This window comes from Bordetella sp. (genome assembly GCF_057362025.1).
Window position 1 is genome coordinate 1 of the sequence record NZ_JBMQQZ010000103.1, and the last position, 55,881, is coordinate 55,881.

At 66.4% G+C, this 55,881-nt stretch carries 51 protein-coding genes (1 of these 51 only partly in view); 29 read left to right on the forward strand and 22 right to left on the reverse strand.

Translation table 11 applies throughout. From position 1 onward, the window contains the following. Together argC and ACO1P8_RS23465 are read left to right on the forward strand one after the other, a co-directional pair. Positions 1-655: N-acetyl-gamma-glutamyl-phosphate reductase (gene argC / locus ACO1P8_RS23460; protein ID WP_486298249.1), on the forward strand; the 655-nt coding region annotated here is incomplete at its 5' end. 177 nt (positions 656-832) lie between these two features. Next, positions 833-1,756, forward strand: coding sequence for an alpha/beta fold hydrolase (locus ACO1P8_RS23465; protein ID WP_486298250.1), 924 nt, complete (start codon positions 833-835; stop codon positions 1,754-1,756). 303 nt (positions 1,757-2,059) lie between these two features. Here the strand turns inward: ACO1P8_RS23465 and ACO1P8_RS23470 are convergent, their stop codons facing one another. The 3 genes from ACO1P8_RS23470 to ACO1P8_RS23480 form a co-directional block, all read right to left on the reverse strand. Then, positions 2,060-3,526 carry a 3-deoxy-D-arabino-heptulosonate 7-phosphate synthase gene (locus ACO1P8_RS23470; protein ID WP_486298251.1) on the reverse strand — a complete coding sequence of 489 codons (1,467 nt, stop codon included), beginning with the start codon at positions 3,524-3,526 and terminating at the stop codon, positions 2,060-2,062. Positions 3,527-3,616: 90 nt separating this feature from the next. Continuing rightward, positions 3,617-4,825: an MFS transporter gene (locus ACO1P8_RS23475; RefSeq protein WP_486298252.1), complete on the reverse strand. Its 1,209-nt coding sequence runs from the start codon at positions 4,823-4,825 to the stop codon at positions 3,617-3,619. After that, positions 4,822-5,580 (reverse strand): SDR family oxidoreductase, encoded by a 759-nt coding sequence (locus ACO1P8_RS23480; protein WP_486298253.1) that lies wholly within the window; start codon positions 5,578-5,580, stop codon positions 4,822-4,824. The genes ACO1P8_RS23475 and ACO1P8_RS23480 overlap by 4 nt, the downstream gene beginning before the upstream one ends. A gap of 193 nt (positions 5,581-5,773) precedes the next feature. On the opposite strand from ACO1P8_RS23480, the gene ACO1P8_RS23485 reads away from it, so the two are divergent. The 4 genes from ACO1P8_RS23485 (at position 5,774) to ACO1P8_RS23500 (ending at position 9,510) form a co-directional block, all read left to right on the forward strand. Continuing rightward, the gene (locus ACO1P8_RS23485) at positions 5,774-6,721 is read left to right on the forward strand and encodes a GlxA family transcriptional regulator (protein ID WP_486298254.1); all 948 of its coding nucleotides are present in this window, start codon (positions 5,774-5,776) and stop codon (positions 6,719-6,721) included. Positions 6,722-6,975: 254 nt separating this feature from the next. Beyond that, entirely contained in the window at positions 6,976-7,842 is an 867-nt protein-coding gene (locus tag ACO1P8_RS23490; protein WP_486298255.1) for an SDR family oxidoreductase, read from the forward strand. 110 nt (positions 7,843-7,952) lie between these two features. After that, complete coding sequence (locus tag ACO1P8_RS23495; protein WP_486298256.1) at positions 7,953-8,531, forward strand: TetR/AcrR family transcriptional regulator; 579 nt, start codon at positions 7,953-7,955, stop codon at positions 8,529-8,531. Positions 8,532-8,634: 103 nt separating this feature from the next. Continuing rightward, the gene (locus ACO1P8_RS23500; RefSeq protein ID WP_486298257.1) at positions 8,635-9,510 is read left to right on the forward strand and encodes an SDR family NAD(P)-dependent oxidoreductase; all 876 of its coding nucleotides are present in this window, start codon (positions 8,635-8,637) and stop codon (positions 9,508-9,510) included. 93 nt (positions 9,511-9,603) lie between these two features. Here ACO1P8_RS23500 and ACO1P8_RS23505 read toward each other — a convergent pair whose 3' ends face one another. Beyond that, a complete protein-coding gene (locus tag ACO1P8_RS23505; RefSeq protein WP_486298258.1) occupies positions 9,604-10,473 on the reverse strand; it encodes an aldo/keto reductase family oxidoreductase in 870 nt (289 codons plus the stop codon). A 113-nt stretch (positions 10,474-10,586) separates the two neighbouring features. Here ACO1P8_RS23505 and ACO1P8_RS23510 point away from each other — a divergent pair, with 113 nt between their 5' ends. Continuing rightward, a complete protein-coding gene (locus tag ACO1P8_RS23510) occupies positions 10,587-11,504 on the forward strand; it encodes a LysR family transcriptional regulator (RefSeq protein WP_486298259.1) in 918 nt (305 codons plus the stop codon). A gap of 33 nt (positions 11,505-11,537) precedes the next feature. Here ACO1P8_RS23510 and ACO1P8_RS23515 read toward each other — a convergent pair whose 3' ends face one another. Next, complete coding sequence (locus ACO1P8_RS23515) at positions 11,538-11,750, reverse strand: hypothetical protein (RefSeq protein WP_486298260.1); 213 nt, start codon at positions 11,748-11,750, stop codon at positions 11,538-11,540. Positions 11,751-11,933: 183 nt separating this feature from the next. Continuing rightward, positions 11,934-12,863, reverse strand: a complete 930-nt coding sequence (locus tag ACO1P8_RS23520) for a LysR family transcriptional regulator (protein ID WP_486298261.1) — start codon at positions 12,861-12,863, stop codon at positions 11,934-11,936. Positions 12,864-13,013: 150 nt separating this feature from the next. On the opposite strand from ACO1P8_RS23520, the gene ACO1P8_RS23525 reads away from it, so the two are divergent. Continuing rightward, a complete protein-coding gene (locus tag ACO1P8_RS23525) occupies positions 13,014-14,300 on the forward strand; it encodes a YbfB/YjiJ family MFS transporter (RefSeq protein ID WP_486298332.1) in 1,287 nt (428 codons plus the stop codon). Between the two features lie 56 nt (positions 14,301-14,356). On the opposite strand, the gene ACO1P8_RS23530 is transcribed toward ACO1P8_RS23525, so the two are convergent. After that, the gene (locus ACO1P8_RS23530; protein ID WP_486298262.1) at positions 14,357-15,583 is read right to left on the reverse strand and encodes an FAD-dependent monooxygenase; all 1,227 of its coding nucleotides are present in this window, start codon (positions 15,581-15,583) and stop codon (positions 14,357-14,359) included. 128 nt (positions 15,584-15,711) lie between these two features. Between ACO1P8_RS23530 and ACO1P8_RS23535 the strand changes: the two genes are divergently transcribed. After that, on the forward strand, positions 15,712-16,614 hold the full coding sequence (locus ACO1P8_RS23535) for a LysR family transcriptional regulator (protein ID WP_486298263.1): 903 nt from the start codon (positions 15,712-15,714) through the stop codon (positions 16,612-16,614). Positions 16,615-16,701: 87 nt separating this feature from the next. Here ACO1P8_RS23535 and ACO1P8_RS23540 read toward each other — a convergent pair whose 3' ends face one another. Beyond that, positions 16,702-17,484 (reverse strand): AraC family transcriptional regulator, encoded by a 783-nt coding sequence (locus ACO1P8_RS23540; protein ID WP_486298264.1) that lies wholly within the window; start codon positions 17,482-17,484, stop codon positions 16,702-16,704. A 121-nt stretch (positions 17,485-17,605) separates the two neighbouring features. On the opposite strand from ACO1P8_RS23540, the gene ACO1P8_RS23545 reads away from it, so the two are divergent. Continuing rightward, the gene (locus tag ACO1P8_RS23545) at positions 17,606-18,811 is read left to right on the forward strand and encodes an MFS transporter (protein WP_486298265.1); all 1,206 of its coding nucleotides are present in this window, start codon (positions 17,606-17,608) and stop codon (positions 18,809-18,811) included. A gap of 18 nt (positions 18,812-18,829) precedes the next feature. Here the strand turns inward: ACO1P8_RS23545 and msrA are convergent, their stop codons facing one another. Together msrA and msrB are read right to left on the reverse strand one after the other, a co-directional pair. Beyond that, positions 18,830-19,348, reverse strand: a complete 519-nt coding sequence (gene msrA, locus ACO1P8_RS23550) for a peptide-methionine (S)-S-oxide reductase MsrA (RefSeq protein ID WP_486298266.1) — start codon at positions 19,346-19,348, stop codon at positions 18,830-18,832. Next, entirely contained in the window at positions 19,345-19,794 is a 450-nt protein-coding gene (gene msrB, locus ACO1P8_RS23555; protein WP_486298267.1) for a peptide-methionine (R)-S-oxide reductase MsrB, read from the reverse strand. The genes msrA and msrB overlap by 4 nt, the downstream gene beginning before the upstream one ends. Before the next feature lie 341 nt (positions 19,795-20,135). Between msrB and ACO1P8_RS23560 the strand changes: the two genes are divergently transcribed. Continuing rightward, positions 20,136-20,960: an alpha/beta fold hydrolase gene (locus tag ACO1P8_RS23560; protein ID WP_094842544.1), complete on the forward strand. Its 825-nt coding sequence runs from the start codon at positions 20,136-20,138 to the stop codon at positions 20,958-20,960. 60 nt (positions 20,961-21,020) lie between these two features. Here ACO1P8_RS23560 and ACO1P8_RS23565 read toward each other — a convergent pair whose 3' ends face one another. Both ACO1P8_RS23565 and ACO1P8_RS23570 read right to left on the reverse strand, forming a co-directional pair. After that, a complete protein-coding gene (locus ACO1P8_RS23565) occupies positions 21,021-21,596 on the reverse strand; it encodes a DNA-3-methyladenine glycosylase I (protein WP_486298268.1) in 576 nt (191 codons plus the stop codon). Positions 21,597-21,672: 76 nt separating this feature from the next. Next, the gene (locus ACO1P8_RS23570; RefSeq protein WP_486298269.1) at positions 21,673-21,915 is read right to left on the reverse strand and encodes a hypothetical protein; all 243 of its coding nucleotides are present in this window, start codon (positions 21,913-21,915) and stop codon (positions 21,673-21,675) included. A gap of 271 nt (positions 21,916-22,186) precedes the next feature. On the opposite strand from ACO1P8_RS23570, the gene ACO1P8_RS23575 reads away from it, so the two are divergent. The 3 genes from ACO1P8_RS23575 to ACO1P8_RS23585 all read left to right on the forward strand — a co-directional run bounded on the left by ACO1P8_RS23575 (position 22,187) and on the right by ACO1P8_RS23585 (position 25,480). Beyond that, entirely contained in the window at positions 22,187-23,632 is a 1,446-nt protein-coding gene (locus ACO1P8_RS23575; RefSeq protein WP_486298270.1) for an MFS transporter, read from the forward strand. 178 nt (positions 23,633-23,810) lie between these two features. Then, positions 23,811-24,371, forward strand: coding sequence for a DUF4232 domain-containing protein (locus ACO1P8_RS23580; RefSeq protein WP_486298271.1), 561 nt, complete (start codon positions 23,811-23,813; stop codon positions 24,369-24,371). 152 nt (positions 24,372-24,523) lie between these two features. Continuing rightward, positions 24,524-25,480 (forward strand): tripartite tricarboxylate transporter substrate binding protein, encoded by a 957-nt coding sequence (locus tag ACO1P8_RS23585; RefSeq protein ID WP_486298272.1) that lies wholly within the window; start codon positions 24,524-24,526, stop codon positions 25,478-25,480. A 79-nt stretch (positions 25,481-25,559) separates the two neighbouring features. Here ACO1P8_RS23585 and pdxR read toward each other — a convergent pair whose 3' ends face one another. Beyond that, positions 25,560-26,975, reverse strand: coding sequence for a MocR-like pyridoxine biosynthesis transcription factor PdxR (gene pdxR, locus ACO1P8_RS23590; RefSeq protein ID WP_486298273.1), 1,416 nt, complete (start codon positions 26,973-26,975; stop codon positions 25,560-25,562). A 147-nt stretch (positions 26,976-27,122) separates the two neighbouring features. Between pdxR and ACO1P8_RS23595 the strand changes: the two genes are divergently transcribed. The 6 genes from ACO1P8_RS23595 (at position 27,123) to ACO1P8_RS23620 (ending at position 33,168) form a co-directional block, all read left to right on the forward strand. Next, entirely contained in the window at positions 27,123-28,226 is a 1,104-nt protein-coding gene (locus ACO1P8_RS23595) for an ABC transporter ATP-binding protein (RefSeq protein WP_486298274.1), read from the forward strand. Beyond that, entirely contained in the window at positions 28,226-29,314 is a 1,089-nt protein-coding gene (locus ACO1P8_RS23600) for an ABC transporter ATP-binding protein (RefSeq protein WP_486298275.1), read from the forward strand. Before ACO1P8_RS23595 ends, ACO1P8_RS23600 begins: the two co-directional genes overlap by 1 nt. Continuing rightward, entirely contained in the window at positions 29,311-30,201 is an 891-nt protein-coding gene (locus ACO1P8_RS23605; protein WP_486298276.1) for a carbohydrate ABC transporter permease, read from the forward strand. The genes ACO1P8_RS23600 and ACO1P8_RS23605 overlap by 4 nt, the downstream gene beginning before the upstream one ends. Further along, on the forward strand, positions 30,194-31,006 hold the full coding sequence (locus ACO1P8_RS23610) for a carbohydrate ABC transporter permease (protein ID WP_486298277.1): 813 nt from the start codon (positions 30,194-30,196) through the stop codon (positions 31,004-31,006). The genes ACO1P8_RS23605 and ACO1P8_RS23610 overlap by 8 nt, the downstream gene beginning before the upstream one ends. Positions 31,007-31,016: 10 nt before the next feature. Continuing rightward, entirely contained in the window at positions 31,017-31,325 is a 309-nt protein-coding gene (locus ACO1P8_RS23615; RefSeq protein ID WP_486298278.1) for a DUF2160 domain-containing protein, read from the forward strand. 112 nt (positions 31,326-31,437) lie between these two features. Continuing rightward, positions 31,438-33,168, forward strand: coding sequence for an ABC transporter substrate-binding protein (locus ACO1P8_RS23620; protein ID WP_486298279.1), 1,731 nt, complete (start codon positions 31,438-31,440; stop codon positions 33,166-33,168). Between the two features lie 114 nt (positions 33,169-33,282). Here ACO1P8_RS23620 and ACO1P8_RS23625 read toward each other — a convergent pair whose 3' ends face one another. Together ACO1P8_RS23625 and ACO1P8_RS23630 are read right to left on the reverse strand one after the other, a co-directional pair. Then, positions 33,283-34,731, reverse strand: a complete 1,449-nt coding sequence (locus tag ACO1P8_RS23625; RefSeq protein WP_486298280.1) for a short-chain fatty acid transporter — start codon at positions 34,729-34,731, stop codon at positions 33,283-33,285. 57 nt (positions 34,732-34,788) lie between these two features. Next, the gene (locus tag ACO1P8_RS23630) at positions 34,789-38,385 is read right to left on the reverse strand and encodes a molybdopterin-dependent oxidoreductase (RefSeq protein ID WP_486298281.1); all 3,597 of its coding nucleotides are present in this window, start codon (positions 38,383-38,385) and stop codon (positions 34,789-34,791) included. 128 nt (positions 38,386-38,513) lie between these two features. Here ACO1P8_RS23630 and ACO1P8_RS23635 point away from each other — a divergent pair, with 128 nt between their 5' ends. Beyond that, on the forward strand, positions 38,514-39,425 hold the full coding sequence (locus ACO1P8_RS23635; RefSeq protein ID WP_486298282.1) for a LysR substrate-binding domain-containing protein: 912 nt from the start codon (positions 38,514-38,516) through the stop codon (positions 39,423-39,425). A 43-nt stretch (positions 39,426-39,468) separates the two neighbouring features. Here the strand turns inward: ACO1P8_RS23635 and ACO1P8_RS23640 are convergent, their stop codons facing one another. Beyond that, positions 39,469-40,572 (reverse strand): mandelate racemase/muconate lactonizing enzyme family protein, encoded by a 1,104-nt coding sequence (locus tag ACO1P8_RS23640; protein WP_486298283.1) that lies wholly within the window; start codon positions 40,570-40,572, stop codon positions 39,469-39,471. Positions 40,573-40,792: 220 nt separating this feature from the next. On the opposite strand from ACO1P8_RS23640, the gene ACO1P8_RS23645 reads away from it, so the two are divergent. The 4 genes from ACO1P8_RS23645 to ACO1P8_RS23660 are packed head-to-tail and all read left to right on the forward strand — an operon-like array spanning position 40,793 to position 45,726. Then, entirely contained in the window at positions 40,793-41,596 is an 804-nt protein-coding gene (locus ACO1P8_RS23645; RefSeq protein ID WP_486298284.1) for an SDR family NAD(P)-dependent oxidoreductase, read from the forward strand. 13 nt (positions 41,597-41,609) lie between these two features. After that, positions 41,610-43,799: an alpha-ketoacid dehydrogenase subunit alpha/beta gene (locus tag ACO1P8_RS23650; RefSeq protein ID WP_486298285.1), complete on the forward strand. Its 2,190-nt coding sequence runs from the start codon at positions 41,610-41,612 to the stop codon at positions 43,797-43,799. Beyond that, positions 43,799-44,974, forward strand: a complete 1,176-nt coding sequence (locus ACO1P8_RS23655; RefSeq protein WP_486298286.1) for a 2-oxo acid dehydrogenase subunit E2 — start codon at positions 43,799-43,801, stop codon at positions 44,972-44,974. The genes ACO1P8_RS23650 and ACO1P8_RS23655 overlap by 1 nt, the downstream gene beginning before the upstream one ends. Positions 44,975-44,982: 8 nt before the next feature. Next, entirely contained in the window at positions 44,983-45,726 is a 744-nt protein-coding gene (locus tag ACO1P8_RS23660; RefSeq protein ID WP_486298287.1) for a FadR/GntR family transcriptional regulator, read from the forward strand. Positions 45,727-45,775: 49 nt separating this feature from the next. Here the strand turns inward: ACO1P8_RS23660 and ACO1P8_RS23665 are convergent, their stop codons facing one another. The 5 genes from ACO1P8_RS23665 to ACO1P8_RS23685 all read right to left on the reverse strand — a co-directional run bounded on the left by ACO1P8_RS23665 (position 45,776) and on the right by ACO1P8_RS23685 (position 51,377). Next, positions 45,776-46,597, reverse strand: a complete 822-nt coding sequence (locus ACO1P8_RS23665) for an SDR family oxidoreductase (protein WP_486298288.1) — start codon at positions 46,595-46,597, stop codon at positions 45,776-45,778. Between the two features lie 77 nt (positions 46,598-46,674). Next, entirely contained in the window at positions 46,675-47,379 is a 705-nt protein-coding gene (locus ACO1P8_RS23670; protein WP_486298289.1) for an ABC transporter ATP-binding protein, read from the reverse strand. After that, on the reverse strand, positions 47,372-49,159 hold the full coding sequence (locus ACO1P8_RS23675; protein ID WP_486298290.1) for a branched-chain amino acid ABC transporter ATP-binding protein/permease: 1,788 nt from the start codon (positions 49,157-49,159) through the stop codon (positions 47,372-47,374). Before ACO1P8_RS23675 ends, ACO1P8_RS23670 begins: the two co-directional genes overlap by 8 nt. A 13-nt stretch (positions 49,160-49,172) precedes the next feature. Beyond that, positions 49,173-50,039, reverse strand: a complete 867-nt coding sequence (locus tag ACO1P8_RS23680) for a branched-chain amino acid ABC transporter permease (RefSeq protein WP_486298291.1) — start codon at positions 50,037-50,039, stop codon at positions 49,173-49,175. 132 nt (positions 50,040-50,171) lie between these two features. Next, complete coding sequence (locus ACO1P8_RS23685) at positions 50,172-51,377, reverse strand: ABC transporter substrate-binding protein (protein WP_486298292.1); 1,206 nt, start codon at positions 51,375-51,377, stop codon at positions 50,172-50,174. Positions 51,378-51,664: 287 nt separating this feature from the next. On the opposite strand from ACO1P8_RS23685, the gene ACO1P8_RS23690 reads away from it, so the two are divergent. Genes ACO1P8_RS23690 through kce form a run of 3 tightly spaced genes read left to right on the forward strand, consistent with a single transcriptional unit; the run spans position 51,665 to position 54,356 of the window. Next, on the forward strand, positions 51,665-52,447 hold the full coding sequence (locus ACO1P8_RS23690) for an SDR family oxidoreductase (protein ID WP_094842517.1): 783 nt from the start codon (positions 51,665-51,667) through the stop codon (positions 52,445-52,447). Between the two features lie 42 nt (positions 52,448-52,489). Next, positions 52,490-53,428, forward strand: coding sequence for a 3-hydroxyacyl-CoA dehydrogenase (locus ACO1P8_RS23695; RefSeq protein ID WP_486298293.1), 939 nt, complete (start codon positions 52,490-52,492; stop codon positions 53,426-53,428). Next, positions 53,421-54,356, forward strand: coding sequence for a 3,5-dioxohexanoate:acetyl-CoA acetone transferase (kce, locus tag ACO1P8_RS23700; protein ID WP_486298294.1), 936 nt, complete (start codon positions 53,421-53,423; stop codon positions 54,354-54,356). Before ACO1P8_RS23695 ends, kce begins: the two co-directional genes overlap by 8 nt. A gap of 102 nt (positions 54,357-54,458) precedes the next feature. On the opposite strand, the gene ACO1P8_RS23705 is transcribed toward kce, so the two are convergent. Next, entirely contained in the window at positions 54,459-55,157 is a 699-nt protein-coding gene (locus ACO1P8_RS23705; protein ID WP_486298295.1) for a GntR family transcriptional regulator, read from the reverse strand. 227 nt (positions 55,158-55,384) lie between these two features. Here ACO1P8_RS23705 and ACO1P8_RS23710 point away from each other — a divergent pair, with 227 nt between their 5' ends. Continuing rightward, positions 55,385-55,881: the 5' portion of a transketolase gene (locus ACO1P8_RS23710; protein WP_486298333.1), read on the forward strand. The gene runs 319 nt beyond the window's last position; 497 of the gene's 816 nt are visible here — the first part of the coding sequence; its start codon is at positions 55,385-55,387; the stop codon falls past the right edge of the window.

A 55,881-nucleotide genomic window follows, 5' to 3' on the forward strand; every position in this document is an offset into this window, starting at 1 on the left:
CTATGGGTTTCCGGAGATGGCTGCGGGACAGGCGCGGCGCATCGCCCAGGCGGCGCGTGTCACCAATCCAGGCTGCTACCCGACCGGGGCGATCGCCCTGCTGCGGCCGTTGGTGCAGGCCGGCCTGTTGCCCCGCGACTATCCGGTGGCCGTTTCGGCGATCTCCGGATACTCGGGCGGGGGAAGGGCGGCGATCGAGGCCCACGAGGCAGGCGCATCGCCGTCCGTGGCGCCTTCCCAGGTGTATGGATTGGCACTGGAGCACAAGCACACGCCAGAGATGCAACTGCATGCGGATCTGGAGCACCGGCCCTTCTTCGTGCCGGCCTATGGCGCGTATCGGCAGGGGATCGTGCTGACGGTACCCATCGAGTTGCGCCTGCTGCCGGCCGGCGTCGACGGCGAACGATTGCACGCCTGCCTGGCGAGCCGGTATTCCGGCGAGGCCCATGTCCAGGTGATGCCGCTGGCGCAGGCCGAGGCGACGACGCATCTCGATCCCCAGGCATTGAATGGAACCAACGACCTCAGGTTGGCCGTGTTCGTCAACGCCCGGCGTGGGCAGGTGCTGCTGGCCGCCATCTTCGACAACCTGGGCAAGGGCGCATCCGGTGCCGCCGTGCAAAACCTGGATTTGATGCTGGGTGACGCATGAGGGGGGTTTGGCGGCGGCATCCATCGACGGGATCGATCATTCACCGCGATATTTTTCATTTCCGGCCATCGTCATTCGTCTATAGCCTTACGTCGCCGCCCATTCCGACGGCGATCGCCATAAGGCGATGCCGTGACCTTCGATGCGGCGCACTGGACAACGATAAAGGAGACAACGATGGCACCGGACAATCTGGCGCGCCGCCGCATGCTGAAGCAATCCTGCGCCGCGTTGGCGGCGTGCGCGACCGCGCCCGTCGCATGGGCGGGGCAGACAGGCGATAGCGCGCGACCGCGCATGATTCGCTCCGCGGCCAGCGACGGTGTCGCCCTTGCCGTGTTCGAAGCCGGCAATCGCGCCGGCCCGCCCATCGTATTCGTCCATGGATTCTCGCAAAGCCACGAAAGCTGGGACAGGCAATGGCATGATCCCCTATTGCTTCGCGATTTCCATCTCGTGGCGTATGACTTGCGCGGCCATGGGCAGTCGGATAAGCCGCTGGTGCCGGAAGCCTACCGCGATCCGCGAAGATGGGCGGACGATCTGCATACCGTGATCCATGCAACATGCCGTGCCAAGCCATCGGTGGTGGCATGGTCCTATGGAGGACGGGTCATCAACGACTACCTGGGCGTCTACGGCGACGGAGAACTGCACGCGATCAACTACGTGGCGGCGACTTCCACCGGCGACCGCGCCACGCTGGGACGTTCCTATGCGCTGCTCATCGACATGCTGTCGGATGACCCGGCCACCGCGCAACGCGGCACGGAAGCCTTCCTGCGCGCGTGTTTCGAACATCAGCCCTCGGCGGCCGCGATGGCCGAGATGGTGCGCTTCAACAATGAGACGCCGGTTGCCGTGCGTAAGCTGCTGGGCGGCCGTCCGGCGCAATACGATGATGTCCTGCAGCAGGTCCGGATCCCTGTCCTGGTCACTCACGGCGAGCAGGACCAGATCTCCGCGGTTGCAATGAGCCGGCATACCGCCTCGAAAATCGCGCAGGCGCGGCTTTCGCTGTACCAGGGAGTGGGCCATGCCACTTTCTACGAGGATGCACCGCGCTTCAACGGCGAACTGGTCTCACTCGCGCGCGAGTAGCAAAACCGCATCCGCCATTCTGGTTGCCATTTAAAACCGATGCGTCTTCGATCCATCCGGTTTTGTTTTTGCAACTGGTATGGGGATCAGGAGCAGCGTGTCTTCATTACGGTGCGCCAGTGCCGACGGTCACTTATGCCCATGCCGGCTGGCCTGGGGTATGTGCCTTGGGCGCCGCGGTGAGCCTATCCGCCTTGGTGTTCTGGGCGGCGTCGCGCCGCGCGATGCCGGTGGATAGCCGGTGACGGGCCCTTGCGTCATCGCCTGGGGATGCGTCGGCTTCCACGCGCGGAGGCGCCGGGTCTAGGGACCCACGGGCAGTGCGTCGATCGCCGCTCCCAGATCCGCGACATGGACCATCAATGCGCGGGCGCGGCGCAGGGTCTGGTACTGGTGCAGCACGGCATGCCACCGGGGCGAGCTCAGCAATGCTTGCCAGACCGGGATCAGTTGCAGCGCGTCCACCGGCTGGTTTTGCGCCAGCCGGCTGGCGTAGTCCAGGCTCGCCGGCGCGGACAGCAGTTGCATGCGGCTGGCGGCGCTGAGCAGCCGTGGCGCCGCATCCGCGGGCATGTCACAGCAATAGAGCACCGGCGTGCCGATATCGTCCGCATCCGCGTCCGCATCGAGCGTTCGCAGCGAGGCGCCGCGCAGGCACAGGACGCCTTGTTGCGTCGTGAAGGGATACAGGGTGTTGGCATCGGCCCCCGCAAGCAGGCGCAGGCCGCGCAACAGGCGAGGAAAGTCCGTGGCCGCGGCGTCGATGGACGCCTTCGCCTCTACCAGCAGGCATACGTCCCATGCTGCCCCCGCATCGGCGTTGCCGGCGGCGGACGCCGTGCCGCAACCGTCGGCGGTTTGCGCGACGGATCCAGGCATTCGCGCGATGGGCGCCGCGCGTCGCAGCAGCACGGCGTCCCATTCCGTCTTGGCGCGATCGGCGCTGCCCGGAATCGAGGCCGGCACGCACATGGACGTGACGACCCGGTAGGCGTCGGCGCCTGGGGCGGCGTTAAGGCGCCGGGCCAGCCTATGCAGCGCTTGTGCGGCCGCTGCCTCGACCGCCGCGCCGCGCTGCTGCGTGGTTCGGCCCTGTTCGATGGCCGCGGCGCTGCCCGCGCGCGGACCGTTGCGGTCCAGCAGCGCCCGGTGTTGGCGCACCAGGTCGTCCGATGCCAGCGCTTCGAGGCGCTGCAACCGTTGCAGCGCCGGACTGTCGAGCAGCCTGGCCAAGCCGCGTTGCAGCCGGGCATCCGGCACGGTGTCGGCGGCGAGCATCAGTTGCCGGGCAGCGGCGGCCAGCGCAGTCCATGACGCCGAAGACGCGAGCCCGTGCAGGCGCGCCAGTGGCGCGGGCAGCGGGGCTGTCTGCCGTCCTTTTCCCGGATGGGCGACGGCATCGACGGTGGAGCGTACCCGCCGGCGATCGCTATCGGCGTGGGCCGATAGCGATGCGTATTCGCGCACGTGCGCAACGCGGTGGCGGAGCACCATGGCTTGAAAGGCAGGGTCGCCGTGCTCCGCGCGCATGGCGTCGCGGATCAGGCGCGCCAGCGCCTGCACGAAAAGGTGTTGCTGCGCCATATCCGGCGCGTCGCCTTGAGCTTGAGCCGCGCGGGCGCGATCGATCGTCACGGCCAGCATCGCCGCCGGATTGGCTGCCAGGGTCTCCGCCGAAGCCGTGGCCATCGCGGCCACGCGGTAAGGCCGGGCAACGGTGCGCAGCACCTGCCCTAGCAAGGCGGGGCGGAGTGATGGAGGGCAGGACATATCGGCCGTGGCCCCGGCTTGCGGCATTGCGGGCGGCCGGGTAGGGGGTTGGACGATATGCAGTGTAGCGGCGATGGGCGGCCGCCGATCCTACGGGACTTCCGCCAAAGGCCGCGGGATATGAGGGGCGGCCCCGGTCCTGCGGTCCAAGGCCAGTGCCAGGAATTCCGCCGCGCCCGCGAATACGCCTATCGCCGCGATGACGCCGCGGTCCAGGATGGCCGCTCCCACGGCGCTGCCGATGGAGAATCCCAGATACATCGTCGACGTGTTCAAGGCCAAGGCGACCGATGCCTGCGAGGCATCTCCGGCGGCGATCAGGCGTGCCATCTGGGCCGGGAAGAAAGCCCAGACCGTGAAGCCCCACAGCACCACGCCAACCAGTACCGGAATGAGCGCCGCCTTCGGCGCGAGCACGGCCGCGAGCGCAAGCAGCCAGAACGAAAGGGCGAGGACGACGAGCGACGCGCGCGCCACGCGCCTGGATCCGTAGCGGTCGTTCAGCGTGCCGCCCGCCGTGACGCCGAGCGCGGCGGCCAGCCCCCACAGAGAGACGGTCGCGTTGATGCCGGCCGCTTCGAATCCCAGGACATGCGCCAGATAAGGCGCGATATAAGGGTAGGCGGCGTAGGCGCCGATGGACCAGAACAGGCTGACGGCGAGCAGGCGCAGCACGGCCGGTTGTCGAACGACGGCCGCGCGCTGTGCCAGCGTCGCGACCGGGATCGCGGCGCCGGCGTCCCGCGCGACGCCCAGGCGGATACCGGCCATGGCAGTCAGGCTCATGACCCCGACGGCCAGGAAGGTCGCGCGCCACCCGAAGGCATGGCCCACCACCGCGCCCAGGGGCAAGCCCAGGGCGATGGCCAGTGTCATGCCGCCGCTGACGATCGCCAGCGCCCGCCCACGCTTGTACGGCGGGACGATGACCCCGGCGAGTGCATTCGCATTGGGCACGTAAAGACCGGAGGCCACCGCCATCAGGATGCGCGCGCCCATCAGTACGCCGAAATGCGGCGACCATGCCGCTACCAGGTTGCCCGCGGCGAACATCGCCATGGCGAAGAGCAGGGTATCGCGGCGTTTCAGGCGGGCGCTCAGCACCGTGGATATCGGCGAACTCAGGGACATCGTCAGCGTAAAGACGATGACCAGCAACGCCACTTCCGGGACGCTCATGCGGAAATCCGCCGCCATGGTGGACAGCAGCGGCGCGATCATGAACCCTTCGGTCCCGATGGCGAAGGTACCCAGCGCCAGGAACCAGGCTGGGGCCAGTGTTTCCGTGGCGGCTTTCATACCGGAATCGGGTTCTCAGCGATGCTTTGGTTGAACGCATGCACGAACGCGTGTTCGTTCACACCGGGGTTGTCGCGCATGCCGCGAATGGCGTCGACGAAAATTTCCGGTTGGTCGCCTGCCAGACCCTTCATCGTTTCGGCGATGAAGGCCTCCAGCGGCATCGCGCGCGGATCGCCGCTCTTTTTGATGAGATCGGTATCGACCCATGGCGGCGCGATTTCCTGCACCGTCACATTGGTATCCCGCAGCATGAAGCGTTGGGACAGTGCGTAGGAATGCAGCGCCGCCTTGGATGCCGAGTACACCGCATTGGTGGCGATGGGGACGTACGCCAGTACCGACGTGTTATGGATGATCGTCGCGCGCGGCTGCGCCTTCAAGTGTTCGATGAGCGCGGACGTCAGCCGGATCGGGCCCAGCAGGTTGGTATCGAGGATGCCGCGGGAAACCGCGTCGTCGATCAGGCCGGCAGGGTTGTCGAACGGCATGATGCCCGCGTTGTTGATCAGGACATCCAGGGCCGGGTAGTCCGCGACCAGTCTGGCCGCCACGTGGAGGATGTCCTTCGGATCGGAAATATCCAGCTCCACGCCGTCGATTCCGGGATGGGTGGCAGCGATTTCATCGAGCAGGGCCTTGCGCCGGCCGGCCACGATGACTTTATTGCCCAATGCGTGGAAGGCTTGCGCCAGGGCGCGGCCGATTCCGGAGGTGCCGCCGGTGATGAGGATGGTGTTGCCGGTGAGTTTCATGTCGGGTTGCGTCATCGAGGATGTAAGCGCGGGGGACGTCCACGCGCCGTGCTATTGCGCCACTTTGATGCAAAACCGACGTATCTCAAATGTCGTTTATCCGTCATTTACAGACATTGCGGCCGATATTGACGTTTGACCGTTGGGAGTGGCGTGTATACACTCATCCGACATTTCAAGACAAGAGGGGCTCATGCGCCAGATCGGCTTGGTCCTGGAGGATGGATTCCAGGTAATGGGGCTATCCGCGTTGTCGGCATTCGAAATGGCGAATGCGCGGCTGGGTCACGAGGGTTATCGCATGACCTTCCTGTCCGAAAAAGGCGGCATGGTGCGTTCCACCATGAACGCCGGTATCGAGACCGTCGCGCTCGGCGTCATGCCCGATACGCTGCTGGTGGCCGGAGAGCTGCTGCCGGGCCCGGTGACGCCCGCGCTAAAGGCCTATATCGTGCGCGCCGCCCGGGAAGCACGGCGGCTCGCGGGACTCTGTACGGGCGCATTCGTCCTTGCCGAGGCCGGGGTGCTGGACGGGCGCACGGCCACCACGCACTGGGCGCATGCCCGTCGCCTGCGGGAACGCTATCCGCGCGTGCAGGTCGACGAGGATCGTATCTTCGTCCAGGATGGCAACATCTGGACTTCGGCCGGCATGTCCGCGGCGATCGATCTGGCCTTGGCGCTGATCGAGGACGATCACGGCGCCCCCCTGGCACGCGAGGTGGCCCGCCGGCTGGTCGTCTATCACCGGCGTCCCGGAGGCCAATCGCAGTTTTCCGCTCTGTTGGAATTGGAGCCGCGCTCGGACCGGATCAGGCGCGCATTGACCCACGCCAAGGAAAACCTGCGCAATCCCCTGACTGTCGAAGAGCTGGCGGATGCGGCGAGGCTGTCGCCGCGCCAATTCAGCCGTGTCTTTCGCGAGGAAACGGGGCAGTCTCCCGCCAAGGCGGTCGAGACGTTGCGGCTGGAGGCTGCGCGCGCCATGCTGGAGGACGGCCGTCATCCCATGGATATCGTGGCCCGCGATACCGGTTTCGCCGACCGCGACCGCATGCGGCGGGCGTTCATCAGGACATACGGACAAGCGCCGACCAGCTTCAGGCGCAGCTTGCGCCTGATGGGGGCCGATGCGGAGTGACTGAATCCATGGCCGCCGGGATGAGCCAGCGCGGCCGGTTTTTTTGGACCGTATCTTGGGCCAACCGGCGGACACGGTTTCGATGAAGTGCGAAGGGCTGTCGCCGGGCCTTGCCGAAGCATTGCAAATTTTGCTGCCCGCGCCTGAGCGGGCTGGCGGCGCGCGGATGCCCGGCAATACCGGGTCTGCGGGTTGCTGGGAAGGCTTGGTCGGGAGCCCCCCACGAATCCGAATTCGCCGCTTTGGAGATAGCCATGACCGATACGAAACGTCCCGCCCCGCCTTTTTCCGCCCAGCAGCAGGACCACACCCCCGGGCGCACCGCCGAGATGGCGCCGCAGCCCGATCACGGCGAGAAAACCTATCGCGGCTCGGGACGCCTGTCCGGCAAGGCTACCGTCATCACCGGAGGCGACAGCGGCATTGGCAGGGCCGTGGCCATCGCCTATGCCCGCGAAGGCGCCGATGTGCTGATCGCGTATCTCACCGAAGACGACGACGCACGCGAGACCGCGCGCTGGGTGGAGGAAGCCGGGCGCAAGGCGGTGCTGGTGCGCGGGGACATTACGGACCCGGCGCATTGCAAGGAAATCGTCGAGCGGGCCATGCGGGAGTTCGGCCGGCTCGATGTGCTGGTCAACAATGCGGCGTACCAGATGAGCTATCCGTCGCTGGAAGCGATCAGCGACGAGGAATGGAACAAGACCTTCGATACGAACATCGGTGCCATGTTCAGGATCACGCGTGCGGCGGTCTCTCATATGAAGCCCGGTGCGGCGATCGTCAATACGACCTCGATCAACGCGGACCGCCCGAATCCCGGCCTGATCGCCTACGCCGCGACCAAGGGCGCGATCCAGAACTTCACCGCCGGCCTGGCCCAGCTGCTGGCGGAGAAGGGCATCCGGGCGAACTGCGTCGCCCCGGGACCCATCTGGACACCGTTGATTCCGTCGACGATGCCGCCGGAAAAGGTCAAGGACTTCGGCAAGCAGGTTCCGATGAAGCGTCCCGGGCAACCTGCCGAGCTGGCGGCCGCCTATGTGATGCTGGCCTCCGACGAGGCCAGCTACATATCCGGCGCGACCATCGCGGTAACCGGCGGCGCGCCCATTATCTGAGAGGGAAAGCAGTGAGGCCGCGGGACGCGTCCGGGGCTTGCCGTCCACGGGGCTTGCCATCTCGTGCCTGTCTGTTTATGATTGAGTGTTCACTCATTTATGGAAGGCATATGGCACGCCCACGCAGCGAGGATAAGCGCGAGGCGATTCTGGCTGCGGCGGCACAGGCCCTCGCGGTGGACGGCGTTGCCGCGACGACGGCGCGTATCGCCAAGCTGGCTGGCGTCGCGGAAGGAACCGTGTTCACCTATTTCGCCAACAAGGACGCCTTGCTGAACGAGCTGTACGTGTCCCTGAAGGCCGGGCTGCGGGCGGCGATGATGACGGACTTTCCGCGCCGCGCCTCCCTGGCGCGCAGGGTTCGCCATGCATGGGATGCCTATCTGGACTGGGGCCTGGCCCACCCGGATGGCCGCCGCGCCTTGCGGCAGCTCGACGTAAGTGGCCGTATCGATGCGCAGCATCGTGCGGCCGGCGCGGAGGGATTCAGCGAAATCAGGACGATGCTGAGCGAACGGTCCCCCGACGCGAAAGCGTCGCCGACCGACGCGGCCAAGATATTCACGGGGGCGCTTTTCACCTCGCTGGCGGAGACGGCGATGGAATTCATCGCGCGCGATGCCGCCAATATCGACGTCTACCGCGACCGCGGGTTCAAGGCCTTGTGGGCCATATTGAAGGCGGACTGAAAAGGGGCGGGATCGGCTCGCATAGCGTTGCGGGCGAATTTTGCCTTTATAAATGAGTGAGTACTTAACCAATTAAATGACGGAATCGATCAAGGAGTCCGATATGTCCAAAGTCTGGCTGGTTACCGGTGCCGCGCGCGGCCTGGGGCGTTCCATCAGCGAAGCGGTGCTGGCCGCCGGCGACTGCGTTGTCGCGGGTGCCCGCGACCCCGCAACACTGTCCGATCTGGTGCAACGCCATGCGGATCGCATCCGTCCGGTTGCGCTCGATGTGAAGGACGCGCACGCCGCGCAGGCCGCGGTGGAGACTGCGCTGTCGGTCTACGGTCGACTCGATGTGCTGGTGAACAACGCGGGCTACGGCCACACTTTGCCCTTCGAGCAGATGACGGCGGAGGACTTTCGCGACCAGGTGGAAACGAACCTGTTCGGCGTGGTCAACCTGACCCGTGCGGCGCTACCTGCCATGCGGGCGCGGCGGCGCGGCCATATTTTCCAGGTGTCATCGGTGGGTGGGCGCACTTCGACGCCGGGGCTGTCGGCCTACCAGGCCGCGAAGTGGGCGGTCGGAGGGTTCAGCGACGTCGTGGCGAAGGAGGTTGCGCACCTGGGGATCAAGGTATGCACGCTGGAGCCAGGCGGGATGCGTACGGAGTGGGGCCGTACCGCCAGGACGCCGGAGGACAGCGTCTTGCCCGACTATGAACCATCGGTCGGTCGGGTGCTCGAACTGCTGGGCGGTTATATCGGAAAGGAACTGAGCGATCCGGCGAAGATCGCCGCTTTGTTGGTGGAGTTGTCCAACCGCGGGGACTTGCCCCTGCGCCTGCTGTTGGGCGGGGATGCGTTGTACGTCTGCGAGCAGGCCGAGGCGCAGCGCGAGCAGGAGCTGCGGGAATGGCGCGATACCACGCTATCCACGCATTTCCCGGATGCCAGGCTGCCGGAGGGCCTGGATGCGTTGAAGCGCCGCGCGTGATATGCGCGGTGCCCATTGCCGGACTTGTCTTCGGCTTTCCACAGCGACGCAGGCGTCCGCGAAATGATGCGGCCTGGCGGCGTTCGATGGACGTCACGCCGCCGCGATGCTGTCGAGCGCATGCATGGCATCGTCCGGCAGCCGTATGCCGCCGGCGGCAAGGTTTTCCTTCAGATGCGCCGGCGACGATGTGCCCGGTATCAGGAGGATGTTCGGTGAACGCCGCAGCAGCCAGGCCAGGGCGACCTGGAAGGGCGTCAGATCCAGCCGCTGCGCGACATCGGACAGCGTGGACGATTGCAAGGGGCTGAAGCCACCGAGCGGGAAAAAGGGAACATAAGCGATGCCGGCGGCGTTCAGTTCGTCGATCAGGGCATCGTCATCCCGGTGCGCGACGTTGTAGTTGTTCTGAACGCAGACGATGTCGCAGATGCGGCGTCCTTCCTCGACCTGCGCGGCGGTGACATTGCTCAGCCCGATGTGGCGCACCAGGCCCTGCTGCTGCAGCGCCGCGAGCGGAGCGAGCAACGGTTCGATCGTCCCTTCCGCGGGGACGTGCGTGTCGAACATAATGCGCAGATTGACGACGTCCAGTACGTCCAGCCCCAGGTTGCGCAGGTTGTCGTGCACCGCCTGGGTCAGCTCCTGGGGCGTGAAGGCAGGCAGCCAGGCGCCGTCGTCGCCGCGGCGCGCGCCGATCTTGGTGACGATAACCAGATCGTCGGGATAGGGCGCGAGCGCTTCGCGGATCAGCTGGTTGGTGATATGCGGGCCATAGAAATCGCTGGTGTCGATATGGTCGACGCCGGATGCGACGGCTTCGCGCAGAACGGCCAAGGCGGCCTGGCGGTCCTTGGGCGGGCCGAATACGCCCGGTCCGGCAAGTTGCATCGCGCCGTACCCGACCCGCTTTACCTGGCGATGGCCGAGTGCATGGGTGCCGGCTTGATCGATGGAGGGCATGGTGCAGTCCTTTCGAGTGAACGAGGCCTTCACGATAGCCAGCTTCAGGCTGCGCGATAATCCCGTACAATCCGTACGGGCTGTGCGGAATTGCGAACAATGGCGGGCGATCGATGAAAGTGGACCTGAACGACTTGAACGCCTTTGTCGCGGTGGCGCGTGCCGGCGGATTTCGTGATGCCGCCCGGTCGAGCGGCACGAGCCCGTCGGGATTGAGCGAGGCGGTACGGCGCCTTGAGGCGCAGGTCGGGGTGCGGTTGCTCAACCGGACGACACGCAGCGTGGCGCCGACCGAAGCCGGCGCGGGCTTGCTCGCGCGGCTGTCGCCGGCCTTGAACGAAGTGCAGGCGGCGCTCGATACGGTCAACGGGTTCCGCGACAGGCCCGCCGGTACGCTAAGGCTGAACGTGCCGGTCAGCGTGGCGAGGCTGGTCTTGCCCGCCATCGTTCCGCCTTTCCTGGCCGCGTACCCGGAGATCGTCCTCGATATCGTCGCCGAGGAAAGCTTCGTCGATGTATTGGCCGCGGGTTGCGATGCCGGCATACGCTACGAAGAACGCCTGGAACAGGACATGATCGCGGTCCCCATCGGCCCCCGCGTCCAACGCTTCGCGGCGGCCGCCTCGCCTGGCTATCTGGATCGACATGGCCGACCCACGCATCCGCGCGAGCTGGTGCATCACGCCTGTTTGCGCGGCCGCTTCCCGAGCGGCGCCATGCCGCCATGGGAATTCGAGAGGAATGGCGAAGTGGTGCGTGTCGAGCCCACCGGGCCGCTCGTCGTGCGGATAGGCGGCGGGGTCGACCTGGCGGTGGACGCTGCGCTTGGCGGGACGGGCATCGTTTATCTGTTCGAGGATTGGCTGCGGCCGCTTTTGGATAGCGGTGCGTTGAAACCCGTCCTGGCGCCCTGGTGGCCGCGCTTTTCCGGGCCATTTCTTTATTATCCCGGTCGGCGCCTGATTCCCGCGCCATTGAAGGCTTTCGTGGATTTCATCAGGAGCCCGGCGGCGGCGAGCGCCTCGTCCTGATCTGCCGCGGCCGGAATGCCGCGGACGGGCGGATCAGGGGCGCAGCTTGCGGCGTTCGTTCTCGTAGGCGTCGTAGCTCATGGCGCTTTCCTCCATGCAACGCTGCCGATCCAGCATATCCGTTATCTGAACGCATTGGAATTGCCGCCGACCCTGGGCGACGTCGTACGCGTGCTTCCAGGTGCATGCGGTGGTCAGGATCAAGGCAATCAGGCCCATGGAAAACAATATCGAATTCAAACGCACGAGACTTCCTGAAGAGGGGGAACCAGGCGAGGGCCGCTCACGGCGAGGGCCGGGCGGGCAGGGCGGGATGAGTCACCGCCGGTCGGCATGGGTTCACGCAGGACGGTCTTGCGCCGGGGATTGCCGGCGTTGAATCAATGTCGGGCCCGGCGTGCGGGCGTGGGGCCACCGGTCGGGGCCGTCCTACGCACGCTTTCTGGGCGCCAGCGTCGAGATCGGCACGGGGGCCCTATCCTTTTCCGGCACGCGATGAAAGCGCCGCGCGATGTCCAGGAAGGCCGTTAAGGCGCTGGAGACGTAGCTGTCCGCGCGCCGGATGAACAGGGTTTCGGCGCGTGCCTGCTCGCGGGGCAGCCGGTGCATGGAAACGCGTCCGGCTTCGAACGCGGATTGCACCACGCCCCTGGGCAAGAGTGTCACACCCACGCCCGCGCCCGCGCAGCTGACAATGGCATCCAGGGACCCGAATTCCAGCGGGCGGGCGACGACAATGCCCATGCCAGCCAGCAATGTTTCCAGGCGCTGCCGATACGAGCAGCCGCGCTGGAAGACGATGGTTTTCAGATCCGCGACGTTGGCCAGATCCTTGATCGACCGTATGGCGGGGCTGGTGACCAGCACCAGTTCTTCCGTAAAGAGTCTTTCCTGGTGGATGTCCGGGTGATCGATCGGCCCGCTGACGAAGGCGCCGTCGAGCCGGCATTCCACGACGTCGCGCAGCAGCCCGGACGTGGTGCCGGTGCCCAGGGCCAGACGGACTTCCGGATACGCGCGGGCGAACTCGGTCAGCAACGGGGCCAGTCGGAGTGCCGTGGTGGTTTCCAGGCCGCCGAGTACCAGTGTGCCGGCGGGGGCGCCATCGTCCTTTGCCGCGGCCTGCGCTTCCGCGAGCAGCCTGGCGATGCGGCCGACGAAAGGCAGCATGCGCTGGCCTGCCGCGGTGATGGTGACCCCGCGCGCGTGGCGTTGAAACAAGGGGACACCGATTTCGTCCTCCAGCGCGCGGATGCGCGCGGTGACGTTGGATTGAACGGTGTGCAGCTCGCCGGCCGCCTTGTTCATGCTGCCGTGCCTGGCCACGGCGGGCAGCGTTTTGAGATCGGCGACGTCCATGGAATTTCCTGGGTGGAAGTACGTGCGCAAAGCGTAGCACCATATCATCAGGATCGATAGCCCATATCAAAATAAGTCGCTTCTGGAGATACCTTCGCAGGCGTAAGCTCTTATCATCGGAAGTGCGAGGACGACATCATGGACAGGGTCATGACGGACGAAGGCGGAGTCACCGATATGCGTGCGGTGGGGGCCCGGTGGGCCACATTGGCGGGTTTCTGCGCCAGCCTGGTCGGTATCGGGCTGGCGCGTTTCGCCTATACGCCCCTGTTGCCGGCCATTGTCGGTGCGCACTGGTTCGCCGCCTCGGTGGCTGCCTACCTGGGCGCGGCCAACCTGGCGGGCTATCTGGCCGGGGCCTTGCTGGGCCGGCCGATCGCGGCGCGCGTGCCGATCGCGATCACGCTGCGGACAATGATGCTGCTGGCAACTGCCGCGTTCTTCGCCTGTGCGTTCCCCGTTTCGTTCGGCTGGTTTTTCGCGTGGCGTTTTCTTTCCGGACTGGCGGGCGGCGCGCTGATGGTGCTGGCGGCGCCCACGGTCCTGCCGCTGGTGCCCGCCGCCCGGCGCGGTCTGGCCGGCGGCGTCATTTTCATGGGGGTAGGCATTGGCGTGGCGGCTTCGGGGACCCTGGTCCCGCTGCTGCTGCGCCAAAGCCTGCAGCATACCTGGCTGGGGCTGGGCGTGCTGTCGCTCGTCCTGACCGTCATCGCGTGGCGGGGTTGGCCCGACGGCGTCGAGGCCGGACGGGTGTCCGGGCCCGCCCAAGACGGCGGTCCCCAGGCGCGGACGACGTCCGCGCACGCCGATTCGCAGGGTCCGGCCACCGTTGCCGCGGCGCCGCGGCCGCGGCAGCACCGGGTGCCGCGCGTTCCGGCGCTGCGGGCCCTTTACGCGGAGTACGCGCTGAACGCAGCCGGTTGGGTGCCGCACATGATTTTCCTGGTGGATTACGTCGCGCGCGGATTGGGCCAGGGCTTGCAGGTAGGCGCCCAGTACTGGGTGCTGTTCGGTATCGGCGCGACAGTCGGGCCCGTGCTGGCGGGCGCGCTGGCCGATCGTATCGGCTTCGGCCGCGCGCTGCGGCTGGCCTTCACGCTACAGGCCGTGGGCGTGGTGATTCCCGCGCTGGGGCTGGGCACGGCCTGGTTGATGGCGTCCAGCGTGGTGGTGGGGGCATTCGTTACCGGGACGGTCCCGCTGGTGCTGGGTCGCGTGCATGAACTGCTGGCGCATCATCCTGCCCATCGTAATCCGGCCTGGCGCACGGCCACCGTGGCCTTCGCGCTGTTCCAGGCGGTCGCCGCCTACGCACTGTCTTTCGTTTTCAACCACACCGGCGGCGACTATGCCCTGCTTTTCACGATAGGCACGGCGTCCATGGTGCTGGCTTTGCTGATCGATCTGGTCTGGGCGAACCGGCGGCAGGATGCGTGAGGAGCCGACCGGCCCGCGCCGGCATTCGCGCCTGCGATCTGCGAGCGGGTACGGTGCTAGCGGGCTGGCTCGCGCACGGCGACCGTGTCGACGTCGTAGGTGAACAGCCATTCGTACCGTTCGCGCACTCGCTGCTCGTTCCACTCGCGTTCGACGTAGGCGGCGGCGCCCTCGGCGTGGGCCAGCGCGGGATTGTGGAAGCGGCGGGCGTTCTCGGCCGAGCCGCGCACGACGCGGGCCGTCCGTTCCTTGCGCAGATCTTCATAGCGGGCCAGCGCCAGGGCGGGGTCGCCCGGAAGTTCGGCCAGGCAGCGTGCCAGGATGTACCCATCCTCGATGGCCATCGCGGCCCCGGATGCGAGCATGGGCAGGGTGGGATGGCAGGCGTCCCCCAGGAGCGTGATACGGCCCTGGCGCCAGACGGGCAGCGGTTCGCGCAGCATCAGCGCCCATTTGAAGGGCTGGTCCAGCGCGCGAATCAGGGTATGGACATCGTCGTGCCAGCGGGCGAAGTCGGCCAGGCATTCCTCGACGGAACCCCGTTGGGTCCAGGACTCTACCTGCCAGTCGTCGCGTTCCAGGATACCGACGAAATTGACGAGTTCGCCGCGCCGCAGCGGATAGTGGATGACGTGGGCTCCCGGTCCCACCCAGTTCACCGCATAAGGTTCGCGCAGATGCGGCGGCAGCCTGCTGGCGGGGATAACGCCGCGCCAGGCCAGTGTCCCGGAAAATACCGCGTCGTCGGCGCCGAAGAGTTGCGCGCGGATGCGCGAATGCACGCCGTCCGCGCCCACCAGGACATTGCCCCGGCGGGTCCCGCCGCCGGCCAGCGTTGCGGTCACCGCATTGTCGTCCTGCCGCACCGATTCGACGCGAGCGTTCAGTTCGATGGCATCCGGGTCCAGCGAGCGGACGGCGTCGACCAGGGCGGCATGCAGATCGGCGCGATAGACCGTGAGATAGGGATAACCGTAGCGGGAGATCGATTCCGCTCCCAGGTCGAACAGCGGCCAGGTCTGTCCGCTGTTCCATAGCCGTATCCGCTTGCCCGCGGCGGTACTTGCCACGCTGCCCAGCGCTTGCGCCAATCCAAGCTGGAACAGCACGCGATTGGCGTTGGCGCTGAGCTGGAGACCGGCGCCCAGCTCGCGCAGCTGCGCGGCCTGTTCCAGCACGCGCACCTTGAATCCACGGCGCAGCAGCGCCAGGGTCGCCGTCAATCCGCCCAGGCCCGCCCCGGCGATCAGGATATCGGGATGGCTTGCACTATCGCTTTGCATGGGGAATTCCTTGTCCGGGTTGCACAGGCGGTATTTCAGCAAAACGGGGCTCAGAAGTGAATCTGCTTTATTCGCTCAGTTAACAACTAAAATTTGTCAATCGCCTTCGCGGCACTTCGGCCGATCCGATGAACTTCTCTTTGCGCCAGTTGCATGCCTTCGTCGCCGTGGCCCGCCACGCCAGTTTCACCAAAGCCGCGGAGCACTTGCACATTACCCAGTCCGGCTTGAGCGCCATGGTGCGCGAGCTGGAGGATCAACTGAACTGCCGTCTGTTCGAACGGACGACGCGCACCGTCCGCCTGACGCCGGCTGGCCGGCAGTTCATCCCGATCGTCGAACGTACCTTGCGCGATCTGGACGCGGCTGCCGCCGAGATGGCCAGCCTGGAACGGCCCGGCCGGTACCGTGCCCGCATCGGCGTCACACCGCTGATCGCCTGCAGCGTGATTCCGGAAGTACTGCGGCGCCTGCGCCGCGAGGTGCCGCAGGCCGATATCGACGTGGCCGACCTGGATCGTGCCCTGATACAAGGCCAGGTGGAAAGCGGCGAACTCGATGCGGGTTTCGGCGCATTTTTCAATCGCGTGTCCGGCATCCGGAGACGGGCGCTGTTCCAATGGCATCCCGTGCTTGCCGTGGCGCCCGGGACGCGGCGTTCCGCGGCCCCGATCGCCTGGGACGATATTCCCAGGCAGGGCCTGGTCTCGCTGCCGCGCGGCAATCCGATCCAGCAACTGGTCGATCGGAAGCTGCGGACGGTCCCTGGCGACGGCGCGAGCGGGCGCACGGTAACGCACCTGGAAACGGCGATGGCGCTGGTAGAGGCCGGCCTGGGGCAGGCCGTCGTGCCCTCGTTCGCGGCGCTGGCGGGTTCGCGATGGCGCGTGCGCTTCCTCCCGGTAACGCCGGGTGTCACGCTGGACTACTACTGCATTACGCGCGCCGGGCGACCGGCATCACCCCTGGTGGACCGGTTCGCCGCCGTATTCGCCGACGTCGCCCGTGACCGCATGGATGCGGGCGCCTGATGCCTGTGCGGCAAAAGGGCGCGGGCGCGTCGGCGTGCCGTATGGGCGCTGTCCGGGAACGATGCCCGCGCCGCTGCGGCGGGCGATTCAGCCGATGGACGCGAAGTATTTCGCCGGCGGTTTGCCCACGGCTTTCTTGAACATGGTGATAAACGCCGTGACCGACTCATAACCCAATTGTTCGGCCACCCGCTGGACGGTCTGGCCCGCGGCCAACTGGCGCAGGGCGATGATCAGGTGCAGTTGCTGGCGCCAGCGGCCGAAGGTCAGGCCGGTTTCCTGGCGAACCAGCCTGGCCAGCGATCGCTCGCTCATGGCGACCAGCCTGGCCCAGTCCGCGAGCGTGCGGCGGTCGGCGGGGCGATCGGAAAGCATCGTCGCGATCCTGCGCATGCGCGGTTCGTCGGAGGTCGGCACGTGCAGATGCTCCACCGGCATGGTGGCCAGCTCTTCCAGCAGCACGACGGCCTTGCGGCCGGTGGGGCTGTCCGCCGCGTAGTCCGATGGCTGTCCGGCCATGTCCAGGATCAGCGCCTGTACCAGCGGCGAAATCGCCAGGGTGCAGCAATCGGAAGGCAGGCATCCGGCGCCGGGCTGGACGTACAGATAGCAGATACGCGCATTGGCGGTGGCGCGGACCCTGTGGGGCATCATGCCGGGTACCCAAACTGCATACCGCGGGGGCACCATCCAGATGGCGCCGGCCACTTCACATGTCACGCCGCCTTTCAACGCCAGAATCAGTTGGCCCTGGCGATGCCGGTGCACGGGTATTTCGCTGCCGTAATCCGTGGTTTCCAGGCGTATGCCGATCACCGGGCCGGTGGCCCCATCCAGATTGAAGTCCTTGAACAGCGCGTCCAGCAGCATGGGGCAGACCAGTAGTGCAGATTGGCAGATTTTAGAGATTTGTTGGCATGGTATCTAAATTCATGCGCGTCCAGGAAGGGTAAGGTAGCGGGGTGTTGTTCATTGCCGTTGTTGATATTCCATGTCTTCGCAAACCCTACGCCTTCCCGTCGCCAGGCCGATCCTGCTTCTCGCCGGTCTGCTGCTGATCGCCTGCGTCCTGCGCGCGCCGGTCACGGGCGTCGCTCCCGTTCTGGATCTGATCCAGGCCACTTATGGGCTGACACGCGCCCAGGCCGGCCTGTTGACCACGCTGCCTCTGGTGGCCTTCGGCGTTATTTCGCCGTTCGCGGCCTCGCTGGCCCGCGCTTACGGGCTGGAACGCGCGCTGTTCGGCGCCTTGGTGCTTATCGTCGCCGGCATGGGGGTGCGCTGGGCGGGACCCTTGTGGGCCCTGTACGTGGGCACGGCGCTGATCGGGGCCGGAATCGCGGTTGCGAACGTACTCGTCCCCAGCCTGGTCAAGCGCGATTTTCCGGCCAGGGTGCCGACGGTCACCGGCATGTGCGCGCTGATGATGGGCGCGGTCGCTGCCGGCGCATCGGCGATCGCGGTGCCCCTTGCCGATGCCTATGGCTGGCGCGCCGTGCTGGGCGGCTTCATCGTGCTGCCGTTGCTCGCGCTGGCGATATGGCGTTCGCAGCTGGGCGCGCATACCGCGCCGGCCAAGGGCACCGCGGCCATGCCGCACGGCGGGCGCGTCTGGCATTCGGCGATTGCCTGGCAGGTGACGCTGTATATGGGGATCAACTCGCTGCTGTATTACGTGCTGGCGGGATGGCTGCCGGTCATCCTGACGGAGCAGGGTTTTACCGCCGCCGAGGCGGGCTCGATGCACGGCCTGATGCAGCTCTCGTGCGCCTTGCCCGGCCTGGTGCTGGGCGCGGTCGTCAGCCGCATGAAGAACCAGATATGGATTTCCGCCGCGATGGCCCTGGCCATTGGCGTTTCGTTATTGGGATTCATGTACGCGCCGGGCTGGTCGACGGTATGGGCGGCTCTGTTCGGCGCCGGTTCCGGCAGCGCGATCATCCTGTCGCTGATGTTCATGAGCCTGCGCGTGGCCAGCGTGCAGCAGGCCGCCGCGCTGTCGGGGATGGCCCAGGGGATAGGCTACCTGCTGGCCGCCTGCGGTCCCACGCTGGCCGGCAAGGCGCATGACGTGGCCGGCAACTGGCATACGGTGATGATGGGCGGCGTGGTGCTGGCCATGGTGATGGCGGTGTTCGGGGCGCTGGCCGGCCGCGCACGCCAAATGCCGGCTGGTCCCGCGCCAGCCCGGCACTAAGCCGGGCTGGCCGCCGCGTCAGCCGGCATTGACGGCTTGCGGGCGCCGGGGCAGCTTCCAGTTCGGCCGCACGAAATGGCAGGTATAGCCGTTCGGTATCCGTTCCAGATAGTCCTGGTGTTCCGGCTCGGCTTCCCAGAACGGGCCGGCCTCGGCCAATTCCGTCACCACTTTGCCGGGCCACAACCCCGATGCGTCGACATCCGCGATCGTGTCTTCGGCGATGCGCTTCTGTTCGGCATTGGTGTAGTAGATCGCCGAACGATAGCTCGTGCCGACGTCGTTGCCCTGGCGGTTGCGCGTGGTGGGATCGTGGATCTGGAAGAAGAACTCCAGCAGCTGTCGATAGCTGGTCTTTTCCGGATCGAAGACGATCTCGATCGCCTCCGCATGCGTGCCGTGATTGCGGTAGGTGGCGTTCGGCACATCGCCGCCGGTGTATCCGACCCGGGTGGAAATCACGCCGTCGAAGCGGCGGATGAGATCCTGCATCCCCCAGAAGCAACCCCCGGCGAGTACTGCGCGTTCGTGGTTCATTGAATGTCCTCCACTTGATCGAGATAGGCGCCATAGCCTTCCGCTTCCATTCGCTCTCGGGGAATGAAGCGCAGCGATGCCGAATTGATGCAGTAGCGCAAGCCGCCGCGGTCGCGCGGCCCGTCCGGAAACACGTGGCCGAGGTGGCTATCGCCATGGGTGGAACGGACTTCGGTCCGGATCATCCCATGCGTGGTGTCGCGCAATTCGTTGATGTTGGCCGGTTCGATGGGCTTGGTGAAACTGGGCCAGCCGCAACCGGATTCGTATTTGTCCGACGACGCGAACAGTGGTTCGCCGGAGACGATATCGACGTAGATGCCCGGTTCCTTGTTGTCCAGGTATTCGCCCGTGCCCGGCCGTTCGGTGGCGCTTTCCTGGGTAACCCGATATTGCTCGGGTGTGAGCCGGGAGATGGCTTCCGGGTCTTTGCGGTAGTCGGGCATGGTTCGCTCCTTGGAAACAGGGAAGGTCGATTAAATGGGGCGATTCGCGTCGTATTCAAGGTGTGCCATGCAGCGGTATCCATGGCAGCGGACGGCGTTGGCCGGGGCCAAGTATAAGAGGCGCAAGCGTCGCGTTCCCGCCGATGCGGGCTGCCATTGCCACTGCCTCTGCCGCCGCCGCGGCGCCGCCACCCGAGCGCCCGGCGCTATCCCGATGATTGACGTCGCCGTTCGGCGATAGACGCTCGCCGCGTTTGCGGTATACCCTGCAAGCGCCGGTCAGCGGGACCGGCTTATCCCACGCTGCGGCATTTTGACCTGACTCTTCGAAAGGATGCGCCATGAGCAAAATCAAGACGAAAGACGGCACCGAAATTTTCTACAAGGATTGGGGGACGGGACAGCCCATCGTTTTCCATCATGGTTGGCCGCTGAGCGCGGACGATTGGGACGCCCAGATGCTGTTCTTTCTGCACAAGGGCTATCGCGTGATCGCCCACGACCGTCGCGGCCATGGGCGTTCGTCGCAAACCGCGACCGGCCACGAGATGGACACCTATGCCGCCGACGTCGCCGAATTGGCCGCCGCGCTGGACCTGCGCGATGCCGTCCACATCGGCCACTCCACCGGTGGCGGCGAAGTGACCCGCTACGTGGCCCGTCATGGGAAGGGGCGGGTGGCCAAGGCGGTCCTGATAGGCGCGGTGCCGCCCGTCATGGTCAAAAGCGAGAAGAACCCCGGCGGCCTGCCGCTGGAGGTCTTCGACGGCTTTCGCGCGGCGCTGGCGGCGAATCGCGCGCAGTTTTTCCTGGATGTGCCGAGCGGGCCGTTCTATGGGTTCAACCGCGAGGGTGCCAAGGTCTCCGAAGGGGTGATCCGCAACTGGTGGCGCCAGGGCATGATGGGCGCCGCCAACGCCCACTTCGACTGCATCAAGGCTTTTTCGGAAACCGATTTCACCGAGGACCTCAAGCAGATCGACGTGCCCGTCCTGATCATGCACGGCGATGACGACCAGATCGTGCCCATCGCGGATTCGGCGCTGCTATCCGCCAAGCTGGTCAAGCACGGTACGCTGAAAGTCTACAAGGGCTATCCGCATGGCATGTGCACCACGCATGCCGATGTGATCAACGCGGACCTGCTTGCCTTCATCCAGGGATGATGACGCGGGCGCGCCCTGGCGAGGGCGCGCCTCGTTCGGCGCGCAGGCGACAGCCCCCGGCTAGCGCGATCGCGCTCCCGGCGAACGCCGGAAGCAATCGATGGCGTGATCGTTGACGATTCCCACGGCCTGCATCCATGCATAGACGATGGTCGGCCCGACGAACTTGAAGCCGCGCTGCTTCAGTTCCCTGGAAATCCGTTCGGAAAGCGGCGAGGTGGCAACCCAGGTCTTGCCGTCGTTCAGGATGGGTTGGCCATCGGTGAAGGACCAGCAGAAGTCGCTGAAACTCAGGCCCTTGTCCTGCATGTCCAGATAGATGCGCGCGCCGCCGATGGTGGCCTGGATCTTCGCGCGGGCCCGGATGATGCCCGGATTGCCCATGAGCCGCTCGATATCGCGCTCGCCGTAGCGCGCGACGATGGCGGGTTCGAAGCCCGCGAACGCCTCGCGGAAGGCGTCGCGCTTGCGCAGCACGGTGATCCACGATAGGCCGGCCTGGAAGCCTTCGAGCATCAGCATTTCCCAGAGCATGCGGCTGTCGCGTTGCGGCACGCCCCATTCCCTGTCGTGGTAGTCGCGCATCAGCGGATCGTCTTCGGCCCAGGCGCAGCGGTGCCGTCGGGTGGTGGTCATGGGGCAGGTCCGGTGAACGAATTGCGGCATTGTAGTGGTGGCCGTCCGCACCTGCCCGGCGCGAGAGACGATCGGATCAGCCCTTTGCCGGCGGGCGCTCCGCCAGGATGGCGTTGTCACGCCCGTTGATCATGAGGTCGCCGACCTGGGCGACGTCGGACGCGGCGATCTTGGACAGCAGATAAGCGACGATCCCGGCGGCGGAGGACGGCATCCAGTCCATGATGCCGTCCTGGGCAATCGGAGGGTGCAGGGGTTCCTGCTGTGCCGGCAGGGTTTGCGCATTGGGGTGGTTCTGCGCGGTAAGGGATAGGGTCACGGGAAAACTCCTGGGGTGAACGAGCGAGGTCCCTGAGTGCGGTCCTCGCCATGAAGGTTCCGCCGCATCCGGCGCGCGCCGGTACCGTTGGGCGGATGCGTGCGGAAGCCCCGATATGCACCTGACATTCCGCTGACGGCAATGCGCGACCCTGTGCCCAGCAGGGGCATGGGGTGCCCTTACTGCACCGCAAAATATACTTCCGGCCTCGCATCTTTCACGGCAAGGCGGCGCGCCGGTGCGCTGTCCGATCCGTCGTGTCGACCGTCTAATGACCGCTTCCACTTCCCACGCACGGCTTGGCCGGGCGGGCCTGTACCTGTTGCTGGCGGGCCAATTGCTGCCCATGATCGATTTTTCCATCGTCAATGTCGCGCTGGACGCGATGGCGCGGTCGCTGCATGCCAGCGAGATGGAACTGGAGCTGATCGTTGCCGTTTATGGCGTCGCTTTCGCGGTCTGCCTGGCAATGGGGGGACGGCTGGGCGATAACTACGGCCGCCGGCGTGTGTTCTGGTGGGGCGTGATGCTGTTCACGGTGGCTTCGCTGCTGTGCGGATTGGCAGGACAGGTGTGGGTGCTGCTGGCCGCACGGGCGCTGCAGGGGGTGGCCGCGGCGCTTGCGGTGCCGCAGATCCTCGCCACCATCCACGTCAGCCTGCGCGGCCCGGAGCACTCGCGGGCCCTGGGTCTATACGGGGCGATAGGCGGGCTGGCCTTCGTGGTGGGCCAGGTGCTGGGCGGCCTGCTGGTGTCCCTGGACCTGGGCGGCCTGGGCTGGCGCAGCGTGTTCCTGATAAACCTGCCGATAGGGCTGCTGGTGATGGCCTATACCGGACGCTGGCTGCCCGAAACGCGGTCCTCGCATCCTGCCCGCATCGACTGGCCGGGAACCGCGCTGCTGGCGGTGCTCATCCTTTCCCTGCTGATACCCGTGGCGCTGGGGCCGGTACTGCATTGGCCCTGGCAATGCCTGGCGATGCTGGCCGCGGTGCCTTTCCTGCTGTATGCGCTCTGGCGTACCGAACTGCGGCAGGAGCGCCGCAAGGCTTTCCCCTTGTTGCCGCCTTCCTTGTTGCGCCTGTCCAGCGTGCGGTTCGGCGTTTGTATCGCCGTGCTGTTTTTCTCCAGCTGGAGCGGCTTCATGTTCGCGATGGCGCTGACGCTGCAGGCGGGCGCGGGCATGTCGCCATTGTCGTCGGGCAATACCTTCATCGCCATGGGGACCGCGTATTTCGTCGGTTCGCTGATGACCAGTCGCGCGGTCTCGCGCTTCGATAAGGCGCCGGTATTGATCTTCGGCTGCCTGGTGCAGATGGCCGGCGTGCTGGCGCTCATGTTCACGTTGCGCGCGGTATGGCCGGAACCCACCGTCATCAATCTGATGGCCGCGACGATTCCCATCGGTTTCGGGCAGGCTTTCATCGTCGGATGCTTCTTCCGCATCGGTTTGTCGGAGGTCCCGTCCGAGCATGCGGGGGCTGGCAGTGCCACGTTGTCGACCGTGCAGCAAAGCGCGCTGGGCCTGGGGCCGGCCATTTCGGGTTCGGTGTTGACGCATTTCCTGGCCGGGCCGCAAGGGAATTATCTGCGTGGGGCCAGCGGCGTCCTCATCATGGAATTCGTCGTGGTGGGTTTACTCGTACTGGCCACGATGGCCTATGAGTGGCGCCGCCGTGTACGCCGGACGGCGCTGGCCGGCGCGGCCGGCGAGTAGGCCGCCAGGGGCCCCGGCTGCGGCGCATCCCCACGCATCGGTGCGTCTGCCGCTGCGCGCCAGGCGATACGTGTAATTTCCGAAAACAGAACGTATCCTGGCGGCGGTCGCCGCGCGCCCGTAGGCATAATGCCGGTTGATCACGCGTCCGCGAACCGCAGGATGGAGCCATCGACCCATGAAACCGGCATCTTCGTTTCGTACCCAAGGCCTTGCGGCGTCTTGCCTGGTGCTATGCGCCACATTGGCGACGGCTGCCGCGCGAGCGGCCGAGCCCACCTGCGACCCGGCCCAGCTGTCCTTCGCCGCGGACAGGGAAGGCGGGCAGTTCGACGGTACCTCGCATTCCGGTACGCTGGTCGTGCTGCGCAATCTGGGGCCGAACACCTGCACGGTTCCGATGCGTCCGGAAGTGGGTTTCCTGGACGGCGCGAACAAGCCCCTGCGGGTTTCCGCGCAGTCGTCCATCGGCATGCATCCGGGCCCCGTCATGCCGCAAGTCGCCATACCCGTCGGAGCGGAACTGACCAGCGGCGTACGCTGGGTGTCCGGTGATGTGTACGGCGATCCCAAGCAGCCCGGCAATTGCGTGTCGCCGGCCTTTATCACGCTGACGCTGGGCGCCCGCGTGTTCGTGACCCCGTTCACGACCCGATTGTGCGGTCCCGCGGGTAAACCTCCTTCCTATTCCGCCACGCCGCTGCATCGCGATCCGCCCTACGTCCCCGCGGCACGTTGATTCGGCGCCGTTCGGGTCCGATCGGCGATTGCACCGTCGCCGGCATCGCGCGCGGCACGACGCCGGCGCGCGGCGGCTGCCGTCCGGCGGGGCGGGCGTGTGCGATCGGCCATAATGCATCTCCAAGAGCCGATACACAGGAGGGGATTTCCATGTTCAAGCACTTGATCGCCGGCGCCACGCTGGCCGCGGCCACGTTGGCCGCCCACGCGCAGTATCCCGAGCATGCCATCCGCATGATCGTGCCGTTTCCGCCCGGACAGGCGACCGACATTTTCGCCCGCGCCCTGGCGGAAAAGCTGGGCGCGGAACTGAAGCAGCCCATCATCGTCGACAACCGCGCGGGCGCCGGCAGCAATATCGGCATGGCCCAGGCCGCGCGCGCGCCCGCCGATGGCTACACCCTGGTCATCGCCGGCAGCGCGGCGGCGGTCAACCAGACGCTGTACAAGAAGCTGGACTACAGCCTGGCCAAGGACTTCGCGCCGGTGAGCGGCGTATTTTCGGTGCCGCTGATGTTCCTATCCAACCCGCAATCGGGCATCAAGACGCTGGGCCAGCTGGTGGAGCGGGCCAAGGCGCATCCGGGCGAACTGGCCTACGCCAGCGCCGGCGTCGGCGGCACACAGCATTTGTCGGCGGAAATGTTCAAGGCGGCCGCGGGTATCGATCTGCGTCATATTCCGTATAAGGGCAGCGGGCCGGCGCAGGCGGATTTTCTGGGTAACCAGGTGCCCTTGATGGTCGATTCCGTCACCGCCGGATTGCCTCATGTGCAAAGCGGCAAGGCCATCGCGCTGGCCGTCACCACCGCCCGCCGATTGCCCCAGTTGCCGAATGTCCCCACGGTGGCGGAGTCCGGCTATCCCGGCTTCCAGGCCATCGGCTGGGCAGCCGTACTGGCACCCAGGGACACGCCGGCGCCCATCGTCGATTCTCTCAGCCAGCGCATCGGTGCCATCCTGAATTCGCCCGCGATGCAGAGCTATCTGCGCGAGCGCGGCGCCGAACCGATGGCGATGACGCCCGCCCAGACCGGGACCTTCATCGATGGCGAAATCGTCAAGTGGGGGGCGGCCGTGAAATCGTCCGGAGCCGAAGTGGATTGATGCCGACCGCCGGCGTCGTTCCTTATCGGCGCCGGCATGGATCCGCCGCGATGCGGCGTTCCGCACGCGGCGTTGTCATTCAGCCGGCTTCGTCGATCAAATCCAGCAGGGTACGGCAGTCCGCTTCAAGGGTGGGCTCCGAGACATTGCTGACGGCCAGCATCAGTCCGGGCCGGGGCGGCAGCGATACGTACCAACTGGACAGGGCGCCGGGCGCGATGCCCCGGTCCAGCGCGCGCCGGGCGATCTCCACGTCATCGGTGCCGTCCGGCAGCGCCAGTCGCACGGCCAGACCCGCCATGGCGGTGCTTGCCTCCAGCGGAAGACGCGCGAGGCAGGCACTCAAAGCGTCGCGCCTGGCCGCATAAAGCCGTTTCATGCGGCGCAGGTGCCGCAGATAGTGGCCCTGGCGGATGAATTCGGCCAGGGCCACCTGCGTGGTGGAGGAGGGGGCTGGAGCAAGGCAGGCGGCCACCTCGGCGAAATGGCGCGCCTTGCCGGGCGGGACGACAATGAACCCCAACCTTAGCGCCGGGCTGATGGTCTTGCTGAAGGTGCCGATGTGCAGGACGCGGCCGGCGCCGTCCAGCGCCGCCAGCGCGGGCGCGGCGCGGCCGCGCAACTGCAGTTCGCTGAGGAAATCGTCCTCGGCCACCCAGCCGCCCTGGCGCGCCGCCCAATCCAGCAGCGCGCGGCGTCGGGCGGGCGTCATGGTGACGCCCAGCGGGGCCTGTTGTCCCGGCGTGACCACCGCCAGGGCGGCCTCCGGCGCCATGCGCAGGCCTGCGTCGACGTCCAGGCCCTGCGCATCGACGGGTACGTGGGCCAGTTTCATGCCGGCCAGGGCCAGTGCGCGCCGGGTCAGGGGGAATCCGGGGTCTTCCATCCATGCCGTCCGGCCTTCCAGGCCCAGGGCGCGTATGGCCAGATTCAAGGCGCTGCCATAGCCGGCGGTGATCAGCACCTGTGCCGGCGAGCAGGCCACGCCGCGCGCCAGTGCGAGGTAGGCCGCGATCTGTTCGCGCAGGCGCGGTTCGCCGCGCGGATCGGGATAGCCCATCGGTCCGGTGGCCAGCTCGCGCGCGGCCTGGGCGAACAGGCGCGTCCAGACCGTGGCCGGAAATGTGTCCTGGCCCGGCACGCCCATCTGGAACGTCATGGGCGGGGCCGAGAAACGCGGAATCATGTCGGGCAAGGGCGCGGTGTCGGCGGGCGGCGGCGCCGGCGCCGCCGGTACGCCGTGGCGCGAGACGAAGGTCCCGGCCGCGCCGGCGGGAACCAACAGTTGTTCGTCGATCAGGCGCTCGTAGGCCGCGCGTACGGTACCGCGCGCGACCCCCAATTGCGCGGCGAGATCGCGCCACGAGGGCAGGCGCGCGCCGGGAGCCAGCCGGCCGGCGCGTATGGCCTGACCGATGGCGTGGTGGATCTGCCCGGCCAGCGGCATGCGGGCCTGGCGATCGATGGCGATTTGAAAGTCGTCGGGGGCTACCATGCTTGCGGCCTGGGCGAAGTTCTTCTATGCGCCGATCGTACATAAATTCCGCTCGGCCGGTCCCGGCGTTGTCTTTCCGGCGCGCTTTCTGTACAAAAGCAGGAAACGATATGAAAGCTAACAGGCAGCTTTTCGTCAGGAGACACGATGCGGCTGATGCTGGAAGGCATTCGACGAGACGCGGGATCACAAGTCCTGCTGTATCCGATGAGCCTGGCGCCTGAACCCGGTGCCATGACGGTCCTGCTGGGGGTGACCCAGGCGGGCAAGACATCCCTGATGCGGATCATGGCCGGCCTGGACCGGCCCAGCCAGGGTACCGTGCGGGTCGATGGCGCGGACGTGACACGCGTTCCCGTGCGCGAACGCAACGTCGCCATGGTGTACCAGCAATTCATCAACTATCCCTCGAAGACGGTCTACGACAATATTGCCTCGCCGCTGCGGTTGCGCCGCGCGCAAGGCGTGGACGGCCGCGTCAGGGCAATGGCCGGGCGGCTGCATATCGAGCATCTGCTGGACCGGTATCCCGCCGAATTGTCCGGCGGACAGCAGCAGCGGGTTGCGCTGGCGCGTGCCCTGGTGAAGGAAGCGCCCCTGGTCCTGCTCGACGAGCCCCTGGTCAACCTGGACTACAAGCTGCGCGAGGAGTTGCGCGACGAACTTGGCGAACTCTTCGAGAACGGTCGATCCACCGTGATCTACGCCACCACGGAACCTGCGGAAGCCTTGCTGCTGGGCGGCCATACCGCGGTGCTGGACGCCGGAGAGCTCTTGCAGTACGGCCCCACCGCCGAAGTATTCCATCGGCCGCGCTCCATCCGCGTGGCGCGCGTATTCAGCGACCCGCCGATGAACCTGCTGCACGCGCGGCGCAACCCGACGGGGTTCACGCTGCGGGACGGCCTGCGCGTGCCCAGGAAATTGCCCGCCGGCGATGCCGATGGCGCCGTCATCATGGCCGGCTTGCGCGCGGGCGCGCTATACCTTGACGAACGGCCCGGATGCGTGGCCGTGCTGGGCACAGTCGAGCTGGCGGAGATCTCCGGTTCCGACACCTTCGTGCATACCGCCACGGCGGCCGGTGACCTGGTGGCGCAGCTGACCGGTGTCCATCGCTTCGCACTGGGGGAAGCGATACGCCTGTACTTCGATCCGGGGCAGACCTACGCTTTCGATGCCGCCGGCGAGCTGCTGGCCGCGCCTGCGTACCGCGCCGCGCCGATGGGCGCGAAGGTGGGAGCGAACTGATGGCGAGCATCGAGCTGGACCTGTCGCATTCCTATGTCGCCCACCCCGCCAAGGAAGAAGATTACGCCCTGCTGCCGCTGCAATACACGTTTCGCGATGGCGGCGCCTATGCCCTGCTTGGTCCTTCGGGATGCGGCAAGACCACCTTGCTGAATTGCATTTCGGGCCTGCTGCGCCCGTCGTCGGGGCATATCCGCTTCGATGGCCGCGATGTCACCGGGCAGACGCCGCAGCAGCGCAATATCGCGCAGGTCTTCCAGTTCCCCGTGGTCTACGACACCATGACCGTGGCGGACAATCTGGCCTTTCCGCTGCGCAACCGCGGGGTGCCGCAAGACCGCGTGCGCGAGCGGGTGGGGCGCATCGCCGAAATGCTGGAGTTGTCCGCGGTGCTGGACCGCCGCGCCCGCGGCCTCGCGGCGGACGCCAAGCAAAAGATCTCGCTCGGCCGCGGGCTGGTGCGCAGCGATGTGTCGGCCGTGCTGTTCGACGAGCCGCTGACCGTGATCGACCCGAACCTCAAGTGGGCGCTGCGGCGCAAGCTGAAGGAGATCCACCAGGAATTCAAGTTGACGCTGGTCTACGTCACTCACGACCAGACCGAGGCGCTGACGTTCGCCGACCAGGTGGTGGTGATGTCGCGCGGCAAGGTCGTGCAGGTGGGCACGGCCGACGACCTGTTCCTGCATCCCGCGCATACCTTCGTCGGCCACTTCATCGGTTCGCCCGGGATGAATTTCCTGCCGGCCAGCTGGGACGAGGGCGGTGTGCGGATAGGCACCCGCATCCTGCGCCATGCGCCGGCGGACACGGCCGGCGCGCTGGCCGGCGCGGGGACGTTCACCCTGGGCATCAGGCCGGAGTTCGTTCGCGTGTGCCCGCCAGATACCGCGCACGCCATACCGGTCGCGATCACGCGCCTGCAGGATATCGGAACCTATCTGCTGCTGGCCGGCATCTTCGAGGGCAGGACCGTGCGGGCCCGCCTGCCGCTGGATTGCGACGTCGGTGCGCCAGGGTCCATCGCCTGGCTTTCCGTGCTCAATCCGCACAGCTGCTTTTACCGCGACGAGGAACTGATCCGATGAAGCCGATCAATCAGAAAGCCTGGCTGCTGGTCCTTCCCGTGGTGGTGTGCGTGGCCTTTTCCGCCATCCTGCCGCTGATGACCATCGTGAATTACTCCGTCCAGGACATTATTGCGCCCGACCGCCGGGTTTTCGTCGGCACGGAATGGTTCGCGTCGGTGCTGCAGGATCCGGAACTGCACAACGCGCTCTGGCGCCAGGTCGGCTTTTCGCTGGCCGTCCTGCTGGTGGAAATCCCCCTGGGCATCCTGGTGGCGCTGTGCATGCCGGCCTCCGGCTGGCAGGCGTCGGCGGTGCTGGTCATCGTCGCGCTGTCGCTGCTCATTCCCTGGAACGTGGTCGGCACGATATGGCAGGTATTCGGCCGGACGGATATCGGGCTGCTGGGTGCCACGCTGTCATGGCTGGGGTTCAACTACAACTACACGGGCGACGACCTGGACGCCTGGGTCACCGTGCTGGTGATGGATGTCTGGCATTGGACGCCGCTGGTGGCGCTGCTGTGCTATGCCGGCCTGCGGGCGATCCCGCAGGCGTATTACCAGGCCGCCCGCATCGACGGGGCGTCGCGCCTGGCGGTGTTTCGCTATATCGAATTGCCCAAGATGCGCGGCGTGCTGATGATCGCGGTATTGCTGCGTTTCATGGACAGCTTCATGATCTACACGGAGCCTTTCGTCCTGACCGGCGGCGGCCCGGGCAATGCCACCACCTTCCTGTCGCAGTACCTGACGCAGAAGGCCGTGGGGCAGTTCGACCTGGGGCCGGCGGCGGCCTTTTCCATTGTGTACTTCCTGATTATCTTGCTGCTGTGCTTCATCCTGTACAACTGGATCCAGCGCGCCGGCACGTCCGGCACCGTGGAAGAGGAGAACGCCCATGCGTGACAAGCCCGTTTTCTGGCGCAGGGCCTTCCTGATCCTGTACCTGCTGTTCGCCATCCTGCCGCTGTACTGGATGCTGAACATGTCGTTCAAGCCGAATAGCGAAATCGTCGGCGCATTGACGCTGTGGCCGCGCGAATTCACGCTGCGGCACTACCACACCATCTTCACCGATCCGGCATGGTATTCGGGCTACATCAATTCGCTGATCTACGTCGCCATCAATACCGTCATCTCGCTGGCGGTCGCCTTGCCCGCGGCCTACGCGTTCTCGCGCTACAGCTTCATCGGCGATAAGCATGTGTTCTTCTGGCTGCTGACCAATCGGATGACGCCGCCGGCCGTCTTCCTGCTGCCCTTCTTCCAGTTGTATACGTCGCTGGGATTGATGGATACGCATATCGCCGTGGCGCTCGCGCACCTGGTGTTCAACGTGCCGCTGGCGGTATGGATACTGGAGGGCTTCATGTCCGGCGTGCCGCGCGAGATCGACGAGACCGCCTACGTGGATGGCTATTCCTTTCCGCGTTTCTTCCTGACGATATTCCTGCCTCTGATCAAGGCCGGCGTGGGCGTGACGGCTTTCTTCTGCTTCATGTTCAGCTGGGTGGAGCTGTTGCTGGCCCGCACGCTGACTTCGGTCAACGCCAAGCCCATCGTGGCCACCATGACGCGCACCGTTTCGGCCGCGGGCATGGACTGGGGCGTGCTGGCCGCCGCGGGCGTGCTGACCATCGTGCCGGGTGGCATCGTGATCTGGTTCGTGCGCCGGTATATCGCCAAGGGTTTCGCGATGGGCCGGGTATAGGGAGGCGACGATGTTCGACTGGATGGTGTGGACGACCCCGGTCGCCGTGTTCTTCGGCTGCGTCGTCTTGATGCTGGCCGGCATGACGGTGTGGGAACTGCGTAGCCCGACGCGCTTGCGCAAGGGATTCCTGCCCATCGCGACCACGCGGGGCGACCGATTGTTCATCGGTCTGATGTGCGCCGCCTGGGTAAACCTGGCTTTCGTGGGAATGGGGGAACGCTTCATGACCTGGTGGTCGCTGGACGAGCCGCCGTCGGTATGGATCGGTTTCGCGATCTCGATGCTGGTGTTGGCGCTGGTCATGCGCAAGGGATAAATAAAGTCCGGCCTGCCATGCCCGGGCCGCGACGAATTCATGGACCACGGCCTTCGCCTTCCCCGGCCGCGTCCGCAGCATCCCGAGGGAGGGCTTATCGAGGAGACAGCTCATGAAATTGCGCATGCATGCCGTGGCGGCCGCCATCGCCCTGATCGGATCGTCCGGTGCCTGGGCCGGGGCGCCCGAGGCGCAGAAGTGGATCGATACGGAGTTCCAGCCCTCGACGCTGTCCAAGGACCAGCAGATGGCCGAAATGAAGTGGTTCATCGATGCGGCGGCCAAGCTGAAGGCGAAAGGCGTCGACGAAGTGAATGTGGTGTCCGAGACCATTACGACGCATGAATACGAGTCCAAGACCCTGGCCCGGGCTTTCGCGGAGATCACGGGTATCAAGGTAAACCACGACATCATCCAGGAAGGGGATGTGGTCGAGAAGCTGCAAACGTCGATGCAATCGGGCAAGTCGATCTACGACGGGTGGATATCCGATTCGGACCTGATCGGCACGCATTACCGCTACGGCGCGATTTTGCCGCTATCGGATTACATGAACGGTTCGGGCAAGGAATACACCAATCCGGGCCTGGATCTGAAGGACTTCATCGGCGCGCGATTTACCACCGCGCCGGACGGCAAGCTGTACCAGTTGCCGGACCAGCAGTTTGCCAACCTGTACTGGTTCCGGGCGGACTGGTTCGCCCGCAAGGATCTGCAGGACCGCTTCAAGGCAAAGTACGGCTATGACCTGGGGGTACCCACCAACTGGTCGGCGTACGAGGACATCGCGGACTTCTTCACCAATGACGTCAAGGAAGTGGACGGCAAGCGCGTGTACGGCCACATGGACTACGGCAAGAAAGACCCGTCGCTGGGCTGGCGGTTTACCGATGCCTGGTTGTCCATGGCCGGCACGGCTGACAAGGGCCTGCCCAACGGCATGCCGGTGGATGAATGGGGCATACGGGTGGCGGACGACAAGTGCACGCCGGTCGGCGCGTCGATGGAGCGTGGCGGCGCCACCAACAGCCCGGCGGCGGTGTATGCGTTGACGAAGTACATCGATTGGATGAAGAAGTACGCGCCGCAGCAGGCGACCGGCATGACGTTCTCGGAGGCGGGGCCCGTGCCCGCCCAGGGTCAGATCGCGCAGCAGATCTTCTGGTACACGGCATTCACGGCGGATATGACGAAGAAAGGGCTGCCGGTGGTCAACGCGGACGGCACGCCGAAATGGCGCATGGCGCCTTCGCCGTATGGCCCCTACTGGAAGGATGGCATGCAGAACGGCTACCAGGATGTGGGTTCGTGGACCTTCTTCAAGTCCACCAATCCCGACCGCATGGCCGCCGCCTGGCTGTACGCGCAATTCGTCACGTCCAAGACCGTGTCGCTGAAGAAGTCCATCACCGGGCTGACATTCATCCGGGACAGCGACATCCACAGCGACTTCTTTACCAAGAACGCCGATAACTATGGTGGCCTGATCGAGTTCTACCGCAGCCCGGCGCGGGTGGCCTGGACGCCGACCGGTACCAACGTACCGGATTATCCCAAGCTGGCGCAGCTTTGGTGGAACAACGTCGCCACTGCCGTAACCGGGGAAAAAACGCCGCAGCAAGCCATGGATAGCCTGGCCAACGAAATGGACCAGGTCATGGCGCGATTGCAGCGCGCCGGCATGGCGCACTGCGCGCCCAAGCTGAACCCGCGCAGCGATCCGTCGAAGTGGCTGTCGGACCAGCATGCGCCCTGGAAGAAACTGGCCAACGAGAAGCCCAAGGGCGAGACCATCGCCTACGACAAGCTGCTGCAGGCGTGGAAGGAGGGTAAGGTGCGCTAGCCGGCGTTCGCGCGGGGGGAATGCCGGTTCCGACAGGCATCCCCCCCGCCGGACGCCGGTCTGCCTTGATCACCGGCGCCCGCACGGCTGGGGGCTTTCTTTATGGCGCGGCGGTCACGGCATGACCGGGGGCTTGTATTCCAGCGTGGCGGCCAGCGCCCACAGCATGATCAGGACGATGGGCGCATGCACGATCAGCTGCGTGAAGGTGAAGCCCACGACGTCGCGCGCGCGCACGCCCAGCACGCCCAGAAGCGGCAGCATCCAGAACGGATTGATCAGGTTGGGCAGCGCTTCGGCGGCGTTGTAGACGGTGACCGCCCAGCCCAGGTGGACGTGCAGGTCGTTGGCGGCCTGCATGACGTACGGCGCCTCGATGATCCACTTGCCGCCGCCGGACGGCACGAAGAAGCCCAGCACGGCGGAATAGATGCCCATCAGCGCGGGGAACGAGGCATGCGAAGACACCGACACGAAGAAGGCGGACAGCATATGGGCCAGCGTGTGGCCGTCCGTGCCGGCCGCCTTGGTCAGCATGTAGGCGACGCCGCCGTACAGCGGGAACTGGATCAGTACGCCGCCGACCGACGGCACGGATTTGGCGATGGCATTCAGGAAACTGCGCGGCCGCCAATGCAGCAGCATGCCCAGCATCAGAAACACGAAGTTGTACGTGTTCAGGTTGGAGATCGCCAGGATGGCGTCCTTGGAGGCGAATTCGTTGACGATCCAGGTTGCGCCCAGGGCCACGAGCAGGATGGTCAGCACGGGGCTGTATTCCAGCCAGTCGCCGGGACGCGACGGCGGGGCGACTTTCTCGATGGACACGCCCAGGTCCACGCCCAGGTCTTCCGCCGTCACGGCCTTGTCTCCGCGCGGCGCGGAATAGAAGGCGATGATCATGGAGGCGATGGTCAGCACGGCCGCGATGGCGAAGGACTGCCACAGGAAAATCGTTTCCGTGAAGGGAATGACGCCGGTGATTTTCAATAGCGCCGGCGGCAGGCTGGCCGGGTTGGCTTGCAGCTGGGCGGCCGACGAACTCAAGCCCAGGGCCCAGGTGGCGCCCATGCCCAGGTAGGCGGCGGCGCCTGCCGCACGGTAGTCCATGCGCAGTTCCTTGCGGCGCGCCAGCGCGCGTACCAGCAGGCCGCTGAAGATCAGGCTGATGGCCCAATTGAGCAGGGATGCCAGGATGCTGATCAGGGCGACATAGCAGATGGCGCCACGCCCCGATTTGGGATGGCCGGCCAGCCAGGCGATGAGCCGGGCAGCAGGTGGCGAGGCTGCCACGACGTAGCCCGAAATGGCCACGATGGCCATTTGCATGGTGAAGGGAATCAGCGTCCAGAACCCATTGCCGAAGGCCAGGCCCACGCTCTTGGCGGACGCGCCGTTGGCCATGGCGCCCAGCGCGACGACAACCACGGCGATGACCGCGAAGATATAGGCGTCCGGGAACCACTTCTCGGACCAGCGCGTGACCGATGCGGCCATGCGCTCCAGAGCGCCGCCGTCCTGCGCGGGCGCGGCGCCGTTCTTGATGACAGATTCTGCTTTCATGATTTCCCCTTGTTCATTCGTGGCAAAAGACTTTCGTAAACACTTCCGTAAAAAAAATCAGGCGTCCAGGACCAGATCCGTGGTGGGCACCGCCTGGCAGGTCAGGCACACATCGGGGTCCTCCGGTTCCGCGCCATGCAGGTGGCGCACCTGGCCCTGGACGATTCTTACCGCGCAGCTTTCGCATTGACCCACGCGGCACCCGCTGGGCAAGGACAAGCCCAGGCCTTCGGCAAAACCCAGCAGGACGCCGCGAGCCGCCGACCACGCGGCTTCGGTGCCCGAACGCGCGAAACGAACCGCATACCGGCGCGATGGATCCACGTCGACACGCGCCGGCGAGCGGAAGATTTCGCTGAAGATATCGAAGGCGGGCACGCCGCGCGCCACCAGGCCTGCCGTGATCGCCTGCATCATGGGCGCGGGGCCGCACAGGTAGAAGCGCGCGCGCGCCTGGATCGAGCCGTCGTCGACCGCGTCGGCTGTCGCGAAGCGGCCTGCCGCGCCGGGCAGGTCCGGCGCATCGCTGTAGTAGCGGCGCACCGTCAGGCGGGGTAGCCGGGCCGCCAGCTCCGCGATGTGGCCGGCATAGGCTTCGCTGTCCGGTGTACGGTTCGCATAGTGCAGCTGGACAGCCGGCATGCGGTCGCGTTCCTCCGCGGGCTGCGCCGCCAGGGACCGCAGGTAGGCCATGAATGGCGTGATGCCGATGCCGCCCGCGAACAGCACCACCGGCTGCGGTGACCGCAGCGGCAGGATGAAGCTGCCGGAAGGCGCTCCCAGTTCGACGCGGTCGCCTACGCACAGGCGGGTATGCAGGTGCCCCGACATATGGCCGTGCCATGGGGTGCCGGCGTCGGTGATGCCTTGCTGGCGGCGTACCGCGATGGTGTAGCGCTCGCGCGCCGCATCCTGTGCCGCGTCGACCAGGGAATAGGCGCGCGTGATCGGCTCGGGCGACGCGTTCGCGCCGTCTTGCGGCGGTGCGGCCAACCGCAGCGTGATGTGCTGTCCGGGCTGGGGGTCGGGCAGGCCTTTGCCGTCGACCGGCGCGAAGGCGATTTCCAGGACATCGGGGCTGCGCGGCGTCAGCGCGGTCACCCGGAACGCGCGCAGACCGGTCCAGGGGCGGCGGTCGGGATCGCTGGCCGGGTCGCGCGCGATATCGCAGGCAAAGGCGCGCATGGGCACCGATCCGCTGACCGGGTCGGCGGCATCGGCACGGATCAGCGCGTTGTAGTTGCTGCTGCATTGACCTTGCAGGGGATAGCCGTCCCGGCCCAGTTCCGGGCAGGCCTGCCACCAGCCGTAGTCGGCCACCGCGACGTTTTCCTGGAGGTCCGGCTGCAGCTGGGCGACGAAACGGGCCTGGCCGGCGCGTGTGCGCACGCGCACCCAGTCGCCCGCCGCGATGCCGCGGCGGGCAGCCAGTGCGGGATGCAGGCCGATGCGCGGCAAGGTGTCGCGCTTGCGCAAGGACACCAGGGAACGATGCTGGCTGTGGCAGTAATAGCCGCTTTTGGCGGTGGTCAGGACGACGGGATAGTCGGCGTCGCCGCCGCCGGGCGCCTCCGCCGGTTCGCGGTGGACGGGCAGGGGGTCGTAGCCGTGCCGCAGCAGGCGTTCGGAATAGAGTTCGACCCGCCGCGTTGCCGTGGCGAAGCCGGCGACCGGCGAGGGCCCGGCGCAGGGCGGCGTGTTTTCAGGCGTGGTGCCCGGAAGGTCGTGGGCACGGCTGTGGTCCGGTTCGTCCCCGCCGCCGGATGCGCCGGCATACTTGCGGTCATGGTGTGCGAGCGGCAGGCGCATGCCGCCATCGGCGGCGCGCAGGTCCGCCGCCGTAATGCCCAGCGGGGCCAGCATGTGGTTCCAGCCTTGCTCCAGGCTGCCGCCGAAGAACAGGTCGGCCATGCCGAGCCGGCACGCCAGGTCGAAGACGATGTCGTTGTCCGAACGCGATTCGCCGCGCGGCGATACCATGCGCGGCCGCAATTGGATGCGTTCCTGGGCTTGTGGCGTGATCTCGAAACCGACGCGCAGGCCTTCCCGTTCCCACGGCGTGTTGATGGGCAGCAGGATATCGGCATAGCGCGCCGACGGCGTTTCGAACAGATCGCAGTGCACGTGGAATTCCAGTGCCTGCAGGGCCTGCCTGCCCATGTCCACGTCGGCCTGGGACACCAGGGGATTGGTGCCGAACGCCATCATGGCGCGGACGCGGTACGGTTTTGCGTCCAGGATCGCCTGGTACATGTCGCGTGCCGTGATCCAGCCCTGGGCTGGCGGTCCCAACGGACGCTGGGACAGACCCAGCGCCTTGGCGCGCTGTTCCGGCGCGATCAGATCCATGCCGTTCACCGTCGCCACGGGTTGCGCGGGGTAGACCCGGTTGCCGCCCGGGATATCGAAACTGCCGGTCAGCGCATAGAGCACGGCGACGGCACGCTCGGTCTGCGTGGCATTGCCCTGCTGGCCGATGCCGGTCCACGCGTAATAGGCCACGCTGGGCGCATCCGCGATGAGTCGCGCGGCCGTTTGCAGTTGGTCCGCCGGTACGCCCGTGACGCGCGCGACGTGTTCGGGCGTGTAGGCCGCGCAATGCGCGGCCAGCAGGTCGAAGACCGGCCGGCAGCGGATGCTGCCGCCGTCGCGCAGGGGGATTTCGTATTCTCCGCGCAGGGCGTGGCGCGCGCCGCCTTGGGCGGCGGCCGCAAAGCGGGTGTCGTAGGGCACGGGGGTTCCGGCCTGGCCGTCCCAGGCGACGAAGGCGTCCTCGTCACCCGGTACGCCGGCGCCGTTCCGACGATGGGAACCGTCCCGGCCCGACGATCCGGCGTTCGCGGGCCGTACCGCCAAGTCGCCCACACGCAGGAATCCGCCCGTGTCGCCGCGAACCAGCAGCGGTGCGTTCGTCCAGTCGCGTACGAACGCGGCGTCGTAGTCCTGGCCTTCGATCAGCAGATGCGCCAGCCCCAAGGCCAGGGCGGCATCGGTGCCGGGACGTACCTGCAGCCAGGCACCCGCCTGCGCGGCCAGCGCGGTGCGCCGAGGGTCCACCACGAGCAGCCGCGCTCCGGCGGCGCGGCCCACGCCCACCGCGTGCGCCTGGGCCAGCCAGGTATTGGCCGGGTTATGGCCCCACAGCAGGATAAGGCCGCTGTTGGCATAGTCGGGCACCGGCATGCCGCAGCCGAAGGTAAACGCGTGGGCGTAGTCTTTGTGCCAGTTGCAGACTTCGGTGGCGTAGCAAATGTTGGGGCTGCCGAAGCCGCGCACGAAGCGCTCGATCCAGTCGATGCTGTCCGACAGCGGCGTGCCGCTGGGCGTGGTGACGCCGAACGCCACGGCTTCGGCGCCGCTTTCGCGCCGCACCGCATCCAGCCGCGCGGCCGTTTCGCGCAGGGCTTCTTCCCAGCCGATGCGTTGCCAGCCGGGGTCGCCGCCGTCCTTGGGCCGCGTGCGGCGCATGGGGTACAGGATGCGATGCGGACTGTGCACCAGTTCGGGCGCCGCGCGGCCCTTCATGCACATCGCCTGGCCGGTGGGATGGTCGGTATCGGGCACGACGCGTACCAGTGCGTCGTCCCGGACAATGTTGCGCGTGCCGCAGCGCGAGCGGCAGAGCGTGCAATAGCCGCGCTTCTCCGTAAGCACCTGCCTTACCCCGATTGTTGTTTTCCGAATGTCGAACGCGGTGATACTAGGGCGAGGCGGGCAATATTGCTAATATAAATTTTTGAAATCGCAATATATACAGCATAAATATAAGAGGATGCGCCGCCATGCAGATCACGCTCCGGCAGTTCGAATACTTTCTGGCGCTGGCCGAAACAGGCCAGGTGTCCAAAGCGGCGCTACGGTGCAATGTGTCGCAGTCGTCGGTGACCATCGCCCTGCGCAACCTGGAGCAGAGCGTGGGCACGCCTCTGTTCGTGCGCCATGCCAAGGGGCTGCACCTGACGGACGCCGGCGAACGTTTCGCCCGCCACGCGCAGAACGTGACGGGGGCCTTCGCGCGGGCGATGGAAGACATGCGGGCCGAACCCGATGAATTGAGCGGTTGCCTGCGCCTGGGCGTGACGGAAACCATCTCTGCCTACCTGATGCCGGCGGTCATTGCCGCCGTGGGGCAGCGCTTTCCCAATCTGCGGCTGGACGTGGTGGAGCGGGACCGCGCCGAGGTGGAACAGGGCCTGCTGGCGGGAAAGCTCGACCTGGCCCTGGCCATCGTCTCCAACCTGACCCGCTTCGACAAGCTGCAATACGACACGATGCTGAAGTCGCCGCGGCGCTTGTGGACGCATCCGGATCATCCATTCCAGCATGCGGACAAAGTGCGCCTGGCCGACGTGGCGCAGGCAGATTACGTGATGCTGGACATGGACGAACACATCGAGACGGTAGGCAAGTACTGGGGGCGCCAGGGCCTGCATCCGCGCGTCCGCTTCCAGAGCCGTTCGCCCGAGGCGGTGCGCAGCCTGGTCGCGCTGCAGCAGGGCGTGACCATCCTGTCGGACCTGGTGTATCGGCCCTGGTCGCTGGAAGGGCGGCGCATCCTGCGCCGCGATCTGAGCGACGAGGTGCCCACCATGGACATCGGCGGGGTGTGGCGCAAGCGCGGCGGACTGGGCAAGGGTGGCGAGGCCCTGATGGGCTTCCTGCATGCTTCCATCAAGGGGCTTGCCCACGTTTAAGGGATCGCCGCGCCACGCCGCGGCCGAGCATCCATCGGACGGCTTAGCGGTGCTCGCTGCGATGGACCTGATACCGCGCCAGCTTGTCCCAGTCCCAATCGATACCCAGGCCCGGTTCGGCCGACGGAATGGCCCGTCCGCCTTCGACGCGCATGCCGGTGCCGGTCACCATATCGAGCTGCGGAATGTATTCGAGCCACCGGCTGTTGGGAACCGCGCAGCAGAGCGCAAGGTGCAATTCCATCAGGAAGTGCGGGCAGACCGGTACGTTGTAGGCTTCGGCCATGTGCGCCACCTTGAGCCACGGCGTGATCCCGCCGATGCGGCCGACGTCCACCTGCACGATGGTGCAGGCGCCGGCCTGCAGATAATCCTTGAACTGCGACAGGCTGTACAGGGATTCGCCGACGGCGATCGGTACCGTCGTCGACGCGCAGAGACGGCGATGGGCATCGACGTCGTCCGCGTGGATGGGTTCCTCGAACCAGGCGACGTCCAGCGCCTCGAAGCAGCGCGCGCGCCGGATGGCTTCGGACAGGCTCAGGCCCTGGTTCGCATCGGTCATCACTTCCCAGCCGGGGCCGACGGCATCGCGTACCGCCGACAGGCGTTGCACGTCCTCGGCCACGTGCGGGCGGCCGACCTTGATCTTGGTGCCGCCGAAGCCTGCCGCCTGCGCACGCAGCGCCTCTTCGACCAGTTGCGCCTCGTCCAGATGCAGCCAACCGCCTTCGGTGTAGTACATCTCGATGCTGTCCTTGGCGCCGCCCGCCAGCCGGTGCAGGGGCAGGGCGGCCCGGCGCGCCCGCAGGTCCCACAAGGCGGTGTCGATTGCCGCCAGCGCGATGGAAGTCAGCGCGCCCACCGTGGTCGCGTGCACCCGGAAGAACAGGTCCCGCCATCGCTTTTCGATGTCGTCGGGTTCGCGGCCGATCAGCATGGGGGCGAGATGGTCGTCGATCAGGCGGGCCACCGACGAGCCGCCGGTACCGATGGTGTAGCTGTATCCCGTGCCGACCATGCCATCGGCATCGCGGATACGTACCATCGGTGTTTCCTGGCATTCGAAACTCTGGACGGCGTCCGTGCGTTTGACCTTGGGCGGCAGATTGACGAGCAATACCTCGACGGAAGCGATGGCGGCCATGCGTGCTCCTGGTGGGGGTGGGACGGACAGCGGAACAGCGGACAGGGTGCATTATGCGGCAGCCCTCCATTCCGCGACGGGCGCGGCCGACCCGCAGCTGACCTTATGGATCAGGGTTTCTACGTAGTTGTAAGGCAAGTTGATAAGCAGATAGGATGCCCGGAAAGCGCTGCCGCAACGGACGGCATGCTGCCTATAACGATGCCCGGAGACGACAGCCATGCCCGATCCCGATGTGCCGCGATTGGCCGATTACCCAGACCTGCGCGGCAAAGTCGTGGTGTGTACCGGCGCCGCCCACGGCATCGGACGCGCCATGCTGGACGCTTTCGCGCGGCACGGCTGCTGCCTGGCGCTGATGGACCTGGACGCCGGCGGTATGGCAACGGCGGCCTCGCAAGTGAACGAACGCCATCCGGGGGTCCAGACGCTGTGCCTGCCGGTTTCGGTATGCGACGATGCCGCGGTCGAACGGGCGTACGCGGCGGCGCGGACGCATTTCGGGCGGATCGACATTACGCTGAACAACGCCGGCGTTTCGATGAACAAACCGACGCTGGAGTTGAGCGGGGAGGAATGGCGGCGCGCGATCGATATCGACCTGACCGGCGTGTTCTATTGCTGCCAGGCGGCCGGCCGCATCATGGTGGACCAAGGCGGCGGCGTCATCGTGAATACCGCCTCGATGTACGGCGTTGTGGCCGCGCCGGAGCGCGCCGCCTATTGCGCGGCGAAGGCGGGCGTCATCGCACTCACCAAATCCCTGGCCGTCGAATGGGCGCGCCATGGCCTGCGCGTCAATGCGCTGTGCCCGGGCTATATCCGCACCCCCCTGGTGGACGACCTGATCGCGCGCGGCGCGCTGGACGCCGGCCGTATCGAGGGCCGCGCTCCCATGGGGCGGTTGGGCTCGCCAGAGGAGATGGCCGAGGTCGCGCTTTTCCTGGCATCGGATGCGGCGCGCTACACCACCGGCCATGCCATGCTGTCGGACGGCGGATGGACCGCCAACGGCTATCTTTGAGGACGCCGCGCCCATGCCGGATTTGCAGACCCTGACCCCGCGCGCGCCCTGGATGGCGCTGGCCAGCACCGAACAGGATTGGGCGCAGGCCGATCCCGTCCTGCTGGGCACGCTGCTGGCGCATTGCCACCTGATCCGTGGCTTCGAGGAAACCGTGCTGGCGTTGGCCGGCGAAGGGCTGGTGCACGGCCCCGCGCATTCCAGCATCGGCCAGGAGGGCGGGGCGGCCGGATCCATCGTGGGGCTGCGCGCGGACGACGGCGTCAGCGGTTCGCATCGCGGCCATCACCAGTTCCTGGCGAAATCGCTGGCGTATCTGTGTCCCGACGGCATCGATCCCACGGCGGATATCGCGCCGGCCGTGCAGGCCTTGCTGCAGCGGACACTGGCGGAAATCCTGGGGTTGGCGCAGGGCTTCTGCAAAGGGCGCGGCGGTTCCATGCACCTGCGCTGGCCCGAGGCCGGCGCGCTGGGCACGAATGCCATCGTCGGCGGCGGCGTGCCCATGGCCGCCGGCCAGGCCTGGGCCAACCGCCGGGCAGGGACCGATGCCGTTATGGTGACCTACTTCGGCGATGGGGCCATCAACATCGGCTCGGTGCTGGAGACTATGAACCTGGCGGCGGCATGGAAGCTGCCGGTGTGCTTTTTCATCGAGAACAATCGCTACGCGGTCGCCACCGGCGTGGACGAGACAACCGCCGAACCGCGCCTGTCGGCGCGCGGCATGGCATTCAACATCCCGAGCTGGCATGTCGACGGCATGGATCCGCTGGCGGTGCATCTGGCCATGCGAGCCGCGCTGGCGTATATGCGTGCCGGCGACGGCCCCACCGTGATCGAGGCGGACGTCTACCGCTATTTCCACCAGAACGGTCCCTTTCCGGGCAGCGCTTTCGGCTACCGCGACCGCGAGGAAGAAAAAGCCTGGCGTGCGCGCGATCCCCTGGATCTGCTGGCGCGGCGGATGGTGACACGCGAGCTGATCGCGCCGGCGCAGATCGACGCGGTGCGCGAACGCGTCGCGCTGGCGATGCGTGCCGCGGCGGATGCGCTGCTGGAAGCGGACCCGGAAGCCGGCGAAGGCAAGCGCCGTATACGCCCCCGGCTGTGGCCCTCCGCGGATTTCCGCGACGTGGGGATACTGGGCGATCTGTCCGAGATGCCGGCCCGCCGCGACGCCGCGGACGACGAATTCCGGGGCGAGACGGTGCCGCGCAAGTTCGTCGATGTGGTGGCCGACGTCATGGACCGACGCATGGCTGGCGACGATACCGTCGTGGTCATGGGAGAAGACGTGCATCGCTTGAAAGGCGGCACCAATGGCGCCACGCGCGGACTGGCGCAGCGCTATCCGGACCGCTGCCTGGGCACGCCCATCAGCGAAAACGCCTTCGTCGGGCTGGCTGGCGGTATCGCCCTGGACGGCCGCTACAAGCCGGTGGTGGAATTCATGTACCCCGATTTCATGTGGGTGGCGGCGGATCAGGTCTTCAACCAGATCGGCAAGGTACGCCATATGTTCGGCGGCGACGACCCTGTGCCGCTGGTATTGCGCACCAAGGTCGCGATGGGCACCGGCTATGGATCGCAGCATTCCATGGATCCCGCCGGCATTTTCGCGACCTGTCCCGGATGGCGCATCGTCGCGCCTTCCAATCCCTGCGATTACGTGGGGTTGATGAACGCGGCCCTGCGCTGCAAGGACCCGGTGCTGGTGATCGAGCACGTCGATCTGTACAACGCCATGGCGCCGGCGCCGCGCGACGACCTGGATTTCGTGCTGCCGGTGGGGCGTGCCGCCCTGCGGCGCACGGGACCCGCGGTAACGGTGATCGCCTACCTGTCGATGGTCGGCCACGCCATGGAGGCCCTGGACAGCCTGGGGATGGAAGCGGACCTGATCGACCTGCGGTGGCTGGACCGCGCCAGCCTGGATTGGGAGACCGTGGGCGCCAGCGTGCGCAAGACCAACAATGTGCTCATCGTGGAGCAGGGTGCGCGCGGGACCTCGTATGGAGGCTGGCTGGCCGACGAGATCCAGCGGCGCTATTTCGATTGGCTGGACCAGCCGGTCCAGCGCGTGACCGGCGGCCTGGCCGCGCCCAGCATCTCCCGGGTGCTGGAGCGGGCGGCGGCGGCACGCACCGAGGAAGTGATCGAGGGACTGCGCGACATCCTGCGCAATAAGGGGGAAGGCTGATGGCGACGATGGTATGCATGCCGGCCGTGTCGGCCAACGCGCCGGACGCCGTGCTGGCCGAATGGATCGTGAAGGAAGGCGACAGCGTGCGTGCGGGCGACAGCCTGGGCGGGATAGAAACCGACAAGGCAGTCGTGGACCTGGAGGCCGAGCACGACGGCGTGGTCGGGAAGCTGCTGGTGGCGCAGGGCGCCCGCGTGGCGGTAGGCGCCCCGGTTGCCTTGCTCTTGCGGGAGGGCGAAACGCCGCGCGATGTCGCGGAAGCAGGGGAACAGGTGGAGGCGGCCGGGCTCACCGCCCCGTCGCCGGGCCCGGCGGACCCGTCGCGTATCTTCGCCAGCCCGATCGCGCGCCGCACGGCCGCCGCGGCGGGGCTTGCGCTGTCCGACCTGGCGGGGTCCGGCCCGCAAGGGCGCATCGTCAAGCGGGACGTCGAACAGGCGCTGGCCGGCGACGGCACGCGTCCGGCGCCGGCCGGGGGGCATACCGATGCGGCCGGTTTCGACCTTATTCCCCACGGCTCCATGCGCAAGGCGATCGCACGCCGGTTGACCGAAAGCAAAAGCACGATCCCGCATTTCTATTTGCGCGGACTGTGCCGGGCCGACGCGTTGCTGGGGCTGCGGGAGCAATTGAAGGCCGTCGTGCCGGGGCGCGTTTCCATCAACGACCTGGTGATACGCGGTGCCGCCTGCGCCTTGCGCGATGTGCCGGATATGAACGTCACCTGGACGGCCGACGCGCTGCGGCGGCACCACCGTGCGGACATCTCGGTGGCCGTGGCCACGCCCAACGGCCTGGTGACGCCCATCGTCAAGGCCGCGGACGGGCTCGGCGTGCCGGCGATCAGCGAGGCCATGACGGCGCTGATCGAGCGCGCGCGGGCGGGCCGGCTGGCCCCGGCCGAATACGAGGGAGGCAGCTTCGGCATCAGCAATCTGGGCATGCTGGGCGTCGCGGATTTTGCCGCCATCATCAATCCGCCGCAGTCGGCCATGCTGGCGGTCGGGGCGATCGTCAGGGAAGCCGTGGTCGATGAGGATACGATACGGGTCGGCTCGGTCATGCGCTATACCCTGGCCGTGGACCACCGCGCCATCGACGGCGAACTGGCCGCGCGGTGGCTGGCGCGCCTGACCTGGTACCTGGAGCATCCTGTCGCGATGCTCGTATGAGAACCGTGATGCAGCATTCTTCCTTTCCTCCTTGCATCGACGCGCTGGACGAGCAGCCCATCGCGCGCGGCGAAGGCCTGGCGGCCGGCGTGGCGCAGCGCCTGCGCCGGGCGATCGAACGGCGCGATCTGGCGGCCGCCGGCAACCGGCTGCCGTCCGAGACCGCGCTGGCCAAGGCCTATGGGGTCAGCCGGCCGGTGATCCGCGAAGCGATATCGCTGCTGAAGTCCGACGGGCTGGTGATTTCGCACCAGGGCCGGGGCCAGTTCGTCAACCCGCAAGGCAGCACTGTGTTCCGGCTGGAGCCCCCGGGGGATACGGAAACCGGCTTGAGCGAGCTGTTCGAGTTCCTGCTCGCCGTCGAAGTCCCCGCGACGCGATTGGCGGCCCAGCGTCGCGGCGCGGCCGAACTGGAAGCCATACGCACCGCCTATCAGCGCCTGTACCAGACCACGCGCGATCTGGGCGACGGCACGGAGGAAGACGAAGCCTTCCACCGGGCCATCGTGCGGGCCAGCCATAACCCGTATTTCATCGCATTCGCGAGCTTTCTGGATACCCGCGTGCGCGGACTGATCCGCACGGCGCGCAAGAACACCCGCAATCGCTCGATGGAGCTGGTGTGGCAGGTGCAGCGCGAGCACGAGGCGATACTGCGCGCCATCGAGGATGGCGATCCGGAGCGCGCCGGCGCGGCCGCCACGGCGCATCTGACGAACGCCGCGGCCCGGCTGGTCCTGTACAAAGGCTAGCCGCTGTCGGCACGGCCGGGGAGCCGGCACGGGCGGTTCCGGCGCGGCATCAGGTCATCAGCCAGCCGCCCGCCACGTCTATCGTTTGTCCCGTGATGAAGCGGGCCTGGTCGGACGCCAGGAACAGGCAGGCATCGGCGACTTCCTCCGGCGTGCCCAGGCGCCGCATGGCCGTGACGCGGCTGACCGCGTCATTGATCTCCTGGGGCACGGACTTCAGCAGCGGGGTCGCGATGCGCCCGGGCGCCAGCGCGTTAACGGTGATCCCGTGCTCGCCCAGTTCTCCCGCCCAATGGCGGGTCAGGCCGATCAGGCCGGCCTTGGTGGCGGCGTAGTGGCCGGCGACGATATCGCAGTAGGTCTTGCCTGCGACGGAGGACATATTGACGATGCGGCCCCAGCGTTGGCCGATCATGTGCGGAACCGTCAGGCGCGCCAGGTAGAACGCCGCGTTCAGATTGACGCGCATGACGGTATCCCACTCGCCTGGCGGCATTTCCCACACTTTCAACGCGCGGCCGCTAGTCTTGGGCGAAATGCCGGCGTTGTTGATCAGGATATCCGCGTGCCCGAGCGCCCGCGCCAGTGCATCGCATGCGGCTTCGCAGGCGGCGAAGTCCTGGATATCCGCCTGGACGAAGCGCACCGGATGCCCGGCGCCGGCCAGGCGTGCTTCCAGCGCGGCACCCGCTTGCGCGTCGCGGTCGATCAGGCCTACCTTGGCGCCATGGTCCAGCAGTGCCTGCACGATGGCCGAGCCGATGCCGCCGACGGCGCCCGTGACAATGGCCGTCCGGCCATCCAGCCGGCCGCCCGCGCCGGCGAAGCGGGACTGGGCCGTGGCGGCGGGGTGGGAAGACGATGCAAGCATGGCGCGTTTCCTGTTCCGTGGTTCCTGCGATGCGGTTCGCGTAACCGCGCTTGCGCGTCGGGGGGATCGCGGCGCGGTCAATGGCCCAGGTAGGCCTTCTTTACGTGCGGATTGTTCAGCAGTTCCTCGCCGGTCCCGGCCAGCACGATGGCGCCGTTCTCCAATACATAACCGCGGTCGGCCAGGCGCAGCGTGCGGAAGACGTTCTGCTCCACCAGCAGCACCGTGACGCCATGTGCGGTAATGCGGCGGATGATGTCGAACATCTGCTGCACCAGCAGCGGCGACAGGCCCAGCGACGGTTCATCGAACATCAGCAGCCGGGGATCGGCCATCAGGCCGCGCGCGATGGCCACCATCTGCTGTTCGCCGCCCGACAGCGACCCCGCGTACTGGGCCAGCCGCTGCTTTACGCGCGGAAAGGTCTGCAGCACTTCGTCCAGCTTGCGCCGCACCTGTGCCCGCGCGGCACGCTTGTAGGATCCCATCAGCAGATTGTCGCGAACCGTGAAGTGCGGGAACAGCTGGCGGCCTTCCGGGATCATGGTGATGCCGGCGTCGACGATGTCGCAGGGGGTACGGTTGGTCAGCGTGCGTCCTTCGAACTCGACGCTGCCGCCCTGGCAGGGGATGATGCCGCACAGGGTCTTCAGGGTGGTCGTCTTGCCGGCGCCGTTGGCGCCTATCAAGGTGACGATTTCGCCGGCCTGCACCTCGAAATCCAGGCCGTTCAGGACCTGGGTCTTGCCGTAGCCGGCCCGCAGCTGCGATACCTTAAGCATCCTGGTACTCCTTGCCCAGATAGGCTTCGATAACCGCCGGATCTTCCACGACCTCGCGCGGCGCCCCGCTGACCAGGACGCTGCCTTCGTTGATCACGATGATGCGATCCGACAGGGCCATGGTGGCGCGCATCATGTGTTCGATCAGCAGGATGGAAACGCCGCTGTCGCGGATGTCGCGGATCAGCTGGATCGCGACCGCGATGTCAGTGGGGTTCAGGCCGGCCATGACTTCGTCGAGCAGCAGGATGCGCGGCCGCGTCGCCAGCGCCCGGGCGACTTCCAGCCGCTTCATGCCGCCCACCGTCAGGTTGCGCGCCTCGGTGTCGAGGAAGCGCGTAAGGTGCGTGCGCTCGGCGATCTCGCGCGCCAGGTGCTCGGCTTCGTCGTGGTCGCGGGTATGGATATAGGCGCCCAGCATGATGTTTTCCAGGACGCTCAGGCCCGTGAAGGGTTGGGCGATCTGGAAGGTGCGGCCCAGCCCATGGTGGGCGAAGGCGTCCGGCGTGTCGCAGCTGATCCATGCGCCGCCGGGGTCGCGCAGGTGCACGTTGCCCTGGTCCGGCGCCAGGAAGCCCGAGAGCAGATTGAAGACGGTGGTTTTGCCTGCGCCGTTCGGGCCGATGATGCCCAGGATCTCGTTTTCGTGCAGCGTCAGCGACACATCGTTCGTGGCGCGCAGCCCGCCGAAGCTCTTGGACAGGTTTTCGGCCTTCAGCACGGGTTGACCGAGCGGCTTCGGATTGGCGGCCGCCGCGCGGGTGCCGCCCATGGCGACGCGCCTTTCCGGCGTGCTGCCCAGATAGGGCAGCCGCGCCAGCAGGCGCTCGACGCGCGGGCCGAACGCCCCGGCCAGGCCGCGCGGGATGGTAAGCACCACGGCCACCAGGATGAGGCCGTAGATCAGTCCATGCATGCCATTGCCGACCGCGCTCAGCCAGCCGCGCGCCAGTTCCGCGATGGGCAGCACCAGCACCGTGCCGGCGACCGGGCCGGCGACGGTGCCCAGGCCGCCGATCAGCGCGAACATCGCGATCTGCACCGACAGGTCCAGCGAGAATGCCGAGGCCGGGTCGATGAAGGTCAGGTAGGTGATATGGAAGGTGCCGATGACGCTGGTGAGCACGGCGGAGATGACCGCCGCCTGGATCTTCACCCGCGTGGTGTGTATGCCCACGGCCCGGGCGGCATCCTCGCGTTCGCGGATGGCGATCAGGTAATGTCCCATGCGCGATCTGCGCACCAGCCAGGACACCCACAGGACTCCCACGAATAGCGCGAAGGCGATGATGACGTAGTTCACTTTTTCGCGGAATACGATCCAGGTCCAGCCGATGTTCAGCGGCAGGCTGATACCGCTGGAGCCGCCGGTCCAGCTTTCCTCGTGAATGACCAGCAGGCGGAACACTTCGAGGATGGCGATGCTGGCCAGGGCGAAGAAAGGTCCGCGCAGGCGCAGCGTCGGGTAGCTGACGACGACCGCGACGATGCCGGACAGGATGGCGCCGACGACCATGCCTATCCACGGCGAGATCGCGAAATTCTGCGTCAGCAGGGTCGCGGTGTAGCCGCCGATGCCGTAGAACACCGCATGTCCCAGGGACAGCTTGCCGGCATAGCCGCCGACGATGTTCCAGGCCACCGCCATGGCCGCGAATACGAAGATCAGGATAAAGAGATTGGTCCAGAACGGCGTGCCCAGGACCACCGGAAGCACGAACATGACGGCCAGCAGGATCGCGCTGACGTACGCTTTGGGGCTGCGGAAATCGGGAAACACGTCTTGCTCCTTGTTATTCCGTGCCGACGCCGAACAATCCGGCCGGCCGCAAGACGAGAATCAGCAGGAAGATGCCGAAATAAACGACTTCCTTCAGATCGGGCGCGATGTAGTAGCCCGCCAGCGAGTCCACGACGCCGATGATCATGGACCCCGCCACCGCGCCGTACAGGCTGCCCATGCCGCCCAGGACGACGATGACGAAGGCGGTCAGGACGAAATACGTGCCGACCGTGGGGAATACCGGATACTGCGGCGCCAGCAGGCCGGCCGCGACGCCGACGAAGGCGGTGCCCAGGCCGAAGGCGATCACGTAGACCATCTTGACGTTGACGCCCATCAGCATGGCGGCGTAGCGATGCTGGGCCACGGCGCGCAATGCCCGTCCCAGGTAAGTGCGGTGCATGAAGACGTGCAGCAGGAAGGCCAGCGCGAGGGCAACCGCGAAGGTGACCAGTTGTCCGCTGACCATGGAATACTTGCCCAGGGCGACGGCGCCCGTGCCCACTTCCACCGGTGCGCGGAATACGTTGGCGCCGAACACCACCAGGGCCAGGTTCAGCAGGATCGTCGACACGCCCACCGTGGCAAAGATCTGGATGTGTTCGTCGGCATCGAGCAGCGGCTGGATGATGGCGCGCTGCGTAAAGGCGCCCAGCGCGAACATGATTACCGCCACCGGCGCCAGGCCGATGTAGGGATGGATGCCGAAGTGGCTGGCCGCCAGGTAGACCAGGTACATGCCCACCATCAGGAATTCGCCGTGGGCGAAGTTCACCACCCGCACGACGCCGAAGATCAGGGTCAGGCCCAGGCTGATGATGGTGTAAGCGCCGCCCAGCAGCAGCCCGTTGATGATCAGCTGTACGAAGATATCCATTGTGCAATCCCGCGAAGGCGCAGGACCGGCCGCGCGCGTGCGGCCGGCCTGCTGTCCGGTTCCGAGCCTGCCAGCCCCTGGGCTGGTTCGACGGTGCCAGGCTCTTGCCGGTATCGATAGCCCGGGCCGGGACTACTGCTTGTTGAAGACCGGCTTGCCCAGCGCGAGATTGGGCGGAGCGATGGTGACCAGCTTGCCGTTGTCCTGCCATTGCATGACGTAGAACTCCGACGCGTTGTTCTGGCCGTCCTTGCCGAAGTCGAAGCCCCAGCCGTTGGCGGTTTCGCCGGGCTTCTTCTTGTACGCCAGCACGGCGGCGCGGATCTTGTCCTTGTCGGTGGATTTGGCGTTGGCCATCGCTTCCAGGAACGCCTTGGCGCCCACGTAGTTGGCCAGGCTGTGGCCCGATTGGGGATCGCTCTTGTAGGCGGTCCTGTAGGCCTGCAGGAACTTGTCCAGTCCCGGCGCGCCCTGCGGATTGATCGAGGCCTGCGGGAAATCCAGATCGAACACGCCGTTGATGCCCGGGCCCACGGCCTTCGCGGTATCGGCCAGCGAATAGCCGCCGCCGGCGCCGATGACCACCTTGGGCGCGAAGCCGGCGGATTTCGCCTGGTTGAAGTACAGGATGGCGTCGTTCTGGTAGGCGGTCTGCAGGACCACATTCACATTGGCGCCTTTCAGCCGCAGGATCAGCGAGGACAGATCCACGGTCTTGGCCGAATAGGGCAGGACTTCCGCGACCTTGTAGCCGAGTTCCTTCGCGCGCTGTTGTTCCGTGGCGGCGACGTCGGTGCCGTAGGGACCGTCTTCATGGATGATGCCGATGACGATGTCCTTCGCGTTCATGCCCATGCCCGGCGCGACCAGGTCGTGCAGCGCATTGACGACCGCATAGCCGTACTTGCCCGTGTTGGGGTTGCTGCGGAACAGGTACTTGTAGCCGCGTTGCGTAATTTTGTGCGCCGTCGCGCCCAGTTCGAAGTACGGAATGCCGGCCAGTTCCGTAACCGGTGTTGCAGCGTAGGAAATGCCGGAAGCGTAGCTGCCGAAGACCGCGACGACGCCCGAGGACGTCAGGCGCTTGGTTTCGGAAACGGCCTGATTGGGATCGACGGCATCGGCCTTGAGGATCTGGATTTTCTCCCCGTTGATACCGCCCGCGGCATTGACTTCGTTCACGGCGATTTCCAGCCCGCGATAGCTTTCCTGTCCGAGCAGGGCCAGCGCGCCGCTGAAGGGGTAGACGGCCCCGACCTTGATGTCCGCCGACGCGCCGGCGCTGAACATCATCCCGCATGTACCGACTGCCAACGCGAACCTGGTGATTGTGTGCATGTCTCGCTCCGTTATGTCGTTGTAGGGGATCGCTGCATAAGGCCGGGCGCGTTTAGCATATATGATATATTTTTCGCGCGGACGATCGAAAGCTGCCCAATTCTGTCGTGGCGCCGGAAGCACGGTAAATGAGGGATTACCCGGCCCGGCTGGAGGCGGCCTGACGGATCGCATACAGCCAGTCGGAAAGGCGCGCGGCTGCGGTGCGACGACGCCGTGCGCAGGACAAGGAAGGCCATGAACGCGGCGCGCACGGATGCGCCGCACATGTTAAAGGAGACTAGCGCATGTTCGACGAAGTCGATTTCCGCGGCAGGAAAGTACTGATTACGGCGGGCGCGGACGGCCTGGGATGGGAGATGACCCGGCTGTTCCACCGGGCGGGCGCGGATGTGATGATCTGCGACGTCAACGAGGCGCGGCTGGCCGAGGCGGCCGGCGAACTGCCGGGCCTGCGCGCGGTGCGGGCCGATGTCGCCGACGAGGCCAGCGTGGCCGCGCTGTTCCAGGCGGTTGCCGGTGAGTTGGGCGGCCTGGACGTCCTGGTCAACAACGCGGGCATCGCCGGTCCCACGGGTGCCGTCGAAACCCTTTCCAAGGCCGATTGGGATCGCACGCTCGCCGTGAACATCACCGGGCAATTCCTTTGCGCCCGCCTGGCCGTGCCCTTGTTGAAGCAGTCCCGGGCGGGCGTCATGATCAATCTGTCGTCGGCGGCGGGACACCTGGCATTTCCTGGACGGTCCGCGTATGCGGCGTCCAAATGGGCGGTCGTGGGCTTTACCAAGACGCTGGCGCTGGAATTGGGGCCCTACGGAATCCGCGTCAATGCGATTCTGCCCGGCGCGGTGGAAGGCCCGCGTATCCGCGCTGTGATCGATGCGAAGGCGCGCGCGCTGGGACGGCCCGTGGCGGAGATTGCCGGTCAGTACGAAAGCCAGGCGGCGCTGGGCCGCATGGTCACGGCGCGGGACGTGGCGAACATGGTGTTGTTCAACGCCAGCGAGGCGGCGGGCAGCATCTCCGGCCAGGCCATCGCGGTCGACGGCTTCACGCAAAAGCTTTACTAAAGCCGGTTAACCAAGCCGGTTGACGCTGAAAGGAGACGCTTCATGCCTACCGCTGCCATCGTCGGCGCGGGACTGGTCGGGCAAGGCTGGGCCATCGTATTCGCGCGGGCGGGCTGGCAAGTCCGCCTGTACGACGTGGCCGCCGATCGCCTGGCCGAAGCCCGCCAATTGGTCGAACAGCAATTGCATGCGCTGCAGGCGCACGGACTGCTGCGGGATGCCGCCGGCATCGCCGCACGCGTGCAGACAGTGGACACGCTGGGCGGGGCGCTGGCGGGCGCGAGCTATGTGCAGGAGAACTCGCCGGAACGGCTGGACGTCAAGCGCGCCCTATTCGGCGAGCTGGATGCGCTGGCTCCGCCCGAAGCCATCGTCGCCAGTTCCACATCCAGCATTCCCGCCAGCCTGTTCACGGAGCATCTGCCTCAGCGTCATCGCTGCCTGGTGGCGCATCCCGTGAATCCGCCTCATGTCATTCCGGTGGTGGAAATCAGCGGCGCGCCATGGACCAGCGGCGAGGCCATCGCGCGAACGCGGGAGATCCTCGATGCGGTAGGACAGCGGCCCGTGGTGGTGCGCAAGGAAATCGAGGGATTTGTCCTGAACCGCCTGCAGGGTGCCTTGCTGCAGGAGGCCTTTCGCCTGGTCCGCGACGGTATTGCCAGCGTCGAGGATATCGATACGACGATCAAGGATGGGCTGGGATTGCGCTGGTCGTTCATGGGCCCGCTGGAAACCATAGACCTGAATGCCCCCGGCGGCATCGCCGACTATTGCGAGCGCTACGGCCCGATGTACGCTTCCATAGGCGCGACGCAGGCCGATTGTCCGGCCTGGGACGGCGCGCTGGTCGAGACGCTGTCGCGCGAACGGCGCGATGCGCTTGCGGCCGCGGATCTGGCAGCGCGCCGTTTCTGGCGTGACGAACAACTGATGCGCTTGATGCGCCATAAACAGCGGAATGGAGAGACGGATGGCTAAAGCCAAGCAGAAGGTAATTATTACCTGCGCCGTGACCGGCGCGATCCACACGCCCAGCATGTCGCCGCATCTGCCCGTGACGGCCGATGAGATTGCCGAAGCGGCGATCGGCGCGGCGCGCGCCGGCGCGGCCGTGCTGCATCTGCACGCGCGCGATCCCGGGACCGGCAAGCCTTCGCAGGATCCCGCGCTGTTCGAGCCTTTTCTCAAACGCATCAAGCAGGAAACCGATGCCGTCATCAATATCACGACGGGTGGCAGTCCCCATATGACGGTGGAGGAGCGCATGCGCCCCGCGGCCACGTTCAAGCCGGAGGTCGCTTCGTTGAATATGGGTTCGATGAACTTCGGCCTGTTTCCCATGCTGGATCGCTTCAAGGAGTTCCAGCACGACTGGGAGCGCGAACACCTGGAGAACAGCCGGTCGCTGATCTTTCGCAATACCTACCAGGACATCGAAACCATCCTGTCGATCGGCAACGCCAACGGCACGCGCTTCGAGTTCGAGTGCTATGACATCAGCCACCTGTACAACCTGAAGCACTTCGTCGACCGCGGCCTGGTGAAATCGCCGCCGTTCATACAGTCGGTGTTCGGCATCCTGGGCGGCATCGGGCCGCACCCGGAAGACCTGATGCACATGAAGCGCACGGCCGACCGCCTGTTCGGCAGCGATTATGAATGGTCCATCCTGGGGGCCGGACGCAACCAGATTCCGCTGGCCACGATAGGCGCGGCGATGGGCTCGAATGTGCGCGTCGGGCTGGAGGATTCGCTTTGGATCGGCCCGGGCCGGTTGGCGGAGTCCAATCGGATGCAGGTAGAGCGCATCCGCACCATTCTGGAGGCGCTGAACCTGGAGATCGCGACGCCGGATGACGCACGCGAGAAGCTGGGGTTGAAGGGCCGGGAGAACGTTGCCTTTTAGGCGGAGCGGCGCGCCGGCCGCCGGCGGCCGGCACGATGGCGTTCGGGGCGATACCGGTCGCGCGGAACGTGTGCCGCCGGAATGGAATGCCGCCGGTAGCGCTTAGCGGCCGCGCGCGGCCGCTTCCTGTTCCTGTTCTTTTTCGACCAGCCAATCGATCATGATTTTGCCGCCCCAGACCAGGTCGGCCTGGATGGCCTTGGCGGCCGCATCCGGATCGCGCGCTTTCAGCGCCGCCAGCACCGCTTCGTGCCGATGCTGGCCGCCGGAATAATCCAGGCCGGCCGTCTTCACGTGAAAGACCTTCAGGATGGGGCCGGTGATGACCCAGAACGATTCCACCGTATTGCGCAGGATCGGCATCCGGCTGGCTTCCAGGATGGCGAAGTGGAATTTGCGGTTCAGGTAGCTGGCACGCTTGGGATCGCTGGAGGTGCAGGCGATGAACTGCTGCTGCAGGGCGACGAGGTTATCCAACTGCGCGCGGGTGATTTTGGCCGCGGCCTCGGCGGCCCCCATGCCTTCCAGATGAAAGCGGATTTGCTGGATTTCGCGCAGCTTTTCCGAATTGACGTAGGGCACATAGACCGCCGTCGCGGCCTGCATTTCCAGGCCCTGTTCGCTGATCAAACGGAAGATCGCTTCGCGCACCGGCGTGATGGAGACGCCCAGTTCCTGGGCCAGTTCGCCGATGATGAGCCGCTCTCCCGGCTCGTACTGGCCGTTGATGAGTGCTTCCCGTATTTCGGTATAGACCCGGACCGACAGGTTCTCTTTTTTGACGGGCTTGAGGTTGGTCATGGCGCGAACTGCGAGCCGCTGGTGAAGAAGGACGGAATTCTAGCGCGCGGTGGTGCTTTTCCCGATGGGCGGCTATATTATATATCATATATCATGCAGACAACGATAATCGGAGGCAGGCCATGGTCGACGCTGTTCCTTCTGGCGGGCAAAACCCGGGCGATCCGCGCGGGCCTTCCGGCGCCGTCGATGCTGCCGCGCAAGGCGTCGATCCCACCTGGATCGCCATGCTGCGGGAAAAGGCCCGCTTCATCCGGCTGGAAACGATCCGGCTGATCGAAATCGCCAAGGTGGGCCACTACAGTTCGGTCTTCTCCTGCGCGGAGATCTTCGCGGCCTTGTACTACGGCGTCATGCGGCTGCGCCATGGGGAGCCGCACTGGGCAGGGCGCGACCGTTTCCTCATGGGAAAAGGCCATGCCGCGGTGGGGCTGTTCCCCGTGTTGGCCGACCACGGCTTTCTTGCGCGGGAATTGCTGGACGGCTATACCCGGCTGGGCAGTCCGCTGGGGGATCATCCCGATATGACCAAGGTGCCGGGCATCGATTTCAGCTCGGGGTCGATCGGCCATGCCTTGTCAAACGGCGCGGGCATCGCTCTGGGCGGGCGCCTGCGCGACGAGGATTTCAATGTTTTCGTGATGCTCGGCGACGGCGAAATGCAGGAAGGGCAGGTATGGGAGGCCGCGCTGTTCGCCGCCCATCACAAGCTGTCGCGGCTGAT

Excerpts from the sequence above, each read along its gene's own strand:
- ACO1P8_RS23660 (WP_486298287.1), top strand. The coding sequence starts at position 44,983 with ATGCAGCATTCTTCCTTTCCTCCTTGCATCGACGCGCTGGACGAGCAG.
- ACO1P8_RS23620 (WP_486298279.1), top strand. The coding sequence starts at position 31,438 with ATGAAATTGCGCATGCATGCCGTGGCGGCCGCCATCGCCCTGATCGGA.
- ACO1P8_RS23665 (WP_486298288.1), bottom strand. The coding sequence starts at position 46,597 with ATGCTTGCATCGTCTTCCCACCCCGCCGCCACGGCCCAGTCCCGCTTC.
- ACO1P8_RS23655 (WP_486298286.1), top strand. The coding sequence starts at position 43,799 with ATGGCGACGATGGTATGCATGCCGGCCGTGTCGGCCAACGCGCCGGAC.
- ACO1P8_RS23640 (WP_486298283.1), bottom strand. The coding sequence starts at position 40,572 with ATGGCCGCCATCGCTTCCGTCGAGGTATTGCTCGTCAATCTGCCGCCC.
- ACO1P8_RS23565 (WP_486298268.1), bottom strand. The coding sequence starts at position 21,596 with ATGACCACCACCCGACGGCACCGCTGCGCCTGGGCCGAAGACGATCCG.
- ACO1P8_RS23695 (WP_486298293.1), top strand. The coding sequence starts at position 52,490 with ATGCCTACCGCTGCCATCGTCGGCGCGGGACTGGTCGGGCAAGGCTGG.
- ACO1P8_RS23545 (WP_486298265.1), top strand. The coding sequence starts at position 17,606 with ATGTCTTCGCAAACCCTACGCCTTCCCGTCGCCAGGCCGATCCTGCTT.
- ACO1P8_RS23520 (WP_486298261.1), bottom strand. The coding sequence starts at position 12,863 with ATGGACGTCGCCGATCTCAAAACGCTGCCCGCCGTGGCCAGGCACGGC.
- ACO1P8_RS23690 (WP_094842517.1), top strand. The coding sequence starts at position 51,665 with ATGTTCGACGAAGTCGATTTCCGCGGCAGGAAAGTACTGATTACGGCG.
- ACO1P8_RS23490 (WP_486298255.1), top strand. The coding sequence starts at position 6,976 with ATGACCGATACGAAACGTCCCGCCCCGCCTTTTTCCGCCCAGCAGCAG.
- ACO1P8_RS23500 (WP_486298257.1), top strand. The coding sequence starts at position 8,635 with ATGTCCAAAGTCTGGCTGGTTACCGGTGCCGCGCGCGGCCTGGGGCGT.
- ACO1P8_RS23475 (WP_486298252.1), bottom strand. The coding sequence starts at position 4,825 with ATGAAAGCCGCCACGGAAACACTGGCCCCAGCCTGGTTCCTGGCGCTG.
- ACO1P8_RS23615 (WP_486298278.1), top strand. The coding sequence starts at position 31,017 with ATGTTCGACTGGATGGTGTGGACGACCCCGGTCGCCGTGTTCTTCGGC.
- ACO1P8_RS23510 (WP_486298259.1), top strand. The coding sequence starts at position 10,587 with ATGAAAGTGGACCTGAACGACTTGAACGCCTTTGTCGCGGTGGCGCGT.
- ACO1P8_RS23685 (WP_486298292.1), bottom strand. The coding sequence starts at position 51,377 with ATGCACACAATCACCAGGTTCGCGTTGGCAGTCGGTACATGCGGGATG.
- ACO1P8_RS23485 (WP_486298254.1), top strand. The coding sequence starts at position 5,774 with ATGCGCCAGATCGGCTTGGTCCTGGAGGATGGATTCCAGGTAATGGGG.
- msrA (WP_486298266.1), bottom strand. The coding sequence starts at position 19,348 with ATGAACCACGAACGCGCAGTACTCGCCGGGGGTTGCTTCTGGGGGATG.
- ACO1P8_RS23530 (WP_486298262.1), bottom strand. The coding sequence starts at position 15,583 with ATGCAAAGCGATAGTGCAAGCCATCCCGATATCCTGATCGCCGGGGCG.
- ACO1P8_RS23535 (WP_486298263.1), top strand. The coding sequence starts at position 15,712 with ATGAACTTCTCTTTGCGCCAGTTGCATGCCTTCGTCGCCGTGGCCCGC.
- ACO1P8_RS23585 (WP_486298272.1), top strand. The coding sequence starts at position 24,524 with ATGTTCAAGCACTTGATCGCCGGCGCCACGCTGGCCGCGGCCACGTTG.
- ACO1P8_RS23605 (WP_486298276.1), top strand. The coding sequence starts at position 29,311 with ATGAAGCCGATCAATCAGAAAGCCTGGCTGCTGGTCCTTCCCGTGGTG.
- ACO1P8_RS23635 (WP_486298282.1), top strand. The coding sequence starts at position 38,514 with ATGCAGATCACGCTCCGGCAGTTCGAATACTTTCTGGCGCTGGCCGAA.
- ACO1P8_RS23610 (WP_486298277.1), top strand. The coding sequence starts at position 30,194 with ATGCGTGACAAGCCCGTTTTCTGGCGCAGGGCCTTCCTGATCCTGTAC.
- pdxR (WP_486298273.1), bottom strand. The coding sequence starts at position 26,975 with ATGGTAGCCCCCGACGACTTTCAAATCGCCATCGATCGCCAGGCCCGC.
- ACO1P8_RS23600 (WP_486298275.1), top strand. The coding sequence starts at position 28,226 with ATGGCGAGCATCGAGCTGGACCTGTCGCATTCCTATGTCGCCCACCCC.
- ACO1P8_RS23705 (WP_486298295.1), bottom strand. The coding sequence starts at position 55,157 with ATGACCAACCTCAAGCCCGTCAAAAAAGAGAACCTGTCGGTCCGGGTC.
- ACO1P8_RS23525 (WP_486298332.1), top strand. The coding sequence starts at position 13,014 with ATGACGGACGAAGGCGGAGTCACCGATATGCGTGCGGTGGGGGCCCGG.
- ACO1P8_RS23465 (WP_486298250.1), top strand. The coding sequence starts at position 833 with ATGGCACCGGACAATCTGGCGCGCCGCCGCATGCTGAAGCAATCCTGC.
- ACO1P8_RS23670 (WP_486298289.1), bottom strand. The coding sequence starts at position 47,379 with ATGCTTAAGGTATCGCAGCTGCGGGCCGGCTACGGCAAGACCCAGGTC.
- kce (WP_486298294.1), top strand. The coding sequence starts at position 53,421 with ATGGCTAAAGCCAAGCAGAAGGTAATTATTACCTGCGCCGTGACCGGC.
- ACO1P8_RS23495 (WP_486298256.1), top strand. The coding sequence starts at position 7,953 with ATGGCACGCCCACGCAGCGAGGATAAGCGCGAGGCGATTCTGGCTGCG.
- ACO1P8_RS23680 (WP_486298291.1), bottom strand. The coding sequence starts at position 50,039 with ATGGATATCTTCGTACAGCTGATCATCAACGGGCTGCTGCTGGGCGGC.
- ACO1P8_RS23625 (WP_486298280.1), bottom strand. The coding sequence starts at position 34,731 with ATGAAAGCAGAATCTGTCATCAAGAACGGCGCCGCGCCCGCGCAGGAC.
- ACO1P8_RS23505 (WP_486298258.1), bottom strand. The coding sequence starts at position 10,473 with ATGCCCTCCATCGATCAAGCCGGCACCCATGCACTCGGCCATCGCCAG.
- ACO1P8_RS23480 (WP_486298253.1), bottom strand. The coding sequence starts at position 5,580 with ATGAAACTCACCGGCAACACCATCCTCATCACCGGCGGCACCTCCGGA.
- ACO1P8_RS23575 (WP_486298270.1), top strand. The coding sequence starts at position 22,187 with ATGACCGCTTCCACTTCCCACGCACGGCTTGGCCGGGCGGGCCTGTAC.
- ACO1P8_RS23645 (WP_486298284.1), top strand. The coding sequence starts at position 40,793 with ATGCCCGATCCCGATGTGCCGCGATTGGCCGATTACCCAGACCTGCGC.
- ACO1P8_RS23560 (WP_094842544.1), top strand. The coding sequence starts at position 20,136 with ATGAGCAAAATCAAGACGAAAGACGGCACCGAAATTTTCTACAAGGAT.
- ACO1P8_RS23580 (WP_486298271.1), top strand. The coding sequence starts at position 23,811 with ATGAAACCGGCATCTTCGTTTCGTACCCAAGGCCTTGCGGCGTCTTGC.
- ACO1P8_RS23540 (WP_486298264.1), bottom strand. The coding sequence starts at position 17,484 with ATGCTGCTGGACGCGCTGTTCAAGGACTTCAATCTGGATGGGGCCACC.
- ACO1P8_RS23650 (WP_486298285.1), top strand. The coding sequence starts at position 41,610 with ATGCCGGATTTGCAGACCCTGACCCCGCGCGCGCCCTGGATGGCGCTG.
- ACO1P8_RS23470 (WP_486298251.1), bottom strand. The coding sequence starts at position 3,526 with ATGTCCTGCCCTCCATCACTCCGCCCCGCCTTGCTAGGGCAGGTGCTG.
- ACO1P8_RS23595 (WP_486298274.1), top strand. The coding sequence starts at position 27,123 with ATGCGGCTGATGCTGGAAGGCATTCGACGAGACGCGGGATCACAAGTC.
- msrB (WP_486298267.1), bottom strand. The coding sequence starts at position 19,794 with ATGCCCGACTACCGCAAAGACCCGGAAGCCATCTCCCGGCTCACACCC.